Annotated in this window: 42 protein-coding genes, 3 tRNA genes, 4 rRNA genes and 1 pseudogene (1 of these 50 cut by a window edge); 12 read left to right on the forward strand and 38 right to left on the reverse strand. The window is 45.3% G+C overall.

Going from position 1 to position 57,671, the window contains the following annotated elements:
* Window positions 1-536: 536 nt before the first annotated feature.
* Window positions 537-1,042, forward strand: a pseudogene (locus SWOO_RS26335) (IS630 family transposase); the annotation flags it as partial.
* A gap of 146 nt (window positions 1,043-1,188) precedes the next feature.
* Here the strand turns inward: SWOO_RS26335 and rrf (SWOO_RS23185) are convergent.
* From rrf (SWOO_RS23185) to SWOO_RS23225, 9 genes are all read right to left on the reverse strand, one after another.
* Window positions 1,189-1,304: ribosomal RNA gene (rrf, locus tag SWOO_RS23185) — 5S ribosomal RNA — on the reverse strand.
* A 19-nt stretch (window positions 1,305-1,323) separates the two neighbouring features.
* Window positions 1,324-1,399, reverse strand: a tRNA-Thr gene (locus SWOO_RS23190).
* A gap of 78 nt (window positions 1,400-1,477) precedes the next feature.
* A 5S ribosomal RNA gene (gene rrf / locus SWOO_RS23195) occupies window positions 1,478-1,593 on the reverse strand.
* Window positions 1,594-1,708: 115 nt separating this feature from the next.
* Window positions 1,709-4,603, reverse strand: a 23S ribosomal RNA gene (locus tag SWOO_RS23200).
* Between the two features lie 359 nt (window positions 4,604-4,962).
* Window positions 4,963-5,038: transfer RNA gene (locus SWOO_RS23205), tRNA-Ala, on the reverse strand.
* Between the two features lie 147 nt (window positions 5,039-5,185).
* A tRNA-Ile gene (locus tag SWOO_RS23210) sits at window positions 5,186-5,262 on the reverse strand.
* 200 nt (window positions 5,263-5,462) lie between these two features.
* Window positions 5,463-7,005: ribosomal RNA gene (locus SWOO_RS23215) — 16S ribosomal RNA — on the reverse strand.
* The 16S, 23S and 5S rRNA genes sit together here with 3 tRNA genes alongside, the layout of an rRNA operon.
* Before the next feature lie 718 nt (window positions 7,006-7,723).
* Window positions 7,724-10,447: a preprotein translocase subunit SecA gene (gene secA / locus SWOO_RS23220; RefSeq protein ID WP_012327101.1), complete on the reverse strand. Its 2,724-nt coding sequence runs from the start codon at window positions 10,445-10,447 to the stop codon at window positions 7,724-7,726.
* Window positions 10,448-10,506: 59 nt separating this feature from the next.
* On the reverse strand, window positions 10,507-11,406 hold the full coding sequence (locus SWOO_RS23225; RefSeq protein WP_012327102.1) for a M23 family metallopeptidase: 900 nt from the start codon (window positions 11,404-11,406) through the stop codon (window positions 10,507-10,509).
* A 27-nt stretch (window positions 11,407-11,433) separates the two neighbouring features.
* On the opposite strand from SWOO_RS23225, the gene SWOO_RS23230 reads away from it, so the two are divergent.
* Complete coding sequence (locus tag SWOO_RS23230) at window positions 11,434-11,886, forward strand: DUF721 domain-containing protein (protein ID WP_012327103.1); 453 nt, start codon at window positions 11,434-11,436, stop codon at window positions 11,884-11,886.
* 107 nt (window positions 11,887-11,993) lie between these two features.
* On the opposite strand, the gene lpxC is transcribed toward SWOO_RS23230, so the two are convergent.
* The 15 genes from lpxC to mraZ form a co-directional block, all read right to left on the reverse strand.
* Window positions 11,994-12,911: a UDP-3-O-acyl-N-acetylglucosamine deacetylase gene (gene lpxC / locus SWOO_RS23235; protein WP_012327104.1), complete on the reverse strand. Its 918-nt coding sequence runs from the start codon at window positions 12,909-12,911 to the stop codon at window positions 11,994-11,996.
* A 175-nt stretch (window positions 12,912-13,086) separates the two neighbouring features.
* Window positions 13,087-14,265 carry a cell division protein FtsZ gene (gene ftsZ, locus SWOO_RS23240; RefSeq protein ID WP_012327105.1) on the reverse strand — a complete coding sequence of 393 codons (1,179 nt, stop codon included), beginning with the start codon at window positions 14,263-14,265 and terminating at the stop codon, window positions 13,087-13,089.
* 77 nt (window positions 14,266-14,342) lie between these two features.
* Window positions 14,343-15,578 carry a cell division protein FtsA gene (gene ftsA / locus SWOO_RS23245; protein WP_012327106.1) on the reverse strand — a complete coding sequence of 412 codons (1,236 nt, stop codon included), beginning with the start codon at window positions 15,576-15,578 and terminating at the stop codon, window positions 14,343-14,345.
* A gap of 3 nt (window positions 15,579-15,581) precedes the next feature.
* Complete coding sequence (locus SWOO_RS23250; protein ID WP_195742832.1) at window positions 15,582-16,346, reverse strand: cell division protein FtsQ/DivIB; 765 nt, start codon at window positions 16,344-16,346, stop codon at window positions 15,582-15,584.
* A 131-nt stretch (window positions 16,347-16,477) separates the two neighbouring features.
* On the reverse strand, window positions 16,478-17,947 hold the full coding sequence (murC, locus tag SWOO_RS23255) for a UDP-N-acetylmuramate--L-alanine ligase (RefSeq protein ID WP_012327108.1): 1,470 nt from the start codon (window positions 17,945-17,947) through the stop codon (window positions 16,478-16,480).
* Between the two features lies 1 nt (window position 17,948).
* The gene (murG, locus tag SWOO_RS23260) at window positions 17,949-19,046 is read right to left on the reverse strand and encodes an undecaprenyldiphospho-muramoylpentapeptide beta-N-acetylglucosaminyltransferase (protein ID WP_012327109.1); all 1,098 of its coding nucleotides are present in this window, start codon (window positions 19,044-19,046) and stop codon (window positions 17,949-17,951) included.
* A complete protein-coding gene (gene ftsW, locus SWOO_RS23265; RefSeq protein ID WP_012327110.1) occupies window positions 19,046-20,260 on the reverse strand; it encodes a cell division protein FtsW in 1,215 nt (404 codons plus the stop codon). Before ftsW ends, murG begins: the two co-directional genes overlap by 1 nt.
* Window positions 20,253-21,581, reverse strand: a complete 1,329-nt coding sequence (gene murD / locus SWOO_RS23270) for a UDP-N-acetylmuramoyl-L-alanine--D-glutamate ligase (RefSeq protein ID WP_012327111.1) — start codon at window positions 21,579-21,581, stop codon at window positions 20,253-20,255. Before murD ends, ftsW begins: the two co-directional genes overlap by 8 nt.
* A gap of 73 nt (window positions 21,582-21,654) precedes the next feature.
* On the reverse strand, window positions 21,655-22,737 hold the full coding sequence (mraY, locus tag SWOO_RS23275; protein ID WP_012327112.1) for a phospho-N-acetylmuramoyl-pentapeptide-transferase: 1,083 nt from the start codon (window positions 22,735-22,737) through the stop codon (window positions 21,655-21,657).
* Complete coding sequence (locus tag SWOO_RS23280; protein WP_012327113.1) at window positions 22,737-24,104, reverse strand: UDP-N-acetylmuramoyl-tripeptide--D-alanyl-D-alanine ligase; 1,368 nt, start codon at window positions 24,102-24,104, stop codon at window positions 22,737-22,739. Before SWOO_RS23280 ends, mraY begins: the two co-directional genes overlap by 1 nt.
* Window positions 24,101-25,609 carry a UDP-N-acetylmuramoyl-L-alanyl-D-glutamate--2,6-diaminopimelate ligase gene (gene murE / locus SWOO_RS23285; protein ID WP_012327114.1) on the reverse strand — a complete coding sequence of 503 codons (1,509 nt, stop codon included), beginning with the start codon at window positions 25,607-25,609 and terminating at the stop codon, window positions 24,101-24,103. The genes SWOO_RS23280 and murE overlap by 4 nt, the downstream gene beginning before the upstream one ends.
* The gene (locus tag SWOO_RS23290; RefSeq protein ID WP_012327115.1) at window positions 25,609-27,345 is read right to left on the reverse strand and encodes a peptidoglycan glycosyltransferase FtsI; all 1,737 of its coding nucleotides are present in this window, start codon (window positions 27,343-27,345) and stop codon (window positions 25,609-25,611) included. Before SWOO_RS23290 ends, murE begins: the two co-directional genes overlap by 1 nt.
* A 70-nt stretch (window positions 27,346-27,415) precedes the next feature.
* Window positions 27,416-27,730: a cell division protein FtsL gene (ftsL, locus tag SWOO_RS23295; protein WP_012327116.1), complete on the reverse strand. Its 315-nt coding sequence runs from the start codon at window positions 27,728-27,730 to the stop codon at window positions 27,416-27,418.
* 74 nt (window positions 27,731-27,804) lie between these two features.
* On the reverse strand, window positions 27,805-28,746 hold the full coding sequence (gene rsmH, locus SWOO_RS23300) for a 16S rRNA (cytosine(1402)-N(4))-methyltransferase RsmH (protein ID WP_012327117.1): 942 nt from the start codon (window positions 28,744-28,746) through the stop codon (window positions 27,805-27,807).
* 35 nt (window positions 28,747-28,781) lie between these two features.
* On the reverse strand, window positions 28,782-29,240 hold the full coding sequence (gene mraZ, locus SWOO_RS23305; protein ID WP_012327118.1) for a division/cell wall cluster transcriptional repressor MraZ: 459 nt from the start codon (window positions 29,238-29,240) through the stop codon (window positions 28,782-28,784).
* A gap of 609 nt (window positions 29,241-29,849) precedes the next feature.
* Between mraZ and SWOO_RS23310 the strand changes: the two genes are divergently transcribed.
* Window positions 29,850-30,137: a hypothetical protein gene (locus tag SWOO_RS23310; protein ID WP_012327119.1), complete on the forward strand. Its 288-nt coding sequence runs from the start codon at window positions 29,850-29,852 to the stop codon at window positions 30,135-30,137.
* A gap of 1 nt (window position 30,138) precedes the next feature.
* On the opposite strand, the gene glpK is transcribed toward SWOO_RS23310, so the two are convergent.
* From glpK to leuA, 7 genes are all read right to left on the reverse strand, one after another.
* Window positions 30,139-31,626 (reverse strand): glycerol kinase GlpK, encoded by a 1,488-nt coding sequence (gene glpK / locus SWOO_RS23315; RefSeq protein ID WP_012327120.1) that lies wholly within the window; start codon window positions 31,624-31,626, stop codon window positions 30,139-30,141.
* A gap of 28 nt (window positions 31,627-31,654) precedes the next feature.
* Window positions 31,655-32,143: a nuclear transport factor 2 family protein gene (locus SWOO_RS23320; RefSeq protein WP_012327121.1), complete on the reverse strand. Its 489-nt coding sequence runs from the start codon at window positions 32,141-32,143 to the stop codon at window positions 31,655-31,657.
* A gap of 174 nt (window positions 32,144-32,317) precedes the next feature.
* Window positions 32,318-33,616 carry an outer membrane protein transport protein gene (locus SWOO_RS23325; RefSeq protein ID WP_012327122.1) on the reverse strand — a complete coding sequence of 433 codons (1,299 nt, stop codon included), beginning with the start codon at window positions 33,614-33,616 and terminating at the stop codon, window positions 32,318-32,320.
* Between the two features lie 519 nt (window positions 33,617-34,135).
* Window positions 34,136-34,741 (reverse strand): 3-isopropylmalate dehydratase small subunit, encoded by a 606-nt coding sequence (gene leuD, locus SWOO_RS23330; protein ID WP_012327123.1) that lies wholly within the window; start codon window positions 34,739-34,741, stop codon window positions 34,136-34,138.
* Window positions 34,742-34,750: 9 nt separating this feature from the next.
* Window positions 34,751-36,151, reverse strand: a complete 1,401-nt coding sequence (leuC, locus tag SWOO_RS23335) for a 3-isopropylmalate dehydratase large subunit (RefSeq protein WP_012327124.1) — start codon at window positions 36,149-36,151, stop codon at window positions 34,751-34,753.
* A gap of 3 nt (window positions 36,152-36,154) precedes the next feature.
* Window positions 36,155-37,249 (reverse strand): 3-isopropylmalate dehydrogenase, encoded by a 1,095-nt coding sequence (leuB, locus tag SWOO_RS23340; protein WP_012327125.1) that lies wholly within the window; start codon window positions 37,247-37,249, stop codon window positions 36,155-36,157.
* A 60-nt stretch (window positions 37,250-37,309) separates the two neighbouring features.
* Window positions 37,310-38,881, reverse strand: coding sequence for a 2-isopropylmalate synthase (gene leuA / locus SWOO_RS23345; RefSeq protein WP_012327126.1), 1,572 nt, complete (start codon window positions 38,879-38,881; stop codon window positions 37,310-37,312).
* Between the two features lie 530 nt (window positions 38,882-39,411).
* On the opposite strand from leuA, the gene SWOO_RS23350 reads away from it, so the two are divergent.
* Window positions 39,412-41,163 (forward strand): diguanylate cyclase domain-containing protein, encoded by a 1,752-nt coding sequence (locus SWOO_RS23350; RefSeq protein ID WP_012327127.1) that lies wholly within the window; start codon window positions 39,412-39,414, stop codon window positions 41,161-41,163.
* 20 nt (window positions 41,164-41,183) lie between these two features.
* Here SWOO_RS23350 and recQ read toward each other — a convergent pair whose 3' ends face one another.
* The gene (gene recQ / locus SWOO_RS23355) at window positions 41,184-43,010 is read right to left on the reverse strand and encodes a DNA helicase RecQ (RefSeq protein ID WP_012327128.1); all 1,827 of its coding nucleotides are present in this window, start codon (window positions 43,008-43,010) and stop codon (window positions 41,184-41,186) included.
* A 258-nt stretch (window positions 43,011-43,268) separates the two neighbouring features.
* Here recQ and SWOO_RS23360 point away from each other — a divergent pair, with 258 nt between their 5' ends.
* Together SWOO_RS23360 and rarD are read left to right on the forward strand one after the other, a co-directional pair.
* Entirely contained in the window at window positions 43,269-43,733 is a 465-nt protein-coding gene (locus SWOO_RS23360) for a thioesterase family protein (protein ID WP_012327129.1), read from the forward strand.
* 124 nt (window positions 43,734-43,857) lie between these two features.
* Window positions 43,858-44,748: an EamA family transporter RarD gene (gene rarD, locus SWOO_RS23365; RefSeq protein ID WP_012327130.1), complete on the forward strand. Its 891-nt coding sequence runs from the start codon at window positions 43,858-43,860 to the stop codon at window positions 44,746-44,748.
* Window positions 44,749-44,805: 57 nt separating this feature from the next.
* Here the strand turns inward: rarD and SWOO_RS23370 are convergent, their stop codons facing one another.
* Both SWOO_RS23370 and SWOO_RS23375 read right to left on the reverse strand, forming a co-directional pair.
* A complete protein-coding gene (locus SWOO_RS23370; RefSeq protein WP_012327131.1) occupies window positions 44,806-47,217 on the reverse strand; it encodes a TonB-dependent receptor in 2,412 nt (803 codons plus the stop codon).
* Window positions 47,218-47,322: 105 nt separating this feature from the next.
* Window positions 47,323-48,696, reverse strand: coding sequence for a hypothetical protein (locus SWOO_RS23375; protein WP_012327132.1), 1,374 nt, complete (start codon window positions 48,694-48,696; stop codon window positions 47,323-47,325).
* An 87-nt stretch (window positions 48,697-48,783) separates the two neighbouring features.
* Here SWOO_RS23375 and SWOO_RS23380 point away from each other — a divergent pair, with 87 nt between their 5' ends.
* A complete protein-coding gene (locus tag SWOO_RS23380) occupies window positions 48,784-49,503 on the forward strand; it encodes a Crp/Fnr family transcriptional regulator (RefSeq protein ID WP_012327133.1) in 720 nt (239 codons plus the stop codon).
* A gap of 34 nt (window positions 49,504-49,537) precedes the next feature.
* Here SWOO_RS23380 and argA read toward each other — a convergent pair whose 3' ends face one another.
* The 4 genes from argA to radC all read right to left on the reverse strand — a co-directional run bounded on the left by argA (window position 49,538) and on the right by radC (window position 52,626).
* Window positions 49,538-50,857, reverse strand: a complete 1,320-nt coding sequence (argA, locus tag SWOO_RS23385) for an amino-acid N-acetyltransferase (protein WP_012327134.1) — start codon at window positions 50,855-50,857, stop codon at window positions 49,538-49,540.
* Window positions 50,858-51,404: 547 nt separating this feature from the next.
* Complete coding sequence (gene rpmG / locus SWOO_RS23390) at window positions 51,405-51,578, reverse strand: 50S ribosomal protein L33 (protein ID WP_011494790.1); 174 nt, start codon at window positions 51,576-51,578, stop codon at window positions 51,405-51,407.
* 6 nt (window positions 51,579-51,584) lie between these two features.
* Window positions 51,585-51,821 (reverse strand): 50S ribosomal protein L28, encoded by a 237-nt coding sequence (gene rpmB, locus SWOO_RS23395; RefSeq protein ID WP_012327135.1) that lies wholly within the window; start codon window positions 51,819-51,821, stop codon window positions 51,585-51,587.
* Between the two features lie 127 nt (window positions 51,822-51,948).
* Complete coding sequence (radC, locus tag SWOO_RS23400) at window positions 51,949-52,626, reverse strand: RadC family protein (RefSeq protein WP_012327136.1); 678 nt, start codon at window positions 52,624-52,626, stop codon at window positions 51,949-51,951.
* Between the two features lie 219 nt (window positions 52,627-52,845).
* Between radC and coaBC the strand changes: the two genes are divergently transcribed.
* The 5 genes from coaBC to folE form a co-directional block, all read left to right on the forward strand.
* The gene (gene coaBC, locus SWOO_RS23405; RefSeq protein WP_012327137.1) at window positions 52,846-54,072 is read left to right on the forward strand and encodes a bifunctional phosphopantothenoylcysteine decarboxylase/phosphopantothenate--cysteine ligase CoaBC; all 1,227 of its coding nucleotides are present in this window, start codon (window positions 52,846-52,848) and stop codon (window positions 54,070-54,072) included.
* Window positions 54,072-54,530, forward strand: a complete 459-nt coding sequence (gene dut, locus SWOO_RS23410; RefSeq protein ID WP_012327138.1) for a dUTP diphosphatase — start codon at window positions 54,072-54,074, stop codon at window positions 54,528-54,530. The genes coaBC and dut overlap by 1 nt, the downstream gene beginning before the upstream one ends.
* Window positions 54,531-54,674: 144 nt before the next feature.
* Window positions 54,675-55,268, forward strand: coding sequence for a nucleoid occlusion factor SlmA (gene slmA / locus SWOO_RS23415; RefSeq protein ID WP_012327139.1), 594 nt, complete (start codon window positions 54,675-54,677; stop codon window positions 55,266-55,268).
* Between the two features lie 171 nt (window positions 55,269-55,439).
* Window positions 55,440-57,413 carry an alpha/beta hydrolase family protein gene (locus SWOO_RS23420; protein WP_012327140.1) on the forward strand — a complete coding sequence of 658 codons (1,974 nt, stop codon included), beginning with the start codon at window positions 55,440-55,442 and terminating at the stop codon, window positions 57,411-57,413.
* A gap of 240 nt (window positions 57,414-57,653) precedes the next feature.
* On the forward strand, window positions 57,654-57,671 hold the beginning of the coding sequence (gene folE, locus SWOO_RS23425; RefSeq protein WP_012327141.1) for a GTP cyclohydrolase I FolE. It continues 642 nt past the right edge of the window; only the first 18 of its 660 coding nucleotides appear in the window; it begins with the start codon at window positions 57,654-57,656; its stop codon lies beyond the right edge, outside the window.

Below are 57,671 nucleotides of genomic sequence, written 5' to 3' on the forward strand. Positions count from 1 at the left end.
CATATACGACAGTAACCACGAACCCTGACACTTTAACTACACACCACTAAGGCTTTTATTTTCCCTATTTGCAAGTGATCAAATCGCTAGGACATAGCTCTCTACGAATATATGTATGTCCTAGGTATTATCGATTATTTTCCTAACCTGCTTTCAGTAAGCAAAAAGGTTAACTTTTAACGCTTTGGATAAGACATTAGAAGTCACTATGTGTATGACAATGTTATTTACACTACAACAAATGAATTAGGGAGATAAATACAAGAAATATTTGTCATCTAACAACGAGAGAATAACTTCACATATCTGCTTTGATAAACAGGAATGGTCTACCAACACTGATAATACTAATCACGAATAAGCAGTTATCTAATATGAGGAGCATACTTAAACTCTATTCGGATTTGAAAGTTCATAATACTGAAGACATTTTGCTTTATCTAGAGCAGAAAATGGCCACCATACTCCCTTAACTAAACATAGAACGGATATGCAGTTGCTTACAACAGTGTCATCTGGCGAGTCACAGCTTTCAAGGTCATATAGCTCTATCTCAAGTCGATATCTGGTTTCAGTATGAAGCTAGATAGACCAACAAAATACAATGACACGTTTATGGGCCAAGAGAGGAGGTCGTTCAAGAGCTGTTTGGCAGCAACAGTTTAAATATGCCTATTTTTTCGGCGCAGTATGTCCAGCGAATGCTAACACTGAGGCACTTATCACTCCATGGGTCGACAAAGGGATAATGCACCAACACCTAAAGCTTATCTCTCAAGCCCCCCTTCCAGATCGTCACGCTTGTAGTGATTATGGATGGTGCTGGTTGGCATAGTCAGGATCTAGATGATGAGCTTGCTAAGCTGACGATGCTCTAACTTCCTCCCTATTCACCAGAACTTAATCCTATTGAATAAGTTTGGGGTTGATGAGACTGCATCACTTAGCTAATAGGTGTTTTACCGATTATGAGGATATTGTTAAGCAATGCTCACAAGCATGGAATGGCTTTATTAGTGAGATTGATACGGTGAAAAATTAATGCAATCGCTCATGGATAAACCTGACCAGATGATTTTACCGACTGGTATAAGTCAGTGGAGTAAACACTACTTTTTAAAGCCCTAAACGCAAAAAAGCCACCCTATTAAGGTGGCTTATCTACTACTCTAAACGAGTAAAATAGGCGTTTGGAAATGACCTACTCTCACATGGGGAGACCCCACACTACCATCGGCGCGATTGCGTTTCACTTCTGAGTTCGGGATGGGATCAGGTGGGACCACAATGCTATGGTTTCCAAACAAATTCTGTATGCAAAAATGGTGCTGATACCCAGAATCGAACTGGGGACCTCATCCTTACCAAGGATGCGCTCTACCGACTGAGCCATATCAGCATTTTTGCTTTATATCTAATAACGTAGTCTTATGTGATTCACAAAAATATCACTGCTATGCTATTTATAAAATTAGGCGCCTGGAAATGACCTACTCTCACATGGGGAGACCCCACACTACCATCGGCGCGATTGCGTTTCACTTCTGAGTTCGAGATGGGATCAGGTGGGACCACAATGCTATTGTTTCCAGACTAATTGGGTAAATTTAGAAAGCTTAAATAATTGTCTCAAACTTAAATCAAGTTCGTATTCTTTTGTGCTTATGAAGTAATCACACTAGCTACTCATAAAACCCATCTGGGTTGTATGGTTAAGCCTCACGAGTCATTAGTATCAGTTAGCTCAACGCCTCACAACGCTTACACACCTGACCTATCAACGTCCTAGTCTCGAACGGCTCTTTAGAGGAATTTAATTCCTAGGGATGACTCATCTTAGGACTCGCTTCCCGCTTAGATGCTTTCAGCGGTTATCGATTCCGAACGTAGCTACCGGGCAATGCTATTGGCATAACAACCCGAACACCAGCGGTTCGTCCACTCCGGTCCTCTCGTACTAGGAGCAGCTTCCTTCAATCATCCAACGCCCACGGCAGATAGGGACCGAACTGTCTCACGACGTTCTGAACCCAGCTCGCGTACCACTTTAAATGGCGAACAGCCATACCCTTGGGACCGACTTCAGCCCCAGGATGTGATGAGCCGACATCGAGGTGCCAAACACCGCCGTCGATATGAACTCTTGGGCGGTATCAGCCTGTTATCCCCGGCGTACCTTTTATCCGTTGAGCGATGGCCCTTCCATTCAGAACCACCGGATCACTATGACCTACTTTCGTACCTGCTCGACGTGTATGTCTCGCAGTTAAGCTGGCTTATGCCATTGCACTAACCGTACGATGTCCGACCGTACTTAGCCAACCTTCGTGCTCCTCCGTTACTCTTTGGGAGGAGACCGCCCCAGTCAAACTACCCACCAGGCACTGTCCTCAACCCCGATTCAGGGGCCAGAGTTAGAACATCAAAGCTACAAGGGTGGTATTTCAAGATTGACTCCACAAGAACTAGCGTTCCTGCTTCAAAGTCTCCCACCTATCCTACACATGTAGGTTCAATGTTCAGTGCCAAGCTATAGTAAAGGTGCACGGGGTCTTTCCGTCTAGCCGCGGGTATACGGCATCTTCACCGCAATTTCAACTTCACTGAGTCTCGGCTGGAGACAGCGTGGCCATCATTACGCCATTCGTGCAGGTCGGAACTTACCCGACAAGGAATTTCGCTACCTTAGGACCGTTATAGTTACGGCCGCCGTTTACCGGGGCTTCGATCATGAGCTTCTCCGAAGATAACCCAATCAATTAACCTTCCGGCACCGGGCAGGCGTCATACCGTATACTTCCTCTTGCGAGTTTGCACAGTACTGTGTTTTTGATAAACAGTTGCAGCCACCTGGTATCTGCGACTCCCAACAGCTTAGAGAGCAAGTCTCATCACCGTCGGGAGCGTACCTTCTCCCGAAGTTACGGTACCATTTTGCCTAGTTCCTTCAGCCGAGTTCTCTCAAGCGCCTTGGTATTCTCTACCCAACCACCTGTGTCGGTTTGGGGTACGATTCCTACTAACCTGAAGCTTAGAAGATTTTCCTGGAAGCATGGCATCAACTACTTCAGTCCCTTAGGACCTCGTCATCAACTCTCAGCCTAATGTTCACCCGGATTTGCCTAAGTGAACAGCCTACAGCCTTAAACGCGGACAACCAACGCCGCGCTAGCCTAGCCTTCTCCGTCTCTCCATCGCAGTTAGCAGAAGTACGGGAATATTAACCCGTTTCCCATCGACTACGCCTTTCGGCCTCGCCTTAGGGGTCGACTCACCCTGCCCTGATTAACATTGGACAGGAACCCTTGGTCTTTCGGCGAGGGAGTTTTTCACTCCCTTTATCGTTACTCATGTCAGCATTCGCACTTCTGATACCTCCAGTGTGGGTTACCCCTTCACCTTCAACGGCTTACAGAACGCTCCTCTACCGCTTGCACCCAAAGGTGCAAACCCGTAGCTTCGGTGTATTGCTTAGCCCCGTTAAATCTTCCGCGCAGGCCGACTCGACTAGTGAGCTATTACGCTTTCTTTAAATGATGGCTGCTTCTAAGCCAACATCCTAGCTGTCTAAGCCTTCCCACATCGTTTCCCACTTAGCAATAACTTTGGGACCTTAGCTGACGGTCTGGGTTGTTTCCCTTTTCACGACGGACGTTAGCACCCGCCGTGTGTCTCCCGAGTAGTACTCATTGGTATTCGGAGTTTGCAAAGGGTTGGTAAGTCGGGATGACCCCCTAGCCTTAACAGTGCTCTACCCCCAATGGTATTCGCTCGAGGCGCTACCTAAATAGCTTTCGAGGAGAACCAGATATCTCCCGGTTTGATTGGCCTTTCACCCCCATCCACAAGTCATCCGCTCATTTTTCAACATAAGTCGGTTCGGTCCTCCAATTGATGTTACTCAATCTTCAACCTGCCCATGGATAGATCACCGGGTTTCGGGTCTACACCTTGCAACTAAACGCGCAGTTAACACTCGGTTTCCCTACGGCTCCGCTATTCGCTTAACCTCGCTACAAAATGTAAGTCGCTGACCCATTATACAAAAGGTACGCAGTCACGGTCTCAAGAACCGCTCCCACTGCTTGTACGTATACGGTTTCAGGTTCTATTTCACTCCCCTCACAGGGGTTCTTTTCGCCTTTCCCTCACGGTACTGGTTCACTATCGGTCAGTCAGGAGTATTTAGCCTTGGAGGATGGTCCCCCCATGTTCAGACAAGATGTCACGTGTCCCGTCCTACTCGTTTTCACGTAAAGTTAGTTTTCATGTACGGGGCTATCACCCTGTGCCGCTGAGCTTTCCAACTCATTCCACTAACACCCTCTACGCTTAAGGGCTAATCCCCGTTCGCTCGCCGCTACTAGGGGAATCTCGGTTGATTTCTTTTCCTCCGGGTACTTAGATGTTTCAGTTCCCCGGGTTTGCCTCATTAACCTATGTATTCAGTTAATGATACTTACTTATGTAAGTGGGTTTCCCCATTCGGACATCGTTAGCTCAAATGCTTGTTACTAGCTCGCCAACGCTTTTCGCAAGTTACTACGTCCTTCATCGCCTCTGACTGCCAAGGCATCCACCGTATACGCTTAGTCACTTAACCATACAACCCAAATAAGTTTCACAAGGAAACAAACTCTACCAAGCGGGTAAGCTCGGTCGTTGTATCGCAACTAATGGTGTTTACTTTCGCCAAAAGAATACTCATGAATTCATTACCCTAAGGTAAATCCTTCGGCACTTGATTTAAGTGTTTGAGAACTCAATTATTTATTTCGCATTAATCGTTAAATTAATACTATCAGCTTTCCAAATTTTTAAAGAGCGGGCTTAAAAAAGCCAAAGATAAAGTGTTAGTTTATCTTTGGCATCTCTATCCATGAGCATGTATATGGTGGAGTAATATGAGTGGGATCGAACCGCTGTTTAGCGTATTCCCTATCAAACAATCCAACAAGTAAATGGTGGAGCTATGCGGGATCGAACCGCAGACCTCCTGCGTGCAAGGCAGGCGCTCTCCCAGCTGAGCTATAGCCCCATTTACATGCAGTTGAGAATATATCAAGTAACCAATTAGCTATCACTAGTTAAGTGGCGAAGCCAATTCGCATTCTAATCAAGGCAGTTTAATGCGACGTTTAGTTCACCTAAACGAGTATTAAACTAACACAGAGTAGAAAAGAATTGGTGGGTCAGAGTGGACTTGAACCACCGACCTCACCCTTATCAGGGGTGCGCTCTAACCAGCTGAGCTACAGACCCATTCTTTTTGGTCTTTTAACCCTTACTCATCGTTACTTTCTTCATTTCTCAGTCATGTGCTAAAGCACACTCCCTGCGAGACTCATCAAGTGCCTTGATTAAGAATCAAAATCCTCAAAAATACCTTTCGATATATTTCTCTTTCTTTCTATCAAGTAATCTGTGTGAACACTCAGCAAACATCGAGTTAGTCGTATAGGTAAGGAGGTGATCCAGCCCCAGGTTCCCCTAGGGCTACCTTGTTACGACTTCACCCCAGTCATGAACCACACCGTGGTAAACGCCCTCCCGAAGGTTAAGCTATCTACTTCTGGTGCAGCCCACTCCCATGGTGTGACGGGCGGTGTGTACAAGGCCCGGGAACGTATTCACCGTGGCATTCTGATCCACGATTACTAGCGATTCCGACTTCATGGAGTCGAGTTGCAGACTCCAATCCGGACTACGACCGGCTTTCTGGGATTAGCTCCACCTCGCGGCTTCGCAACCCTCTGTACCGACCATTGTAGCACGTGTGTAGCCCTACTCGTAAGGGCCATGATGACTTGACGTCGTCCCCACCTTCCTCCGGTTTATCACCGGCAGTCTCCCTAAAGTTCCCACCATTACGTGCTGGCAAATAAGGATAAGGGTTGCGCTCGTTGCGGGACTTAACCCAACATTTCACAACACGAGCTGACGACAGCCATGCAGCACCTGTCTCACAGTTCCCGAAGGCACCAATCCATCTCTGGAAAGTTCTGTGGATGTCAAGAGTAGGTAAGGTTCTTCGCGTTGCATCGAATTAAACCACATGCTCCACCGCTTGTGCGGGCCCCCGTCAATTCATTTGAGTTTTAACCTTGCGGCCGTACTCCCCAGGCGGTCTACTTAATGCGTTAGCTTGGGAGCCCAGTAACTAAGTTACCAAACTCCGAGTAGACATCGTTTACGGCGTGGACTACCAGGGTATCTAATCCTGTTTGCTCCCCACGCTTTCGTACCTGAGCGTCAGTCTTTGTCCAGGGGGCCGCCTTCGCCACCGGTATTCCTTCAGATCTCTACGCATTTCACCGCTACACCTGAAATTCTACCCCCCTCTACAAGACTCTAGTTTGCCAGTTCCAAATGCAATTCCCAGGTTGAGCCCGGGGCTTTCACATCTGGCTTAACAAACCGCCTGCGTACGCTTTACGCCCAGTAATTCCGATTAACGCTTGCACCCCTCGTATTACCGCGGCTGCTGGCACGAAGTTAGCCGGTGCTTCTTCTGCGAGTAACGTCACAGCTAACGGTTATTAACCGTTAACCTTTCCTCCTCGCTGAAAGTGCTTTACAACCCGAAGGCCTTCTTCACACACGCGGCATGGCTGCATCAGGCTTTCGCCCATTGTGCAATATTCCCCACTGCTGCCTCCCGTAGGAGTCTGGGCCGTGTCTCAGTCCCAGTGTGGCTGATCATCCTCTCAGAACAGCTAGGGATCGTCGCCTAGGTGAGCCATTACCTCACCTACTAGCTAATCCCACCTAGACTCATCTAATCGCGAAAGGCCCGAAGGTCCCCTCCTTTCCCCCGTAGGGCGTATGCGGTATTAGCAGTCGTTTCCAACTGTTATCCCCCACGACTAGGCAGATATCTAGGCATTACTCACCCGTCCGCCGCTCGACAGCAAAGTAGCAAGCTACTTTCTGTTTCCGCTCGACTTGCATGTGTTAGGCCTGCCGCCAGCGTTCAATCTGAGCCATGATCAAACTCTTCAATTAAAGTTTTTTGTTCTCATCCGATTAAGAATGAAGAACGGCTCAATGAATTATACTGTTTATATAGTGAACCGAACTAAGTTCGATTCTATGAACACTCATTCATCGAGTAATATTTTGATTGCTTACATCCCGAAGGACAAGAAAGCAATTTCGAATAACTCAACACCTGTGAGTGTCCACACAGATTACTTGATAAATTGTTAAAGAGCGTTGCACTTAATCGTGCTGCCGTTGACGCTAGGTCGTTGGCTTGAGGAGGCGTATTCTACACTCTCCGTGGTTGGCGTCAAGTGTTAATTTTAAGAAGTTTTTCAAGCGATGATTTCTTATACACTCTCGTATGTAAGGCACATCTAAATAACGACTTAAACACTTTTAACCTGATGAATGCCATTAAGTATTTCATCACACTGTGACCGCAACTTTAGGCTGAAAGCCTGCTGCGTTGTCTCAGTGGTTGCGCATTATAGGCAGTTTAACCCAGAGTACAAGCGCTTTTTTCATAAAAAACGATCTTTTTGCGATCTTTATATATAGCCACAAGCTACACACTATTTACTACCAAAGTTATCCACAATTTTTTATTTAATGGTCAAAAATCAGCTTGCTAGCAGCCATAATTCCGATAGATATAAACATATTTCAGGACAAGAGACTAAGATCAAAAAAGCCACCTAGTAATTAGGTGGCTTTTATCTGTTCACTACATGGAAAGCTATTAAGTTAGCTTTCCATGACACTGCTTATATTTACGACCCGAGCCACATGGGCAAGGATCATTACGTCCAACCTTTTCACCTTCACGTACTGTAGGTGTGTGAGCCGCTAGTGCTTCTGCTTCCTCTGCACCGACGAGTGCTTCGGCTGCAGCATGCTGGTAATCACGTTGGATTTTGGCATCTTCTTGACGACGACGCTCTTCCATCTCTTCCACATCAGATTGTGCCTGAACCTGTACTTTAGAGAGCACACTAATGACATCATGCTTTAATGACTCAAGCATCTGCTGGAAAAGCTCAAATGATTCACGCTTATATTCTTGCTTAGGATTCTTCTGCGCATAGCCACGCAAGTGAATTCCCTGACGAAGATGATCCATCGCTGCTAAGTGTTCTTTCCAAAGTCCGTCAAGAGTTTGCAACATGACGGCTTTTTCAAATTGACGTAATACAGATTCGCCAACCATCTCCTCTTTGGATTGATAAGCCTTAACCCAAGTATCAACAATACGTTCACGTAGGGTTTCTTCATGCAGATCTGTCTCTGTATCTAACCACTCCTGTATTGGCATTTTCAGCCCATACTCTTGGGTTAAGCGAGTTTCAAGACCTGGAACATCCCAAAGCTCTTCCACTGATTGCTGTGGAATATATTGATCAACAAGGCCATTAACGACGTCAGCTTGGATATTAACAATAGTATCTTGAATACTTTCCGCGTCCATCAGCTCATTACGTTGAGCGTAAACCACTTGACGCTGATCGTTGGCCACGTCATCAAACTCAAGTAGCTGCTTACGGATATCGAAGTTACGTGCTTCTACTTTACGCTGTGCGTTTTCAATAGCACGTGAAACCCAAGGATGTTCGATGGCTTCGCCTTCTTCCATACCCAGTCTCTTCATCATGCCAGTCACTTTATCTGAAGCGAAGATACGCATTAAGCTATCTTCCATTGATAAGTAGAAGCGTGATGAACCTGCATCACCTTGACGACCAGAACGACCACGTAACTGGTTATCGATACGGCGAGACTCATGTCGCTCAGTACCTAAGATATGTAAACCACCGGCAGCGACAACTTCATCGTGTCTTATTTGCCAATCGGCTTTAATCTTGGCTTTCTGCTCATCAGTTGGATTACTAAGGGCATCGATCTCCATGTTCCAATTGCCACCCAATACGATATCGGTACCACGACCCGCCATGTTGGTAGCAATAGTGACAGCACCTGTTCGACCAGCTTGGGCAACAATGTCAGCTTCACGCTCATGGAACTTAGCGTTTAGTACTTCGTGTGGGATCTTTTCTTGCTTCATTAATCTTGCAAGAAGCTCAGACTGTTCAATGGAAACTGTACCCACAAGCACTGGCTGACCGCGTTCACGACAGCCTTGGATATCCTGAATAATCGCAGCATACTTTTCATCTGGAGTCAGGTAAACAAGATCCGCATGGTCCTTACGCACCATAGGTCTGTTAGTTGGGATCACAACCGTATCTAAGCCATAGATATGTTGAAATTCGAAAGCTTCGGTATCAGCTGTACCTGTCATACCCGCTAACTTGTCATACTGGCGGAAGAAATTCTGGAAAGTGATTGATGCTAAAGTTTGGTTTTCATTTTGAATATGAACTCCCTCTTTTGCTTCTACCGCTTGATGAAGACCTTCAGACCAACGACGACCAGGCATTGTACGACCTGTATGCTCATCAACAATAATTACTTCATTGTCTTGCACAATATAGTCGACATCTTTCTCAAACAGAGTATGCGCACGAAGTGCCGCATTAACATGGTGAAGCAAAGAGATGTTGGCCGCTGAATAGAGTGAATCACCTTCAGCTAGCATGCCACGTTCAGTCAGAAGGACTTCTACCTTCTCCTGACCGCGTTCAGTCATATGAACTTGTTTAGCTTTCTCGTCGATGGAGTAATCACCTTCACCGATCTCCTCTTCCGTATCCTCTTTATCTTGACGAATAAGGTGCGGAATAAGGGTATTAATCTTAGTGTAAAGCTCAGAACTATCTTCGGCGGCGCCAGAGATGATCAATGGAGTTCGTGCTTCATCGATTAAGATCGAATCGACCTCATCGATTAGGGCGTAGTGTAGCGGACGCTGAACACGTTCAGCTGGTGAAAAAGCCATGTTATCGCGTAGATAATCGAAGCCGAATTCATTATTGGTGCCGTAAGTGATATCGGCATTGTAGGCATCTTTCTTCTCTTGCTGGCCTAGACCCGCAACGTTAATGCCAACAGAAAGTCCTAAAAACTCAAACAGTGGACGGTTATTTTCAGCATCACGACGTGCCAAGTAATCGTTAACTGTAATGACGTGAACACCCTTACCTGTTAATCCATTAAGGTAAGCAGGTAGTGTGGCGGTTAATGTTTTACCTTCACCGGTACGCATCTCGGCAATACGGTTACTGTCGAGCACCATACCACCAAGCATCTGCACATCGAAGTGACGCATCTCAAAAACACGCTTAGAGGCTTCACGTACAACGGCAAACGCTTCAGGCATGACATCATCCAGAGTTTCGCCTGATTCTAAACGGTTGCGAAAGTCAGATGTCTTAGACTTTAACTCGTCATCGGTTAACTTTTCATAGTCATCTTCAAGAGCATTAATCTTAGTGACAATTTTGCCAAGAGATTTAAGTGTACGATCGTTACGACTACCAAATAATTTTGTCAGTAATTTACCAAACATCTGAACCACTTTTAAGTTGTTGGCTTAGTCCCTGTCGAGTCTGAAAGCCTTATATTATATTAACCTGCCTTGCGGTAGACATATTTCTGCGGGTCTATCTGCTGTCCACCCCGCAACACTTCATAATGCACATGGGGTCCAGTCGAGCGACCGGTACTTCCCATTTTTGCAATATTTTCACCTTTGGCGATGACATCACCCACAGCTACTGACAAAGACTTATTGTGTCCATAGCGAGTTCGTAGACCATTACCATGATCTATCTCGACTAACTCACCATATCCAAACATTTTGCCTGCCCATGTGACCACACCGCCAGCGGTTGCAACCACATTGGTTCCCTCTTTACCGGCAAAATCAATGCCTTTATGCATTGTTCTACGTCCGTTAAAAGGGTCATTTCGTAAACCGTAGGGCGATGATAACCATCCTTTCTCGATGGGGCGCCCAGATATATAACGCTCTTCATCTATATGGAGATTAGATGAAACAGTTTCAAGTATTGAAAGCTGAACATTATTATTATCTATTCTTGATACTAACTTATCCATATCTGCGATAAGTTGTTCGAGTTCGATGTCTGCGCCTATTTCACTCAGGCCACCAACACCGACTGCGGAAGAGAAATCGAATTGATCTTCTAATTGATTGTTCTTAGCAACTTGTTGACCTAACGCCTCAAGGCGAGTCACTTTAGCCTGCATACTTGCGACATGGGTAACTAGCATCGCCAGTTGTGACTCGGTCGCCCCTTTAAGCTCAATCAGCTCTTGCTTTTGAGACTCACGGGCTAAACGTTCACTGTCTGCATTCGTCTGCTGTTGCTGAACTTGTTTAGCGTTGTGCTGATATAGGCCTGTACCTGCTGCAATCAACAGGACGGGCAATAGAAGCCAACGTTTGCCGGGCTGCCATCGTGTGGCGCCATTTCGACCTTGAATAAAAACTGTTACACTCATAGCCTAATTAAGCCATTTTATTATCATATGAAAAAGCCCCCACAAGACCTAAGTCAGTTACTGCATCAACGTGGACAACTGCCCAATATCGCTGAAAAAGCTGAACTGCTTATGCACTTAGATTATTACGTCAAACAAGTGCTAACAGGTCCGGTATCGGAGCAACTTAAAGTTGCTAATTTCCGACAGGGTGTTTTAGTTATTGAAACAACAACTGCTGCATGGGCCGCAAGAATAAACTTCCAAAAGACCAAAGTTTTACAACAGCTGCAAGCCGAAACGCTCCCCATGCTCTCTGCTATCGAAGTTAAAGTCAACCCGAGTCTGTTAATGTACGCAACAAAAGCGAAGGAAAACCATAACCAGATCACACAGGCCGCAGCCACACATATCGAGGCATTGGCAGAACACGCAGAAGGTTCTCTTGCGATTAAACTAAAACGGCTGGCTGCATTAGCCAGCCGTTCAAGGCAATCTTAGAATAGGCTTCTGTTTCAATCCGTTAAGTTGGTTAAAATCACTGAATGCCATTTAGGCAGAAAAAGAGAAATCTTGACGTGCTTCCTCTTTCTCAACAATCAGTCAAATTAAGCGAATACCGCACCGGCGGGAACAGAGAAGCTAACTGGCGCTTCATCTTTCTCAAAACTAACTAGCTCCCAAGCATCTTGTTGAGCTAGTAGTGCACGCACTAATTGATTATTCAGTGCATGGCCCGTTTTGAAAGCACAAAACTCACCAACAATGGCATGACCAGCAACATATAAGTCACCGAATGCATCCAAAATCTTATGCTTAACGAACTCATCCTCATAACGCAAGCCATCGGGGTTGAGGACTTTATATTCGTCAAGCACGACTGCATTTTCCATACTTCCGCCTAAGGCTAAGTTGTTAGCTCTTAAGTATTCGATATCGCGCATAAAGCCAAACGTTCTTGCTCTACTAATATCGCGTACGAATGCTGAAGTTGAAAAATCCATCACCATATGTTGCTGACTACGGGCAATTTCAGGGTGGTTAAAGTCGATTGCAAAATCCACTCTAAAGCCATTAAACGGTTTTAGCTCCGCCCATTTGTCTCCATCTTCAACACGGATAGTGTCTTTGATTCTTAGATATTTCTTAGCCGCTGATTGCTCTTGAATTCCTACAGATTGAAGTAGGAATACCCATGGACTGGCACTGCCATCCATGATCGGGATCTCAGGTGCATCGACTTCAATCAATGCATTATCAATACCTAGACCCGCTAAAGCAGCAAACAGATGCTCAATCGTCGAGATACGTACACCATCGTCATTAACTAGCGCAGTACACATAGTGGTTTCACGAACTTGATCAGCCTTAGCAGGGATTGAAACTGCTGGCTCCAGATCCGTACGCACTAATACAATGCCGTAATTTACAGGTGCGGGCTTGATGCTCAAAGTCACCTTATTGCCGGAATGCAATCCGACTCCGGTTGTTTTCACCATTTCTTTAACAGTTCTTTGAAAAATCATTGTATTACCCGTTTCTCTCAACAATAAAAGCTCAAATCCTGAGCAGCAAAAAGTGCACACACAGGCGTGGCTGGTCGGATATGCTAACATACCTTTGCAAATTAACCAAAGTTTGACTACTTAACTAGCACTCTCTTTCGCAATCAAATTAGTCACTCAATGGCATAAAGCTAATTTAATCAGCTTGTTTGCGCAGAAATGCTGGAATATCCAAGTAATCAGCTTCATTCTTTGGTGCTAAAGTTGGCGCAGGCTGTACAGCAGCAGGAGCAACATTACCCACCGCAGCAACAGACTGGTTTAGCACCTCTTCTGTAACTTCAACACGTGGCTCTGGAGCTACTGTTGGCTCTGGACGTGGAGCAGGCTTTGCAACAAGCTGAATATCCGGCTTCTTCTCAGCACCGATACCTGTAGCAACAACCGTTACACGTAGCTCATCGCTCATTTCAGGGTCGATAACCGCACCAACAACAACCGTCGCATTATCTGAAGCATAAGCTTTAACATGGTTACCCACGGTCTCAAACTCTTCGATGCTCATATCCATGCCGGCAGTGATATTCACAAGCACGCCTCGCGCTCCAGCCAGATCGATATCTTCAAGCAATGGACTTGCTACAGCCGCTTCTGCCGCTTCTTCAGCACGATCTTCACCGCTTGCAACACCAGTTCCCATCATGGCATTACCCATCTCAGACATCACTGTTTTAACATCGGCGAAATCGACGTTAATCAAACCAGGACGTGTGATAAGTTCTGCAATACCCTGTACAGCGCCTAACAAAACATTGTTTGCCGCAGCAAATGCATCAAGCAGTGAGGTTCCACGACCCAATACTTTTAGCAGTTTTTCATTTGGAATGGTGATCAAAGAATCCACATGCTTTGCTAGCTGTTCTATCCCTTGGTCAGCATAAGACATACGCTTTTTGCCTTCGAAAGGAAACGGCTTTGTGACAACAGCAACGGTTAAAATCCCCTCCTCTCTCGCCACTTCCGCGACAACAGGCGCAGCACCAGTACCGGTACCACCACCCATACCCGCAGCAATAAAGATCATGTCAGATCCTTTGATTGCATTACGGATATTTTCTTTATCCTCTTCAGCCGCTAGACGGCCAATCTCTGGGTTTGCTCCAGCACCTAAACCTTTGGTGATGTCGCGCCCTAGTTGGATGGTCGATCCTGCAGACGACTTTCTTAATGCTTGAGCATCAGTATTCGTTGCAACAAACTCAACACCTTCGATGTTGTGTTTAACCATATGCTCGATGGCATTACCACCGCCACCACCAACTCCGATGACCTTGATCACCGCTTCATCAGTATGACTATCCATGATCTCAAACATGGCTTTCTCTCCGTTTTGCTTGCGTTATATGTTTAATCTCTAATTCAACGAACTCTATGTCGCTTTCCGATTAGGAATTAAAACTCACCTTTAAACCAGCTTTGAACCCGATTCCAAAGACTGGTAACCCCTTGACGTTCTGGACGCTCAAACTGACGTTCAACCACCCTTCTCGCCCCATAGTGCAACAACCCAACTCCAGTGGAGTAGATAGGCTGATCCACATATTCAAATAATCCTTTTACTGGCAGTGGTGATGCGACTCGTACAGGCATCCCAAAGGTTGCCTCCGCTACATCTACCGCTCCCTCAATCGACGCAGTACCACCAGTAATAACAATACCGGCGGCAACTTGATCTTCTAATCCTGAGTCTCTTAACTCCTGCAACACCAGCTCAAATAACTCCTGGTATCTAGGCTCAACGACCTCTGCCAAGGTATGTCTGGACATACTTCTCGACGGGCGCCCACCAACAGAAGGCACCTCAATGCTGTCTTCTCGACTTACCATCGAGCTGCGCGCACTGGCATACTGAACCTTGATCTGCTCAGCGTGAGATAGCGGCGTCCGGAAAATCTTGGCGATATCGTTCGTCACCTGATTACCTGCAACAGGTACCACAGCACAGTGACGCAAAGCCCCGTTGGTATAAACAGCTAAATCTGTCGTGCCGCCACCGATATCAACTAAACAGACCCCAAGATCTTTCTCATCATTAGTCAACACTGAGTCTGCCGATGCGATAGCGGAGAACACGAGATCATCCACTTTCAAACCACAACGCTCGACACTCTTAGTAATATTCTTTGCCATATCGTTAGCACAAGTGACGATATGCACCTTAGCTTCCATCCGCATACCAGACATGCCGATTGGGCTTTTTATGCCATCTTGCACATCGATTGCGTACTCCTGTGGAAGTACATGTAAAATGCGGCGCTCTGTCGGTATCTTTACCGAGCGTGCAGTGTGTATCACATTGTCAACGTCGTCCTGAGTCACCTCTTCATCATTGATGGAGACCATGCCGTTTTCGTTTTGACAACTGATATGCTTTCCTGAGATCCCTAAGTACACAGATGAAACTTGGCAATCTGCCATCAGCTCAGCTTGATCCAACGCTCGCTGAACACTGCGCACAATGGAATCAAGATCATTTACACCACCTTTATCCATGCCTCTGGATTGATGATTTCCTAATCCGACAACACTGATCTCACCATCAGGCAGCACTTCACCTATGATCACAGCAACCTTAGAGGTTCCTATGTCCAATCCAACGATCAGATTTCTATCTTGATTCTTGGTCATTATTTAGTGGCTCTCTTCTTGTGCATTTTTCCAACCTACGGCTAATCCGGTGTCGTAACGCAAATCAACTTTAGCAACACTTTTTGATTGCTTTTCCAACGTGGGATAGACGTTGATAAACCGCTGTATCCTTGCCATCTTATCTTCTCGACCCAACTCAAGCATGATCCCGTTATCCAGTGATGCATGCCAAGCGTGTCTTGGGCTTAAACTTAAACTGTGTAAATTGAAGCCATTAATCTTTAAAAGCTCACTTAGCTGACGAAATGTGGTTAACACTAATTTCGACTGACCTTCAGGTCCCGCTAGCAAGGGCAGAGTGCCAACACTCTCTCTTTTAGGAGCGTCGAATACCTGTCCATGAATATTGAGCCAAGCATCGCCATTCCAATGAGCAACCACCTGCTGCTCCACGAGGTAGACCTTTAACTTTGCTGGCCACTCACGTCTCACCGAAGCCTGATATACCCAAGGCAGTGCCTCTAGCGCAGCCTGAACCTGATTCACATCGGCAGAGAAGAAGCTACGTTGCATCAAGTCACGCAGGGCAGCCTGTATCTCCTCATCTGAGGTTTTATCACGTTCCCCCTTGATGGCTACTGCTTCAATCGGCAAAGCATCTGCATCATTAACAACCAGGTTTAGCTTCCAAGCCGCCATTGAAAGACCTAAGAGCACAAAGAGCAGAAACAACAGCCCAAAACACAAGTACCAATCGACCTGCTGCAGTTTAAGCTTCCACCTTTGACTAACATCAACCCAAGACACAGGTTTCCACCCTTAAATCATCTATTGGAAACAAGGCTATTCCATTCATTAACCTCGGAAAATCGGCCATTATATAGACCTTATTCCTAGGGTCAAAATCTGATAGTTCTGCAATGAGACGCTATTCAAACTTATCCCCTATTCGAATCATTGTTTGTTGATTCAAAACCTAATCTGTTCTGGGCTAACTGCCTTGCTAATGCACCGATATTTCCGGCGCCTTGAGTCAACAGGAGATCCCCCTCCTGCAGTACATCCGGTAGCAAGGTCAGCAACTGCTCTTGATCTGCCACAAAGATAGGATCTAGTTGACCTCGTAGACGGATAGAGCGGCACAGGGCTCGGCTGTCAGCTCCTGGTATTGCAGCTTCTCCAGCAGAATAAACATCGAGCAGCAATAAACAATCGACTTGCGACAGCACTTCAACAAAGTCTTCATAGAGATCGCGAGTTCTGCTATAGCGATGGGGCTGATAGATCATCACTAAACGCTTTTCAGGCCAACCCAGTTTCGCCGCTTTAATTGTCGCCGCCACCTCACTGGGGTGATGGCCATAATCATCAACTAAAACCACTTCACCTCTATCGGTATCGAAACAGCCAAGCTGCTCGAATCGACGACCAATTCCTTCGAAATCGGCCAGCGCCTGAATAATTGCTTCGTCTTCAATCTCATCTTCACTGGCAACAGCTATGGCAGCCAAAGCATTAAGTACATTATGCTCACCAGGCAGGTTCACCATCACTTCCACATCTTCAACACCAGTTCTTCTTAATGTGAAACGACTACGGTACCCATCCTGAACAAAATTCAGCGCCTGAACATCAGCATCTTCACTAAAGCCGTAGGTCACAATTTTGCGGCCCACGCTAGGAAGAAGCTCACGCACAACAGGATCGTCAATACACATAACCGCGATGCCATAAAATGGCAGGTTATGGAGGAAATCGATGAAGGTAGACTTTAATCGTTCAAAATCCCCCTCATAGGTGTCCATATGATCCGCTTCGATATTGGTGATAACGCTTACCATGGGTTGCAGATGGAGAAAACTTGCATCACTCTCATCAGCTTCCGCAATCAAGTAGCGGCTATTACCTAATCTGGCATTGGTTCCCGCACTGTTTAACAGTCCACCAATGACAAAGGTTGGATCTCGCTCAGCTTGACCATAGACACTGGCAATTAAACTGGTTGTGGTCGTTTTGCCATGGGTTCCAGCAACTGCCACCCCGTGACGATAACGCATCAGCTCTGCTAACATCTCTGCCCGGCGAACCACAGGTATTCTTAATGCCTGTGCCTCTAATAACTCAGGGTTATCGGCATGAATAGCGGTAGAGACGACAACAACATCGGCGCCATGTACCTGCTCCTCTTTATGACCAAGATGAATCTTTGCTCCCAACGACGCCAGTCTTTGCGTAACGGCATTTTCAGCGATATCAGAGCCTGATAAACGATAACCTTCATTGACGAGTACTTCGGCTATGCCACCCATGCCCGCACCACCAATCCCGACAAAATAGATGTGCTTAACACGTCTCATCTCAGGAATGATGTTTCTTAATTTTGAATACTTCTCTTTATCGTTACCCATCTCAACTCTTTCCCGCTAATCGAATGCAGACATCGGCGACTTTTTGGGTCGCATCAATCACGCCAACACTTTTTGCACGTTGGCCCATCTGATCTAACTCATCTCTGTCAGACGATAAGATCTGCAACTTCCCGATCAGCTTATCTATATCTAAAATTGGTTGCGGCAGCAAAAACGCTCCCCCAGCCTTCACTAATACTTGCGCGTTTTTAGTTTGATGATCATCCACCGCATGTGGATAAGGAACCAATAAGCTTGGCAGGCCAATTGCCGCCAACTCAGAAACGGTTAATGCTCCTGAGCGACACAAAACAACATCCGCCCATCGATACGCCGCTTCCATATCATCAATAAACTCGGCAACACTCACGCTACCGTCTAATCCTAAACGCTGATATTCACCTTTTACTGACTGCAAGTTTCCTTTGCCCACCTGGTGCCACACCGTAATGAGATGTGTCTTGCTCATATCTGCTGTCACTGTCGGCATCAGATCATTGAAGACTTTGGCACCTAAGCTGCCACCAACCACTAACACTTTTAAGGACTCTTTAGCCCCTGCATCTTTAGGGGTTTGACCTAAAGCGATCAGCTCCTCTCTGATCGGGTTACCGACCACTTCAGCCTGAACCTGATCAAACGTATCTTCAAAAGCACATAGCACCTGAGAAGCGATACGGGATAAGATCTTATTCGTCATCCCAGGGATCGCATTTTGCTCATGCAGTACCAAAGGTATCCCGGACAATCTCGCAGCAACACCACCTGGGCCACTTGCAAAGCCGCCCATGCCTAACACCACATCAGGCTGAAACTCTTTAATGACCACCCGCGCCTGCGTAATTGAGCGTAGCACCTTAAATGGCGCTGCCAATTTACGTACAACACCATTACCTCTAACACCTTTAATATCGATAAAATCGATATCGAAACCATGCTGAGGAACTAAACGCGCTTCCATACGCTCTGCTGTACCTAACCAGCGAACTTTCCAGCCCTGCTTACTTAGGTACTTAGCAACGGCTAACGCAGGGAATACATGTCCCCCGGTACCGCCAGCCATAATCAAAATGCGTTTTTCGTCACTGACATTCGTCATTAACTTTTCTTCCCCTGAACTGCTTGTATGGAGCTTAATCGGCGCTCATGATCGATTCGAATGAGTATCATCGCCGCCGCGGTCATCACCCATAAACTACTGCCGCCATAACTGATAAAAGGCAAAGTTAACCCTTTAGTGGGTAACATTCCGATACTGGCGCCAACATTAACGACGGTTTGAAAACAAAACCAGATACCGATGGCGTAGGCTAAGTAGCCTTCAAACGCCTTATCTATTTGAATGCATAGATTGCCCAGTTTAATGGCCTTTAATGCAACAAATAACAGTACTGTCAGCACAACAATAATGCCGATAAAACCTAACTCTTCACCAATCACGGCAAAGATAAAATCCGTATGAGCTTCGGGCAGGTATTCCAACTTCTGAATACTGTTTCCCAACCCCTGACCAAACCAGTCACCACGTCCATAGGCCATCAAAGATTGCGTTAACTGATAGCCGCTGCCAAATGGGTCCTGCCAAGGATCCATAAAGGAGGTCACCCGTCGCATCCGGTATGGCTCAAGCAATACCAAAGCAACAAACGCCATTATCCCCGTCAAGATCAGAGCAAAGAAGTCGAGCAATCTAGCACCAGCCAAAAATAGCAAACCAACTGTACCCACAAACAGCACAACCACGGTGCCTAAATCTGGCTGCATCAAAATCAATATGGCATAGACAGCAAACACAGCTATCGGCTTATAAAAGCCTTTGGCATTTTCTCGTATCTCCTGATGACGCCTCACCAAATAGCCAGCCATGTAGATTGCAAATGCTAGCTTAGCCAATTCAGCGACCTGAATTCTTAATGGGCCAATAACCAACCAGCGTGTGGCCCCATTAACGGTATGACCCACAAAAGGTACAGCCACTAACATGATCCCGACTATCAACAGGAATATAGGACTAAACCTCTGCCACATTGCCATGGGGATCCGGAGCACAACAGCAGCAATAATAACGCTACCAATGATAAAAACGAGATGCCGCATAACAAAGTGATAAGGATTCCCTTTCAAGCTTTGTGCTTCAGGCATTGATGCCGACATCACCATGACAAAACCGAAACAGATGAGTCCAATGACGGATATCAATAAGGTTCTGTCATAAAGCTGCAAACCTGGCGCTTCATTCTCTTTAAACAGATTCGGCCAACTCCAAGTGACACTAGTGCCAAATAGATTGAGTTGTCGCTCGTCACTACGCATCAGAGCTTCCAGCTAATGCATTCACCTCTGCTCTGAAATCTTCGCCACGAGCCATAAAGTTTTTGTACATATCTAAGCTCGCACAAGCAGGCGACATCAATACAATATCTCCAGCCTCGGCAAGTTCATTCGCTGTTTTTACCGCCTCAGACATATCGCTAACTCGGATAGCTTTCTCAGAAAACTCAGCAATTTTATCGCCATCTTTTCCTAATGTGATCAGTTGAGAAAGCCCATGAATAGCCTGCTGCAATGGCTGAAAATCAGCGCCTTTTCCATCTCCACCCGCAATTAAAATAATGCCACCAAGATGATCACTAAACCCTTCAAGTGCAGCAACAGTTGCGCCGACATTAGTAGCCTTAGAGTCGTTGACATAACTGACGCCATTATGAACAGCCACCAATTCACATCGATGTGCTAAACCAGTAAAGGTCGTCGCAACCTGTATCATCGATTCTTTATCGACTCCGGCATGATAAGCCAGTGCCATAGCGGCAAGCAGATTAGCATGGTTATGGCTACCAACAAGCGCAACATCAAGCAGGTTCATGATCTCTGTTGTTCCATGCACAACCTTGCCATCACGAACACCCCACTCATCATTAAATGGTGCCGACAATCCAAAACTATTTTGATTCATCGGATCTTTTGGCTCGGTCAGTTCATCTTCTCGATTAAACAGCGCACGTTTACTTTGGCAATAGAGTGACAGTTTTGCTTGCCTGTAAGCCTCAAGATCTGTGTAACGATCCATATGATCTTCACTAATATTGAGACAGGTCGCCACGATGCAATTTAAACTGTGCGTAGTCTCGAGCTGGAAACTAGAGAGTTCTAGAATATAGAGATCTCTTGGCTCTCTAAGCAGATCGAGTGCGGGAACACCGATATTGCCACCAACTGCATAGTTGAGACCTGCTACCCTCGCCATCTCACCAACTAATGTGGTCACTGTAGACTTACCATTTGAACCGGTAATACCTATTACACAGGGCTCTCTATCCTTAACCGCTCGGGCAAATAACTCCACATCCCCAATAACTTCAATACCCATATCGATAGCCGCACGGATCTCAGGCGTATCAACGGCAATACCAGGACTGATAATAATTTGACTGGCTTGCACGAGATAACGACAATCAAAACCGCCAGTCAGCAACTCAACCTCTGGATATAAACGCTTGAGTTCATCCATGCCTGGAGGTTGATGACGGCTATCCATCACCAAAGGAGTGATCCCCTGCTCATGCAGATAGTGCACAACCGAAAGCCCAGTTGCTCCCAGCCCTAAAACTACATGTGACTTAATATTTTCCATGCTCAGCTACCTTAACCCTAAGCCGCTAGGCTTAAGGTCTTGAGTTAGGTGTGACATCTGGTTTCCCATGTAGTTACCTTAATTTCAACGTAGCCAGTCCAAGCAGGACTAGAAAGAGTGAGATAATCCAAAAACGAACAATCACCCTTGGCTCTGGCCATCCCTTCAACTCATAGTGGTGATGGATTGGCGCCATACGAAATATCCGTTGTCCGCGTAACTTGTAAGAGCCCACCTGTAAAATCACAGATACCGTCTCCATCACGAAGACCCCCCCCATGATCACTAATAAGATCTCTTGGCGAACCAAAACAGCAATTGCACCTAATGCAGCGCCTAAAGAGAGTGAACCAACATCCCCCATAAAGACCTGAGCTGGGTAGGTGTTAAACCAGAGGAAACCTAAACCGGCACCGACTATCGCTGTACAAACAATCACGAGCTCACCAGCACCAGGCAAGTACGGAAGATGCAGGTAGTTAGCAAACTGGACATGACCAGAGAGGTAAGCGATTAATGCAAAGGCAGCTGCAACCATGACAGTAGGCATGATAGCTAAGCCATCAAGGCCATCGGTTAAGTTCACCGCGTTGCTTGAACCAACAATGGTAAAGTACGCCAACACAATGAAAAAACCACCAAGCTGAGGCATGATATCTTTAAAGAAAGGCACCACAAGCTGGGTCTCACCTGTCATATCAGCCGACGCATAAAGATAGAAAGCAATAACCAATGCCGCCAACGACTGAAGAATATACTTCCACTTGGCAATCAAACCTTTAGTGTCTTTACGAACCACTTTACGATAGTCATCGATAAAGCCGATCAATCCAAAACTTGCCAGAACAAACAGGACAACCCAGACATATCGGCTGCCAAGATCGCCCCATAGCAAGACGCTAATAAATACACCAGCAAGGATCAGTATTCCTCCCATAGTCGGCGTACCGCGCTTACTAAAATGAGATTCAGGACCGTCGTTACGAACGATTTGACCAATCTGCAGCATCTGCAAACGCTCAATCATCTTAGGGCCCCACCAGAGACTGAACATAAGTGCAGTCATTAAGCCTAAGATAGCTCTGAAAGTAACATAGGAAAAAACGTTAAACCCTGTGTAAAATTGGGTTAAATACTCCGCCAGATAGACCAGCATTAAACAAACTCCCCTTGCCCATGGGCAATTTTTAAGGCCTCAACGACACGTTCCATTCCGGCACTGCGTGAACCTTTGACCAACACAGTTACATCACCTTGTAACTGGTTGATGGTATTAATTAAACAAAGCACTAGTGGCGCTAACTCTTGCTGATGCTGTCCACCGAAAGCGGCGGCCGTATTTTCACTTAGCTCACCTAAGGTGAAAAGGGCATCTATCCCCTGTTTTTTTGCATATTCGCCTAGCTCAGAATGCAAAAGGGACGCATTGTCACCTAATTCTCCCAAATCGCCCAGTACTAAACAGCGAAATCCATCAATTTCTTGAAGCCAGTCAATAGCTGCTCCCACTGACGCGGGGTTTGCATTATAGCTATCATCAATAATTCGTACTCGACCCAGCTCATGGGGTAACATTCTGCCTTTAACGGGCTCTACCAGTTTTAGACCACTCAATACCTCTTCGAGCGACAGCCCAAGAGAGAGACAGATAGCAGTTGCAGCAAGGGCATTACTCACTTGATGGCGACCTGAAAGTGGCAGAGTTATCGACTCACAACTGTTGAGATAGTTCAGTGTAAATCTGTATCTTCCTAATGAGTCGGACACTAATTCACTCGCCTTCACATCAGCTTGTGACTCGATAGCAAAAGTGAGCTGAGTAAATTGACTTGCCGCACCACGCATCACATCAGCAAAGGGATCGTCTAAATTGATCACCGCTATTCCATCAGCACTTAAGTGATTAAAGATCTCCGATTTAGCCTTAGCAACACCTTCAAGTGAACCGAAGCCCTCAAGGTGCGCCGATGCCACATTATTCACCATGGCGACATCAGGTTTCACCAGTGAGGAGGTGTAATCGATCTCACCTAAATGATTTGCTCCTAACTCAAAAACCCCATATTCCTCATCACCTTCTAAACGAAGCAGAGTCAGCGGTACACCAATCTCATTATTGAAATTACCAGCGGTATAGAGCACTTTATGATGCTGTGACAGTATGCTCGCCACCATCTCTTTCACACTGGTTTTGCCGTTCGAGCCCGTCAAGGCGACAGACTTAGGCTGAACAAGCTCCTTAAGATAGGCACCTATCTCTCCCATCGCTTTTTGCGTATCACTGACCAAAAGCTGGGGAATATCCAAAGCAAGTTCACGGCTCACCAGCAGCGCACTTGCACCATTTTCTAGCGCTAAATGAGCAAAATCATGACCATCAAACTTCTCACCTTTTAAGGCGACAAACAGTGTCTTCTCCGGAATACTCCGGCTGTCACTGCACACATTTAGTATCTCTGTATCACTGCCGATCAAACGACCATTGAGTCGCTGACTTAACAGAGATAAGGTTAAGCGGATCATCTATCTACCTCAGAACTATTATTAGCTAAACTTCCACTTGCTAAACTGCGAGCTAATGCACGTTCATCATAATCACGTCGCACACCACCGGCCTCTTGATAGGTTTCATGCCCCTTACCTGCCAGCAAAATAAGGTCGCCAGGTTTAGCGGCGGCTAGCACCTCTCTAATCGCCAGTTCACGATCCACTTGTGTAACCGCACGTTCAGGGCGATTAAGCCCTGCCAATACGTCATTAATTATCTCATCTGGAGACTCGCTTCTAGCATTATCACTGGTCACCATAATACGGTCGGCATACGCTTCAGCAGACTGCGCCATTAAAGGACGCTTGCCTTTATCACGATCGCCGCCACAACCAAATAGACACCACAGCTCACCCTCACAGTGACCTCTTAGCGCCTTAAGTGCCTGTTCAATAGCATCGGGAGTATGGGCATAATCCACCACAAGTGTGATACCGTTTTCAGTAGTAAACTGCTCCATTCGTCCAGCAACGGCATTCAGCTTTGGCACGGCATTAAGCAGGGCATTCATATCAAAACCAAGTTGATAAAGGCCCGCTAAAGCTGCAAGCAAGTTTGACAGGTTAAATGCACCTAGCAGAGGGGAGTCAATATTGCCGCAGCCTTCGGGCCATACAAGCTTTGCTCTGACACCTTGATTATGAAAATGGTTACCTTTGGTATAAATAGCTGCATCTTGAGAAACAGTGTCACTATCGCCAGCAATGCTATAACCAATCAGCTTGGCTGAATCACTTTGAGCCAACCACTGCTTACCTAAATCATCATCAAGGTTGATAACGCCTGACTTTAGAGAGGGGAACTTAAATAACCTGAACTTAGCCTCACCATAGGCCTGCATAGTGCCATGATAATCAAGATGATCTCGGCTTAAATTAGTAAAAATAGCCAAGTCGAAGGGGACCGCATCGACTCTTGCCTGTATCAGGCCATGGCTTGATACTTCCATTGCACACAGATCTGCACCCAGCTCATTAAAAGCGTTAAGTTGAGCCATGATGGTAATAGGGTCGGCGGTTGTATTACCACTGTCGACTAACCCTCCCCAAAGTCCATTACCTAAGGTTCCCATCACAGCAGGCTGTTTGCCTAAACAAACTAACAGTTGCGCCATAAGCTGCGTAATAGAAGTTTTACCATTTGTGCCTGTGACACCAACTAATTTCAAACGCTCAACAGGCAGTGGATAGGCCTGAGCAGCCAAAGCAGAGAGCTGACGGCTTAGCTGAAAGAAAAAAATCTGGGTGCTGTTGCTAGTCAAAACCTTACCGTGCATCTCGGGGTTGTCAGTATGCACCAGTGACACTTGTGCACCATTTTTTGCCGCCACATCAATGTAATCTCGACCATCAACTTGATGACCAGGCACAGCAACAAACAGATCGCCTTGGTCTACCTCACGGCTATCAAGGCTCAACTTGTTAACACTCTCAGATCCTGAGTAATGGAACCAAGGTGCTAATAGATCTTTTAGTAGCATCACTCTGCTCTCCTTGTGCTTCCAGCTAAACGCACCTTCTCAGTGGAAGAGATTGGCTCAACATTGAGCATCTGCAATGCACCCGACATCACCTTGGCAAAAGCTGGTGCAGCAAGATCGCCACCATAATATTTGTCACCTTTAGGTTCATTAACCACAACCGCAATTGCCAGTCTTGGATTATGAACAGGTGCAACGCCAGCAAAAACTGCCACGTAATCTTCACCATAGCCGCCAGCGACCGCCTTTCGAGCCGTACCGGTTTTACCCGCCACAGGATAACCTTCAATATGCGCTTTAGTGGCAGTGCCACCTTTCTCGGTCACACCAACCAACATCTCCATCACACTCTGCGCCACATGGGGAGAGATCACTTGAGTCCCTTCCGGTCGCTGTTTAAGCTTTAAAATTGACACTGGGTATAGCACCCCTTTGCTGCCTAAGGTCGCATAGAGTCTAGCCAGCTGAAGCGGGGTCACCATAAACCCATAACCAAAAGATAGCGTTGCTCTTTCAAAATCTGACCAACGTCTACGGTCATGGATAAGCCCAGAGCTCTCACCCTCAAGGTTGATACCTGAGTAGTTACCCAGCCCCATGGTCTGATATGAACCTAGTAACTCCTGTACAGGCATAGAGAGACCGATTTTAGCCATGCCTACGTTGCTCGAGTGCACTAAGATCCCAGAAAGCGACAAGTCACCATAATCTCTGCCATCACGAACAATCTTGCCACCTATCCTCATACGTCCTGGATAAGTTTTAAAGATTTGATCCTCTTTAATCGTCCCCGCATCAAGCGCCGCTGCAACCACAAAAGGTTTAATGGTCGATCCAGGTTCATAGGCATCTGTTAGTGCGCGATTACGCATTCGATAGCTTTGTAGGTTTTCACGAGAGTTGGGGTTATAAGATGGTGTATTGGCCATAGCCAGTACTTCACCTGTATGCACATCAAGCACCACAATTGACGCAGAGGTCGCTTGGTTAATCTCGGTCACTCTCTTTATTTCGCGGTAAGCCAGTTGCTGAATACGCTGATCGATACTAAGAACCAGATCGTTCGGACTTTCTCCCTCATGAACCATATCCAGACGTTCTACAACATGACCATCACGGGATTTACGTACCTTCTGCTTTGAAGGAGTACCGGTTAACCAATCGTTGTAAGAGTTTTCAATCCCCTCAATTCCCACATCATCAATGTTGGTGATCCCCACTAATTGAGCGGAGATCTCACTGGTTGGGTAATAACGACGAGATTCAGATTTCAGATAGACACCAGGCAACCTTAGCTGCTTGATATACTCTGCAACCGCGGGCGTCACCTGACGTTTAAGGTAGGTAAAACGTTTTCTAGGATTAGATTGAACCCGCTTAAGGATCTCATCTTTAGGTTCATGCAACACATCGGCCAGCGCCTGCCAACGGCGCATATCAACAAAACCATTCTTATCATGCACGACCTTAGGATCGGCATAAACCGCTTTAACTGGAACACTCACAGCCAGCATCTCGCCATTGCGATCTGTGATCAAGCCACGCTGTACCTCGCGACTTGTTGTTCTTAGGGTCCGCATATCACTTTCATGGCGAAGCTTCTCAGGTTCGACAATCTGAATATAAGCAGCACGACCAATAAGACTGGTAAACAGCAGGCAAACAAAAGCCACGACGACATATAAACGCCATTGTATTAGTTGCGGCTTCTTCTTACGCTTTGCCTGCTTACTCATAACACTCTCACCGTTCTGGACTCTTTAGGAGTAAAATAAGCAAGATCCAGATTATCCGGTTGGTTCATACTTATGGCACTCTAACGACAATTTCTTCTTTCGGTAACGGACGGTTCATCTCTAACTCTTTCGATGCAATTCGGGTAATACGGCTATGTTCCGATTGAGACTGCTCCTCAAGAAGTAAATTCCGCCATTCAATATCCAACCTATCCCGCTCCTGTAACATCTGATCCCACTGGCTGGTATATTTACGCGTAACATGGCTTGTATATACAACAGTAATTGCATTCCCTAAGACAGCACATGCAAGCAGCAAAACCCACTTATGATGCCAAAGATCAAGTAGCACGATTTTGGGTAGATTAAATTGAGGCTGACTCAAACCTGCTCCTTAACCTTGTTCTGCATCTTTCATAGCCCAAACCATCATCATGGGTGGTTAACACTGGCGTCTCATTAGTGTTCCAGTCTCTGCGCTACACGCAGTACTGAACTACGGGCACGAGTATTACGCTCAATCTCTTCATCGGATGGCTTAATTGCTTTACCCACGCCCTTAAGAAGGCGAGTCTTATTAATCTCCGCTTCGGTGATCGGCAGTCCATGAGGTACGCTTTCTCCCTGACTGTGACGACGAATAAAGCGTTTAACCATCCTGTCTTCAAGAGAGTGGAAACTGATAACCGATAATCGACCTTGGGGAGCCAATACCGTTAATGCTCCCTCTAGTGCCTGATCTATCTGTTCTAATTCACTATTGATATAGATTCTGATCGCCTGAAAAACCCGTGTAGCAGGGTGTTTATTACGCTCTTTACTCTTAGAGATACGTGCAATCAGATCCGCCAACTCTTTAGTACGTAAAAATGGCGTTTTTTCACGATCTGCAGCGATACATCTGGCGATATGACGAGAATTTTTCTCTTCACCATAGGTTTTAAATACCCAAGCCATATCCTCTACCTCTGCGCGCGCTAACCAATCGGCAGCCGTCTCCCCTTGAGAGTTATCCATACGCATGTCAAGCGGGCCATCACGCAGAAAACTAAACCCACGCTCGGCATCGTCGAGTTGAGGCGATGACACTCCAAAGTCCAGCAATACCCCATCGATTTTGCCTTTCAAACCAAGCTCTTCTACATAGGTAGCTAGCTGGCCAAAGCCACCATGGACTATGCTAAATCTTGCATCATCAGCAAACTGTTTAGCCGCTTCAATGGCTTGTGGATCACGATCGATCGCAATCAGACGACCATTTTCACCTAGATGTTTAAGTACTTCGCGAGAGTGGCCACCACGGCCAAATGTGCCATCGATATAGATGCCATCTTCTTTTATGTTTAGACCTGCTACGGTTTCAGTCAGCAGAACTGATAAGTGTGCGAATTCTTGGCTCATTATTTTCTTCTATCTAATTTATCTAACTTCACTGTTTAAAGTGAAAAATCGGCAAGACGTATATTTTCAGCGAACTCTTCATCCTGAATCGTCTCCCGGCTTTGCTCTATCTGATGCTGCCAAGCAGTTTCATCCCAGAGCTCAAATTTATTCAGCTGCCCCACCAGCATGGCGCGTTTACCTAAATTGGCATATTGGCGCAGGGGAAGAGGTAACAATAATCTGCCGTTACCATCTAGCTCACATTCATGTGCATAACCTAGAAGCATACGTTTCATCGCGCGTTCAGCTGGCAAAGTATCTGACAGCAAAAGTAATTTAGCTTCGATCTTGCTCCACTCATCCAATGGATAGAGCAGTAAACAGGCGGATTGGATATCAACTGTGATCACTAACTGACTGTTATATTCAACGTGCAGAGGCTCTCGGTAACGCTTTGGAATAGCGACCCGACCTTTTGTATCAAGGTTAATAGCACTGGCACCACGAAACACGTTAGCTTGTCCTTAGCTCTTAGAAAAGATCCACAAAGATCCACAATTTCCCACAAGACCTAAGTTTAGAGATAGAACGCAAGCATTGTCAAGCAATCACAGCGAGAGAAACTATTTATGAATCCAGTATTCAAGCGGGTTAGCAGCAGATTTCAAATAGAAGGAGTTGTAGAAATAACAAGGGATAAAAGTGGATCTCCCACCCATAAACTGCTGAAAAAACAGGCAGAACATTCGTACATTAATCTTTATTTATCTTAAAAGTGGTTTTATTTCCCAATATTACACTTTTGAACTGTGTTTTGATGTTTACACTTATATTGTTAGTAATTAAGACAACAACCTCCTCTAAGTACTTTTGGAAAACCAATTCAAAGAACGGGTAATAAAGTCATACTTAGTAATAGAGCGTCACTCAACAAAAGAAGAGCGGTTAATAAAATTAACGAAATAGCTTCTTCTAACTTGTATATACAGGCTCTATCCTAAATTGCAGCCGCTGGAAAAAGCGGCAAATAAAGGGATTATTACTAAAGCCCCCACCTTAAAAGGCTAAATATTAACCAGCAACTGCCGATAGAGGGTTATAGAAAAGTCAGTGGGGGAATTATGATAGGTCTAGACAGTCTCTACGCTATGTTAGCTCGCCCAGTCCAGGCAAGCGTGAAGCGAAAGCGAATTGTTGAAGAGACAGAAAACAGTGCAGGCATTGCTGAGGATAGCCATGAGGCGCCACAATCTCAACTTCCGCCTAATTTAGAGCGTCGTCGATCACTCGAAGACAGACGCGGTACATCTCGTGGGGATCGTCGCCGAAAAGCCAAACAAGAGGAGGAACTCAAAGATAACAAAGAGTTACTTGAGTCCCCTCTCCCGAGGATCGACATAGACGTTTAGTTTATCCATTAATCGTTTGTGAGACAGCCTTTTGCCAGCCTGCATATAACTCATCTTTTTGCTCTTCACTGATAGATGGCATAAAAGATTTGTCGATATCGGCCCTGTGCTTAAGCTCTGAGGTAGAGTCCCAGAATCCCACAGCTAGACCTGCAAGAAACGCAGCTCCCATAGCCGTAGTTTCTGTAACAGCTGGTCGCTGCACCTCAACCGAAGTTATATCGGCTTGAAACTGCATCAAAAAGTCATTGGCAACTGCGCCACCATCGACTTTAAGTTTCTTTAGCTCCACACCACTGTCTTTAGCCATTGCATCGAGCAGATCTCTGCTCTGATAGGCTATAGCTTCCAGTGCCGCTCGAATAATGTGGTTTCGATTTGAACCTCGGGTCAGCCCTACTAATGCCCCTCTGGCACTAGGATCCCAATAGGGCGCTCCTAAACCAACGAAGGCTGGTACCAGATATACGCCATTTGTACTCTCGACTCTTGAGGCAAAATACTCAGTATCCTGAGCATCTCTGATTAATCCAAGCTCATCTCTTAGCCATTGAATCGTCGCACCTCCCATAAATACTGAGCCCTCCAGAGCATAGTTCACCTCTCCCTTGGCACCAATTGCTATGGTTGTCAGTAGACCATGATTCGACTTTACTGCTTTCTCTCCTGTATTCATCAGAAGAAAACAGCCAGTACCATAGGTATTCTTTGCCATCCCCGGCTCAGTACATAGCTGACCAAAGAGCGCAGATTGCTGATCGCCAGCAATCCCAGCAATGGAGATCTCTCCTCCTTCGCCTGCGATACGCGTTTTACCATAGACGGCACTAGAGGGTTTCACTTGAGGAAGAAGAGATTCAGGGATAGTTAATGCTTCAAGTATTCTCTTATCCCAGCTTTGGGTATGGATATTGAACAATAAAGTACGACTGGCATTGGTGGGATCGGTAACATGAACTTTACCTTCAGTCAGCTTCCATACAAGCCAAGTATCTATGGTGCCAAATAGCAGCTCACCTCTTTCAGCCCGCTCCCTCACGCCCGAAACATTGTCTAAAATCCATTTAATTTTCGTGCCAGAAAAGTAAGGGTCTAAGAGTAGGCCTGTAGTATCTCGAATATACGCCTCTAATCCTTGAGATTTAAGCTCCTCACAGATCTCACTGCTGCGTCTGCACTGCCAAACAATGGCGTTATAAACTGGCTTGCCAGTTTGCTTATCCCAGATAACCGTTGTCTCACGTTGATTGGTGATCCCAATCGATGCGATCTCACTGGCATGGATCCCACTTCGTGCTATGACCTCTATTAAAGTGGAACTCTGGGATGCCCATATCTCCATAGGATCATGTTCAACCCAACCCGCTTGGGGATAAATTTGAGTAAACTCACGCTGTGAAACCGACACAATATTCGCATCATGATCGAAAATAATCGCTCTGGAACTGGTAGTTCCTTGGTCCAGTGCCACAACATATTTTTTAGTCACAAATCTTTCCTTAGGCTCGATGTTCTACTTAATATTGAGTTTGTTGCAAAACGCCCACTTCAGGCCCCACCTCTGGCTTTGTGCTCAGCTCATCACATGAATGGGCTGGAAAGTACCAAAACTCAGCAAGCTTACCATCAACCACTCTGAAGGTTCCGATACTACACTGAGACAGCTTTTCACCATCATTATCCCACGTGACTCTCTCTACGGTACTGACATAGTTGCCAGATTCCATCATATCGAGAATCGTCGCATTGGCACCTTTAAGGCTTTCAAAATAATCTGTCATTGCAGCGCCAAACTCGGCTTTACTGGATGTTTCAACTTCAACCTTTTTACCTGTGATATGCATCCAAGTTACATCGTCAGTGGTGTGGGAGACCATCAAACCTACATCATGCTGGTTATAAGCCTGTATAAAGCTCTGAACGACTTCACTGGATGTTGGAGTCGTTGCAGCACTTAAGGTGAATGGTAAAACGGATAATGTGGCCACCAATAGGAAGGGCTTCATTGTACACCTCTGTAGTTGTGACTTAAGTTTTGATAAATGTTCTACTTAACAAAGTTCACTTCATTAGATGAATATAATCTTATGAAGTTCATTTTGCTAACAAAAAATCTCCTCCTTTTGACTTAAAAAAAGGGCTGGCACCTAAGTACCAACCCTTTATCAATAAAGTCTACTTTAGAAACGGTAGCTAGCCTGCACACCCACTAGCATAATATTACCACTAACTTGCCCCTCAAACGCTCCACCAAACGGCAGTGAATCAGTGTCAGCCTCATGCATTGGAGACTCATCAGCAAAGATGTAAGTTGCCCCGAAATCAAACGCTAAATTTTCGCTATATTGGTATCCATAACCAGCACTCAACCAAAGACGGTTAACTTCAGGAATGGTCGCCGTACGGTGAATATCATCAACCGCGGCCTGATCATAGGCAACACCAGCTCTTAGGCTTGATTTTGCAGACAACTCATAAGTCGCACCAAGTGCAAAACGGTAGTTATCTTTCCAGTTTTCCTCTTTAACCAAAATAGCAGAGTTACTTAGCTCAGGAATTTTAGCTTCAAGCTTTTCGAATGAGCTCCAGTCAGTCCAGTTCACGCTGGCATGAACAGCAAGCTTATCCGTTAATTGGTGGAAACTGGCAATCTCAGCTGTGGCTGGGAGCGTAAGCTCCATTGCACCCGCATAGATTTTACTCGCGTTCATGCTACCTTCAAGCATGCTAAAACCTAGGCCATTCGCTTCACCTTCCAAGTTTTGCTCAACCTCAGAACGATAGTTAAAGCCAATACGGTTATTAGCATTGATCTGCCATGCACCACCTAGCTGCCATCCCCAAGAGGTATCATCCCCTTCCATGTACTTTAGAGTGGTTCCCTTAGGAATAATGAGACTTGCAGATAATGGAACATCAACAGAGCTCTTGGCACCGAAGCTGCCTTCACCCATCACAAAGCGAACGCCAGCACCGATACTAAACTGGTCATTGATACGGTATGCAATATTAGGGTTAAGCTCTACTGTTGTCACCGAAGCTTCATTACCAAATTGGTTGCCGCGAAAGCTATCATCAAGCTCTGTCGCCATACCAAAGTTGCTTCCTAAGGCAACACCTAAGAACCATTGCTCATTTAACTGATGTGATACATAAAAATTGGGAACAACCGCATCACCAGCAATGTCCTTTGCCGATGTTGGGTTTTTACCGTCGACATAGGTCACTTCACCATCAACATCGATATTTGGCATAACCAAAATCGCACCAGTGGTCATTTGAGTACCTTGAAGGTAGGTGAGCATGGCTGGGTTACGAAATTGTGCAGCCGCGTTATCGGCCATAGCAGCTTCACCGGCGTAGGCACGGCCTAATCCTGTTGCAGAGTATTCAGCTAATTGAAAACCAGCCGCTTGAACTTGAGTCGTTGTTCCCATGATTGCTGCAATCACAGCCACAGATAAAATGCGCTTATTCATTATCTCTCTCATCTTTATGTATCACGCTTAGCGCTATCACCCCTAACTTAGAGTAATAACTCAACAATTTTCTGAGGCGCAGTGTACTCACGCAGCACATCTTTGCAAGCAAACTCGATAAATTAGAGAAAAACACTGGTCAAAATAGATAATGCGACATAAAAAAAGAGAAAATGACTTTTTAAACGAGGTTAGCGAGTTAAAAAAGAATATTTGATTCGAGATTTCGATTAAAGGAACTTAAGTAATTTATAAAAAAACACTAAAAATCAATAAGTAAAAACAAATACAAGCAAGAACATATGTGCACTGAAGATCAGATTAATGAGCAGTGTAAATAACTAGCCTGCTTTGTGAATAGAAAAATCAAAAAAACAATTAATAAAATAGTTTTATTTTTCAATAAATTAAAGAAGGCTGATTCGTCATTAAAACAAAAGCCAGACAAGCTTAAGCTTATCTGGCTCATTTTTTATAACACGTCAGTACAAATGTACGCTTAAATATCAATGATACCTATCACGCTTTCCAAGCTGGAAGTTGTGACTCATAGCTCGCAATCTGCACATCATAAGCTAAGGTCAAGCCAATCGCATCTAAACCATTAAGCATGTTATGCCTAGCAGAGCCTGCGATTTCAAAGCTAAACACAGCACCAGAGGGAGATGTCACCGTTAATCCCTCCAGATCCACTGTGATCTCAGCCCCTTCATTGGCTTGAACCTCATCCATCAACTGCTGAACTTCAACATCACTTAGACGCACAGGCAGTAAACCATTATTAATGGAGTTGCCATAGAAAATGTCGGCAAAACTTGGAGCGATGATAGCTCTTAGGCCAAAGTCAGCTAACGCCCAAGGCGCATGTTCTCGGCTTGAACCACAACCAAAATTCTCTTTAGAGATAAGTATCGATGCACCTTTGTATCTTGACTGATTCAGAGTGAACTCAGGGTTTGGCTCATCACCGGCATCATCGAGATAGCGCCAATCATGAAAAAGGTGAACACCAAAACCATCGCGAGTTACTTTAGATAAAAACTGTTTAGGGATGATCTGATCGGTATCGACATTGGCACTGTCGATCATCACAGCCAGCCCGGTATGCTTAGTAAATGCTTCCATGATAATCTCCTAAAGCGTTTGACGAATATCGACAAAATGACCCGCAACTGCGGCCGCAGCTGCCATGGCAGGACTAACAAGGTGAGTTCGACTCCCCCGTCCCTGACGCCCTTCGAAATTACGATTACTCGTAGAAGCACAGCGATCGCCAGCCTCCAATCGATCATCATTCATCGCTAAGCACATAGAGCAGCCCGGTAGACGCCACTCAAATCCCGCTTCGATAAAGATCTTATCTAAACCTTCAGCCTCTGCTTGCTCTTTAACTAAACCTGAGCCTGGTACTACAATCGCAGTTACACCTTCAGCCACATGCTTACCTTTAGCATGCAAAGCCGCATCACGTAGATCTTCAATACGCGAGTTTGTGCAAGATCCAATAAAGACCTTATTGATACTGACATCTTTCATGCTAGTACCCGCGCTCAAAGCAACATACTCTAAGGCTTTCTCGATACTGGCCTTAACCGTTGCATTTGGCTCATCTTGCGGATTTGGCACAACACCATCGATCGCCACCACCTGTCCAGGGTTAGTTCCCCAAGTAAGTTGAGGTGCGATATCAGCCGCTTCGAGTATGACAGTTGAATCAAAAACGGCGTCTGCATCCGTTTTCAGTTCAGACCAAGCCTCAATCGCCTGCTCCCAACTCTCTGCCTTAGGCGCAAACTCACGACCTTTAAGATACTCAGCAGTTGTTGCATCTGGTGCAATCATGCCAGCTTTAGCACCCATCTCAATTGCCATGTTACATACCGTCATACGGCCTTCCATAGAGAGTGCTTCAATAGCCTCGCCACAAAATTCGACCACATAACCTGTACCACCATCCATACCAATTTTACCGATAATCGCTAGTACGATGTCCTTTGCGGTAATGCCAGGTGTCACATGGCCTTTAACCTCAATCTTCATCGTTTTCGCCTTGTTTTGACGCAGCGTCTGAGTTGCCATAACATGCTCAACCTCAGAGGTACCGATCCCGAACGCTAGCGCTCCAAATGCACCATGGGTTGCGGTATGAGAATCGCCACACACGATAACAGTACCCGGCAAGGTGATACCAAGCTCAGGCCCCATCACATGGACAATACCTTGGTTTTTATGGTGAATATCATAGAGTTTGATACCGAACTCTTTACAGTTATCCTGTAGCGTTTCCACCTGAATACGGGCCATTGGGCTTAATGCATCTAAGCTAGCACTCTTGGTAGAAGTATTATGATCCATGGTAGCAAAGGTTTTCTCTGGCGCACGTAACCTACGTCCAGCGACCTTTAACCCACTAAATGCCTGAGGTGATGTCACCTCATGCACTAGATGTCTGTCTACGTAGATAAGCGGCGCTTCACCTTCATTAGCCACAACAACATGACTGTCCCAAACCTTCTCATATAATGTTTTGGCCATGAGTTATGCGCCCTCTTTAATAACTTGGGCAATATAATCACCCATCTGTGAAGTCGTCTTCGCATTCACTCGCTCATCAGCCGGTAGCAACTCGCCAGTTAGATAACCATCGCTCAGCGCTTTACCAACGGCGGCCTCGATTGCCGTAGCGGCCTCTTCTAATTTCAAGCTATGGCGCAGTAGTAATGCAGCAGATAAGATCTGGGCAACAGGGTTAGCAATACCTTGCCCTGCAATATCCGGTGCACTGCCACCAGCAGGCTCATAGAGACCAAAGCCTTTACTGTTCAAACTCACCGATGAAAGCAGCCCCATAGAGCCAGTTAACATGGCAATCTCATCTGAGATAATGTCACCAAACAGGTTAGAACAGAGCATGACATCAAACTCATTAGGACGACGTAGTAGCTGCATAGTCGCATTATCGATATAGATATGCTCTAGCTCCACATCAGGGAAATCTTTGGCCACCTCTTCAACAACTTCACGCCACAGCACAGAACAAGCCAGTACATTGGCTTTATCCACTGAGGTAACCTTCTTGCGACGACCTTGAGCAGCCTCAAATGCAATCTTTGCAATACGTCTGATCTCTTTACGGCTATAGCGCATGGTATCGAATGCTTCCTCGCTCTCCCCTTCGCCTTGACGCCCTTTTGGCTTACCAAAATAGATGCCACCTGTCAGCTCACGAACACATAGCACATCGAAGCCTTTCGATGAAATATCACTGCGCAGCGGTGACATATGCTCAAGTCCAGAATGGAGTTTTGCCGGGCGCATATTGCAAAATAGCTCGAAATGACCACGAAGCGGCAGTAAGGCACCACGCTCAGGTTGATCATTAGGTGGTAAGTGCTCCCATTTAGGGCCACCTACCGATCCAAAAAGAATGGCATCAGCTGCTTCACATCCCTTTAAAGTCACATCTGGAAGCGGGCAACCATGATTATCGATAGCTGCTCCGCCTATATCGTATTCGCTATATTCAATAGCAAGCTCGAATCGCTCCTCTACAGCACTGAGCACTTTTCGCGCCTCAGCCATCACCTCAGGTCCAATTCCATCTCCGGCTAATACCGCTATTTGATAACTCATTCGACACTTAACTCCTGCTCTTTAATTTTAATATTCTAATGATTTTTCAGTTACTAAGCGTTAAACGCCACCAAGAGATCTCGCTTTTTGCTGGATCTTTTGCTTACAGTCTGCAACCTTATCCGCACGCCATGTCAGGTTCATCACATGTATGAGCGCCTGCACCGACGCTTCTACCACATCGGTCGCTAAACCAACACCGTGGAAACTTTGCTGCTGATAACTCGCCTCAATATCCACCTGACCTAGGGCGTCTTGCCCCTCACCTTTAGCGCTTAGCTTGTAGCTAGTGATATTAATTTCACACTTGCTAGCACGTGCAATTGCATTATAAGCGGCATCCACAGGACCATTACCTGTAGCAGCCTCAGTGACCACCTCACCATCAAGCTCTATCTTCACTGTGGCAGTTGCATTTCCCTGTGTGGAATCGGAGTGCACAACTAACTGTTTAAGTTGATAAAATGACTCCTCTTCGGCTTGGGCTTCCATAAAGGTTAAAGCTTCAAGATCGTAATCAAATACTTGGCCTTTCTTATCTGCAAGTTTCAAGAAAGATTCATACAAGACGTCCATATCATAATCATGCTCGCCATAGCCCATCTCTTCCATGCGATGCTTAATCACATGTCGACCAGAGCGAGATGTCATATTCAAATTGTTACGTGGAAGACCGATACTTTCAGGTGTCATGATCTCGTAGGTATTTTGCGATTTCAGCATGCCATCTTGATGGATACCCGATGAGTGAGTAAATGCATTCGCGCCCACGATAGCTTTATTAGCCTGTACAGGCATATTACAAAGTTGGCTGACTAAGCTAGAGGTACGGTGGATCTCCTTAGCATTAATCCCAGTCTCTAGTCCAAGTGCTGCTTTACGGGTCGACAAGATCATGGCGATCTCTTCGAGTGAACAGTTACCCGCTCGCTCACCAATACCGTTAACCGTACACTCGATCTGACGTGCACCTTGCTGCACTGCGGTAATTGAGTTCGCGACCGAAAGGCCCAAATCATCATGACAATGAACGGAGATCACCGCTTGATCGATATTAGGCACTCGGTTAAATAGGGTTTCAATGATGCCGCCAAACTCACTCGGCACTGTGTAGCCCACAGTGTCAGGAATATTAATTGTCTTAGCGCCAGCCTTGATCGCCTCCTCAACCATACGGCACAAATTATCAATTGGCGTACGCCCCGCATCTTCACAGGAAAACTCTACATCATCAGTAAAGCGACGAGCATACTTAACCGCACCGACAGCCATCTCCAGTACTTGATCGAAAGAGCGTTTTAGTTTGCTTTCAACGTGAATCGTCGAGGTTGAGATAAAGGTATGAATACGGAACTGATCAGCCACAGATAAAGATTGCGCTGCGGCATCGATATCTTTTTCAAGGGCTCTGGCTAATGCACACACTCGGCTGTTTTTTACCGTTCGTGCGATTGTCTCTACAGATTTAAAATCGCCAGGGGAGGAAACAGGAAAGCCCACCTCCATCACATCGACACCTAAACGCTCCAATGAGAGTGCTATCTGTAGTTTTTCCTTAACCGTCAAACTGGCCGCTAGGGCTTGCTCCCCATCACGTAGGGTTGTATCAAAAATAATCACTCGGTTAGACATCTAGTTTCTCCGTGGAATAGCTAGTTATTTAATGCGCTACTTCTCGTTGCTCGGGTACAAAAACAAAAAACCCCGCGATTCGTAGCGCGGGGTTTTGAATGTTGGTGACTCTAATCAAGCGTGCAACACTACATCCTCCGCGCAGAAACTGCGAGAATGAGAATGAGGAGGTTGAGTAATGCACGGCTAATATTCATCTGTCTTAATTCGTTGTTATATTCAATCCACATAAATAATTATGCGTTCATTTTCTGATAGAGCGGTTAATTTTTAACGTGTGGAGCCTCAAGTGTCAACCCCATTTTCCTCATTCAGGACAGATTAGACCAGAAAAACTCTGTTCTGCATCTTTAAATGAACCAGCTTACTTTCTAAACTCCAGTCGTTACATTTTGAAAGCCCTCTTGCAACTCGCCTAACTAAGCATTCATATAAACATCACGCCTTGCTGATTTTTAATACAATATAGAGGCATAATTCGTTATAATGCATGATTCAACGTGTTGAACTGTTAATTGGAACTTTTATAAATGGACTTTCGCCTCATAGTAGTCTGCCTGCTATTCTGGTTTGCACCAGCATGGGCTGATACTATGGACCGCCTCGATAATATTAATACCTTGCTCTACGAGTACCCGAGCAGGGCGCTTGAGGAGATCAACAAACTCGACAACATCAGCTCCCCTATTAAGTTATCCGAAACCGAAAAGCTGCGACTCTCTCTATTACGCTGTGAAACCTATCTTCAACTCGGTGAAAATCAAGCTGCAATCAATATCGCTAGAATGAGCGAAGCTAAGGCTAAAGTCCTCCAACTAGAATCAGCAAGGCCCTACTTCCTCAACTGCATGGCCGGCGCATTTACTAATTTTGGTGATTACCGACAAGCGCTTCCTCTCCTCGATAACTCCATTGAACTCTCACGTGAACTCAAGCAAGGACAGTCTCTTATTAATGGGTTGCGAATAAGGGGGATCATAGATACCCAGATTGACAGTTATGGTAACGCCTCTGAAGATCTGCGTTTAGCGATAGATATCTTCCCTGAGATCGCAAATCAGGCGCTTAATTGGAGCTGGCCACCATTGGCTCATGTGCGACTATCATTGAGTCAATTGCTAGCTAAAAGAGGTGAGTTCAAACAAGCCTACACTGTCATTGAAAATGCACTGAGTTCAAAACCGCTTAATGGAAAGGTTAAAGCATTAGTCATCACTCAGTTAGCCAAGATGGCACAACTCAATAACTTGCCCACCAGCGACACCTTAATCCTCAACGCAAAAAATCAGTTACCAGAACTTGGCAGCGCCTTTGAACTCGCCCAAAGCTACACCCAGATGGCCCAACTTGAATTTCTTCGCGGTAATTTACGCAGAGCGATTCAACTTTTGGAGATCAGTTTAAATACCTTTAAGAAAGAGAATAAATCGCTAGAGATAATCCGCACACAGAGGCAACTGGCGGAAGTATTACTTGCTCATGGCACGACCGACAAGGCATTGGCCTTGATGGAGAACACGATAGCACTTGCCGTTCGTACATCACGCTACGATGAGTTGGTGATCTGCTATCAGATTTTAAGTCAGCATTATGAAAAAAATGAAAATTACAAACTAGCGTTAAAGTATCAAATCATGCGCTTTAATCAGGCTGAAAACGCTTATAACTTCATTAAAGATACACGATTACTACAACTGAACACTAAGCTGAGCAGACAAAACCAACTATTTAAATCAGAGACGGATAGAAGTATTGCATCTGTAAATCAGGGGTTTGGAGTTAAATCAGGCTATCTAATTTTACTGACTCTGCTATTTCTCGCGCTGTTATTTAGCTTCATCACATTTAAAACTAAGCAGCAAGCTAAGCGAATAATCTCAGTACCGGAGCCAAACACTAAAGAGCAGGAGATAGAACGACTGCTAAGTAACAGTAAATTAGGTGGGTTCCCCTTAAGCCTTATCTTGATAAATACCCTACAGGTTTATCGTGACGATCTCCCTGTACTCAATGCCCAACTTGAAAAGTTACTTAGAGAGCAAGATGTTATGCTCAATTACAGTGATGAGGAGATAGTGTTACTCCTGCCCTATACCAAGGAGAAGGGAACGTTAAAGGTTATAGAGCAGATAAAAGAGCTGATGACACCTTTGCTACATGAGAAAAAGTGCCAAATTGGTTACTCAAAAATGCAGCAGCAGGACAGTCTTAGCTCCCTAGTTAAACGCGCTAACATCCAACAACTAAGGCATAGTAAGCAACATAAAGTCGCGGCGGAATAATCAGTATGCTGTAGAGTTAACTAACTATTGGTTAAATAGTTGCTTATCTCATCAAGAAACTCATCTCCAAAACGGGTCAACTTACGCTCGCCAACTCCGTTTACGGCCAACATCTCCCCAGGACTTGTAGGCAGTATGGCCGCCATTTCAGCTAAAGTGGCATCGTTAAATACCAGATAGGGTGGCACATCTAACTCTTCAGCCAGTTTGCGTCTTAACTGCTTAAGGCGAGCAAACAGTTTACGATCGTAATTAAGTGGTGCTCGTGTACTACTACCTCGACGCTTAGTGGTGCTTTGCAGTACCATTCTTGGCTCTGCAAGCAATAACTCCACCTCACCCTTTAACACCGAACGCGCCGATGGATTCAGTTTCACAGAGGAACCACGGGTAATATCCTGACTGGCAAAACCAAGATGAATGATCTGGCGTATGATACTCAACCAATACTCATGGCTCTTATCTTTGCCAATTCCCCAAGTTGATAATTTATCATGACCTCGCTCCAACACAGTTGCAGCTTTAGACCCTCTAAGTACCTCAATCAGGTGGTTAATACCAAAACGTTGATCTAAGCGATAGATACAGGACAACACCTTCTGAGCATCTTGAATACCATTGTACTTTTTCGGTGGATCCAAGCAGATATCACAGTTGCCACAAGGCTCTAGGGCACTCTCATCAAAATAGTGCAGTAACACCTGACGCCGGCAGGTTTGTGCCTCGGCAAATGCCGCCATGGTATTAAGTTTATGAAACTCGACCTGCTGCTGAGGACCTGGTTCTGATTGCTCGATAAGATGGCGTACTCGGCCAATATCGGCTGGATCAAACAGCAGTAGCGCCTCAGACTCCAATCCATCTCGTCCAGCTCGACCAGTCTCCTGATAGTAAGACTCAACACTTTTAGGAATATCGTAATGCACAACATAACGCACATTCGATTTATTGATCCCCATACCAAAAGCGACGGTCGCCACCACAATATCGAGTTGATCTTTCAGGAATCGATCCTGAACATCAGCCCGCTCCTCTTGGGTTTTGCCAGCATGATAAGCCTCGGCATTATGACCTTGAAGTCTAAGGCGTTCAGCCACCTCATCGACACGTCGACGGCTACTGCAATAGATAATGCCACTATTACCGTTTTGCGCTGCAACAAACTGGCGCAGCTGGTTAGCAGCATTGAGCTTTTCCGCCACCGTATAGCGAATATTGGGGCGATCAAAGCTGGTTAATAATGAATATGGGGTAATGGTTAGCCTGTCACAGATATCTTTTCGGGTTGCCTGATCTGCAGTCGCTGTTAGCGCCATAATAGGTACATGTGGAAAAACTTCTCTGAGCTTACCCAAGGCGGCATATTCAGGTCTAAAGTCATGGCCCCACTGTGATATACAGTGTGCTTCATCGATAGCAAAAAGGGAGAGGTTCAGTTCATGAAGCCTATCGATAAAATGTCCCTGTAACAAACGCTCTGGCGATACATAGAGCAGTTTAAGCTCACCACTGTGCATCTGTTGTAAAATCCTAGCACTCTCCTCTCTTGGCTGTGAGGAGTTCAGATAAGCCGCGCTCACTCCCATCTGGATCAAGCTATCCACTTGATCTTTCATCAAGGATATAAGCGGAGACACCACAAGGGTTAACCCTGGCAACTGCAAAGCTGGCAATTGATAACAGAGACTCTTCCCCCCACCAGTGGGCATGATCACCAAACAGTCATAGCCCGAACAACTCTGCTCTATCACCTCTTTCTGCCCATCTCTGAATGTCCGGTAGCCGAAAACAGACTGCAGACTTAATGAAAGCGGATCTAATTGAGTTTGGTCTATCACTTGTTCCATTGGGCTTCAGAGTCAGAAATTGGGTTGACTATTCTAATACCAAACTGAGTAAATTGCTTGCCTATTACGCCTCATTATCTGCTGATTTTTCTACTGGCTACTTCAAGCCATTAGCCGAATAAACTCACCTTATTAATCTGATTTTATTGAGATGTTCTAATTTATCACTCGTGTATTTTGTGTTTTTTGCTTGATTAACAACCTAAATAAGGGATAGATTAATTGCTCTAATAATCGACAACAGGGAATGTAATCTCCATGACAACACCGATTCAATACGAGATCCTACAGCGAGTTGCAGAGGTCTTTGATAAGCAGGTTCCCTTTCACAATCTGCTAGGCATGGATATTAAACGATACGACCTTGATGGGGTTGAAGCAGTGGTGAATATGAAACCTGAGCTTATAGGTAATATTCACCAGCAGATCTTGCATGGTGGGGTTACAGCCACAGTGTTGGATGTTGTCGGTGGGCTCACCGCCTTTTCAGGCCTAGTCGCCAGTCGTGATGATTGGAGCATTGAAGATCTACAGACCCGACTGCAAACCTTAGGCACGATAGATCTTAGAATTGACTATTTGCGTCCCGGTAGAGGAACAATATTTACTGGTACCGGTACTGTAATACGTGCTGGCAACCGTGTTTCTGTTTGCCGAATGGAGCTTCATAATGAAAATGGCGATCATATTGCATTTGGAACAGGTACTTACATGGTCGGTTAAATAAAATGTAAGTTTAACTTTCCTGCTGTCACAAACAGCTGACACTTGTCGAATCAAGACTGAACTTGAGCCCACTGGTTATGAGGCATACAATAGCGGCCTCTCTCCTTTTGTAGCTTGATTAATGCTTAGTTCAGAACAAAACAAAGGTATCGCATCCGCCATATGCGCATACACCCTTTGGGGTTTTGCTCCCCTCTATTTTAAACTCCTCGATCAAGTATCAGCGACTGAGATATTAATCCATCGAGTGATCTGGTCTTTTATTTTCGTCACCCTACTTATGATGATGTTTGGTGGCTTTTCTAGACTGAGACAGGTACTTAAACGCCCCAAACAGCTGATGGTGCTCACCCTTACTTCAGTGCTGATTGCTGGTAACTGGTTACTCTTTATCTGGGCGGTTAACAACGACCATATGCTGGATGCGAGTTTAGGTTATTTCATCAACCCTTTGGTCAATGTCATGCTGGGCATGGTGTTTCTGAGCGAGCGCTTACGTAAGCTCCAATGGCTAGCAGTTATTTTAGCTGGCACAGGTGTCTTAGTTCAATTGATCTCATTTGGCTCTATTCCCCTTGTTTCACTTGGACTTGCTAGCTCCTTTGGCTTATATGGATTATTAAGGAAGAAGGTTAATGTGGATGCAAAAACAGGACTGTTAGTGGAAACTGCGATTCTATTTCCCATCGCTCTACTCTACCTTTTTGCTAACTTTGGTGACTCAATGACAAACTTGATGAGTAATGAGCTATCGCTCAACTTGCTATTGATGGCAGCTGGAGTGGTCACCACAATCCCGTTACTGTGCTTCGCAGCAGCGGCGGTAAGGATCCCGCTATCTATGCTGGGCTTCTTCCAGTATATCGGCCCAAGTATTATGTTTATCATGGCCATCACTCTCTATAATGAGCCGTTCGACCTTGAGAAAGGGATCACCTTTGGCTTTATCTGGAGTGCCTTAATCATCTTTACTATTGATATGTTTTACAAAAGAAAACCTATCAAACAGTAAAATTATGATAAAAATAAAGCCCCATAATGGGGCTTTGTCTTAAATACAGCACAGAGATTAATCAAACTTATAGCTAAACTGCAGAGTCGCCGTTCGCCCAGGTTCGGTGTAAACCACGTAGCCACCAGGGGTAAAAGGCATATCATAGGAGCTGTTGATCGTGATCTCATCAGACAGATTTTTTAATATTAAACCTAGCTGCCAATCAGAATTAGTATTGATCAAGGCGATTTGTGCATTGTATTTAACAAACGCCTCCTGCTCTGTGAATGGGTTGAGATCGGCATTGGTAAAGTAACTGGATTTAAACACTGTCTCAGCCATCACTCTAATATCATAATCACTGCTAAGCTCACTGCGATACTCAAGCCAAGTACTGCCTGATACCTTAGGTGACAGTGCATTGGGTTGACCGGAAAGATCACAAGAGCTGCCATTAGCTTCAATATTGGTTGAGGTCTGACTTAAACTGGTAAAGCATTTTGCTCCACTAAACTCATCCCAGCTAAAATCAAGCAAACCTAAACTACCAGACCACATCCAGTCATCAGCAAATGCCCAGCGACCATCTAACTCTAAACCATATGAGGTTGCTTTAGCGCCGTTTTCCACAAAAAAGCCTGTATTGCCATCAAATGTTGAGGTTTGCAGGTCGCTAAACTCCATATAAAACAATGCTAAATTAAGATCTGCAGCGCCACTATCTAAAGTAAGCTTACTGCCGATCTCATAGGACAAAACAGATTCATCATCAAACTCGAAGTTCTCGGGAAGATTCGCTCTGGCATCAAAGCCACCAGACTTAGCTCCCTTAGCAACACTGGCGTAAAACATCGCATCCTCCAGTTGATACCTTACTGAAAGAGCAGGCGTGAAACTCTCCTCAGTTCGCTCTGCTCGGATACTATGATCCGCTCCAGTTCGATAAATAGGGTTGGCGATATTCTGTGTATTGCTACCAAGTAAAAGAGGATCTAAATAGGGATAATCAGCGCCTAACATCAAGCTGTAAACTGAGCCTGGAATAGCGGGAAGCCCAAATTGATCCAACGCGGGTTTAAGCGCAGGGGGGGTAATTAAGGGCACTTGGGAGATAGGCTCACCAGATACCAGATCCACCAAGGTTAGATCCCGAGACCCCTCTTTCTCCTCATGGGTATACCTAAGCCCCAAGCTTGCACTCCAGTTATCATCTAACTGCCAGTCAAACTTACCAAACACACTCATCACCTCAGAGTCAGTCCCGAACTGTCGCACACCATCAAACTGCAGTGCATAAGCTAGAAAATGTTCATCATAGTTAAGCTCAGAGTCTTGATAATAGGCTCCAAGAATATAATCAAACGTCTCCCCTCCCTGTGATGCTAAACGAAGCTCTTGGCTAAATTGGTCATACTCTTCATCACTGACACTACGAAAAAGTAAGGGACGTGGGGTTCTATCACCATCATTTGAGGTATCTACCTGATAGGATTGCCAACCGCTGATAGCCGTTAACGTGTGCTCATCAAGTTCATACTCTATCTTTAAGGTTTGATGACTTGCCGTAAACTCCCCCCCTTCAACCTCACCTAAACTAGGTGTTGTTTTTGCTGATGCCAGACTAACACCATAATCACCTAAACTCGCAGCAAGCGCAGGGTTCGCAGCAGCCAAAGCAGGCTCTAATATGCCTTTAGTATTACTGTCACCAACAAACTCATCTTTGTCTTCTTGTAACTTGAGATCGATACTTAACCTATCTGTTGGTTGCCAAGCTAAAGATAATCGTCCCAACAATGTTTCATGTTGCACTTCATTTTGCTCTGTCACGCTATTGGTCATATAGCCGTCACTGTCTACTGCTCTAAATGCAAAACGCGCCTGAAAATTGTCGGCCAAAGGACCAGAAATCGCTCCCTCAAACGTTAACCCTTGATCCGTCATGTCATAGTTACCATTAAGGTAACCGCTGAAGTAATCGGTCGGTGCCGCAGTGGTCAGATTAAGCGCCCCTGCAGTGGTGTTCATACCAAACAGGGTTCCTTGAGGCCCCCTGAGTACCTCCACCATCTCAAGGTCGAGAAAGGTGCTACGCATCAAGTGCCCTCTGCCACGGTAGATCCCATCAACATAGGTTCCTACCGTCTGCTCAAACCCTTGGTTTGGCCCAGAGCCCAGACCACGCATGTAGATATTAAACCCCTGACCTGATTGGCTCACACTGAAGTTACCAATACGGCTCGATAACTCCTCAGTGTTGCTGATATTCATATCCTCTATCGCCTCTCTACTGACCGTAGCCACTGAGAGAGGCACCTCTTTGACACTCTGAGTACGCTTTTGTGCCGTGACAGTGATCACCTCAAGCTGCCTTTCACCCACATCACTTGCGCTTGTCTCATCATTTGCATATGACACCAAGGGGGCTCCAATCAAGGCACCAACAATCAATTTCGATAACAATGTTAATCGCATAGTTACTCGCATAATCCACTCTCTTTCTTCTATTTTTAATCGTTATTGGAATACGCAGATGAATACAACTAAACCCCATCTGAAAATAGGCTCACTCTCCCCAGTGAGCCATACCCGTTAAATACAGGGAAATACTGCCTCAAACATAGAGGGCATCATGTAATGAGATTTAGGAAAATACTCCTGCATCACAGCTTTCTCATCACCTGGTTTCAATATTTTCTGTACAGCATGGGGGAAATCGGGCGAGGCAAGTAAGTTACGGATCTGCACTACCGCCATATCCTCATCACCTAGACCATCACCATCTTCAGCCATCTCCAGCCAAGCCACACCACACTCCCGCTTAGCATTTCGAGGGCGATCTTCCTCTCGAGAGACCACTATCGTGTAGTAACCGTTTTTATCCAAGGGGACCTCTTCATCGAATAGGCAGTCTGTCACTCGGGTATTAGCAAAACTTTGATTCGAACAGATAGACCAGTAGCGCAGATCGGCATCAGCATGTTTACGCTCCCCATAAAATGACTTACTAATATTGGGCATCTTGGCGCGAAGGACTAATACCTTGCCAAACTTTCGATTCACTATGGTACGAATATAGTTGTTATCCAAGTTGGGGTAGAACCCCCCTTCAGAACGTCGCCCCATCTTCACCTTTTCACCTGAATACATAGAGAGTAGAAACTCTCGATCATATTGGATATACCAAGAAGATGGATTAGTTGCAGGCCAAGTGGCTGGTTTATCAGCTTGATCCCTAAGAGCCACGTATTTCTCAGCACTGATATTTAGTGCATTAGGGTCAATTTTAAGTTGCTGACCAGTTTTTAGTGCCGCGCATGCTTCACCACCACGTAGCCGCTTACCGTCACTTAGGGTTAATACAGGCTCAGGTAGAGGCACACCACCTGTTATCGAAGCCTTCTCATCAGGCAGATAGATCCGATAGATTAACAACTGCTGATCTTTGCGGTAACTCGGCGCATAGATATCGGTACGAACTGTATTACGCTGCATCACACCGCGCTCAATTTGTGGCGGCATCCCCGTTTGAACAGCAATGCTGTAACTTCGCTCTTCAGCCTGCCTATCAGCCCCAGTTTGGTAGGGGTTAGTGTTATTAAGTTTAGGGGCAATAAGGTAATCAGCCACAGAATCTTGTGGTCTTCCACGCTCATCGTAACTGATTAAAGATTGGTATCTTGCATGGGCAAACTCACCATCAACCTCCAACTTAGCCCCTTTAGGAATAGTAAAGGTTGCCGCCCAATAGAAGACATTGGCATCAGGGTAAGCTACGTTAATATAGGGGTCAGCACTAAAAGGACCTCGGTTCCAGAAACAAGATCTAGGCCCCTCGATATCAGCAGTCGGCTTCTCATAATCCAGTGGTTTAGCTTGAATATTCATGCTTGCACCGGCGAGTAAAAAAACAGATACCCATTTAAGGCGTTGCGTGTTTATTATATTAGCGATCTTGTAAGTCATCTTTCTCCCCATCGGAGATGAAACAGAGATGTTTCAGTTCCGTAAATAGATTTAGATTATTAACCTAGACGATAAAGAGAGGGGCAATTGTCGCCAAATAGACAATCTTTAAGAAAATATAGCCAAGAGGAGTTAACTAGTTTTCTAGCCTACTCCGGGGTTTTTAGTGTCTGTAGTCAGGATGAAATCGACTATATTCTGAGCCAATTAAAGACTAATAAATATAAAAATGAGACAGTTATAGCCCATAGGGAAGATGTGGGAGATCAAGTTAGATTTGTTATCAATGGCAGCTTAAATATTGTTGCGACCAGCTTAGATGGCAAGGAGGTAAGATTTCCTCCAATTGGTCCTCAACGTTGGGTTGGCTGGATCTCCTGTTTCGATAATCAAATACTCTCCCACGACTGGGTTGCTACGGCTAAATCTGAGGTGATCTCAGTGCCAGGCGCAGTGATCCGCAAGCTGTGTGAAAATAACCCCGCCCTCTACCCAAAGGTGATGACAGAGATAAACAGACAGTTCAAACTGTTAATGAGCTGGACTGAGTTTGTCAGCCTACACTCACTAACCGCCAGAGTCAGGATGTTGGTCCAAATTTTAGCGCAAATTAGTGCTACCCCAATGGATGACCAGCCCGGATGGTTACAGGTCGATGTCACCCAAGAGCATCTTGCTTCTTTTCTCAACCTCTCACGCCAGACCGCCAATAAACTACTTGTCGAGTTAGAAAAAGAGCAGATCATTAGCATCGGTTATCGAAAAATTTTAATCAATAGCGAGAAGCTGCCTAATCTCGCCAGTTAACGAAATTTGCTTAAAGCCCTAAAGCCCTAAAGCCCTAAAGCCCTAAAGCCAAAATTTTAGACTTACGTTGATAGTTATACAGCTGCTTCTTCTTATCTGGTAACTCATCCACCTCAACAATTTCGAAGCCGTGTTCTAAAAACCAATGGATACTACGAGTCGTTAAGGCAAACAGACGGGTATAACCACGTACTCTGGCTTGACCTATGATGTTCTTGAGCAACAGACTCCCTCTGTCAGCGTCGCGGTATTCAGGATGAACCACTAAACAGGCGAACTCACCAGCACTGTCCTCTTCAAAGGGATAGAAAGCCGCACAGCCAATCACTAAGCCATCACGCTCAATCAGCATAAACTGCTCAATCTCCATCTCAAGCTGTTCACGAGAGCGGCGCACTAAGATCCCCTTCTCCTCAAGTGGACGGATAAGATCGAGTATGCCACCAATATCACCGATACTCGCTCTACGTAGCCTCTCAGCACTTTCAGTCACAATTTGAGTGCCAATCCCATCTCTGGAGAAAAGCTCTTGCAGCAAAGAGCCATCATCTAAATAGCTAACAAAGTGACAGCGTGAGACCCCGTTACGGCATGCATCGATACTGGCTTTTAAGAAAGCTTTAGTACCGACACAAACACCGCTTTGAGCATCAATATGATTTAAGATCGACTGCGCTTCATTTGGCATTAGCTCGGCCAACACTTCACCAGCGCTATCTAGTATCCCTTTTTGAGAACTAAAGCCGATCATCTTATCTGCCTTAAGTTTTACTGCAATCTGAGTTGCAACCTCCTCGGCAGTGAGATTAAAACTCTCTCCCGTCACTGAAGCAGCAATAGGACCCAAAAGCACGATACCGTTACTGTCGAGCTGGGTCTTCAAACCTTGAACATCGATACGTCTCACCTTACCGCTCAAGCAGTAATCGACACCATCATCAACCCCTAAAGGTTGTGCGATAACAAAGTTACCACTGACCACGTTAATCTGTGCCCCTTGCATAGGTGTGTTGCTCAGGCTCATGGAAAGTCGCGCTGTGATATCGAGTTGCAAGCCTCCAACAACTTGCTTAATGACCTTAAAAGCCTCCTCTTCAGTAATGCGAACCCCATTGTAATACTCAGGAGTTATCGCTCGCTCAGCCAAGGCTTCATCAATTTGCGGACGAGCACCATGAACAAGCACCATCTTAATCCCCAGACTGTGCAACAACGCAATGTCATTAATGATCGAGCGAAACTGGTTTTGAGCTAAGGCTTCTCCCCCTAACATCACAACAAAAGTCTTTCCCCTATGAGCATTCACATAGGAGGCTGAGTGACGAAATCCTTCAACAAGTTCTGTGGTACGCACACTAATATCTCACTTAAGTCATCATTATTCGGCTTACAGCATGTACTGTAATAATAAATCGATAATATTGCATTTTAATTCACTTTAACAGCATTTATTATCACTTTGAACATTTAAATAAACAACTTCAAGGATGAGCTTTAATAGGAGGCTAGTCGCGATAGAGCGGGATACCACTAAACTGAATATTTTTTCACAAAGGTAGTAATACCAATCAGTATAAAGATTTGATCGCTCAGCGAGAGTTTAGCGGTTCTGAGGTAAGGCAACGAGTGAAGAGCATAGTTATTCTACGGTCAAGCTCGTTAACACAGCATCAGAACCGCTAAAACTCGCCTGTAAGGAGTGTTTTTGGCTGCCTACTTCTGCGTTGAATGAACTCACAAGGGAAAACCATTCCATCATCCATTCGCCTTGAATTAGCTTGCCAAAAGACACTCTGAGTAGATCAACTTCTTATACTGATTGGTATAAGTAAAAGTAGAAATTTCAGGCAAAAAAAAGCCCCTTTATAAGGGGCTTTTTAAGAAAACTAGCTATCAAGTAATTACTTGATTTTAGCTTCTTTGTACATAACGTGCTGACGGATAACTGGATCAAACTTCTTGATCTCCATCTTTTCAGGCATGTTACGCTTGTTCTTTTCAGTGGTGTAGAAATGACCAGTTTTAGCGCTAGAAACTAGCTTGATCTTCTCACGATTACCTTTAGATTTAGCCATGGTTTATTATACCTTCTCGCCACGGGCACGAAGTTCAGCAACAACAACTTCAATACCTTTCTTATCGATTATACGCATACCTTTAGTAGAGATACGTAGCTTAACGAAACGCTTTTCACCTTCTAACCAAAAACGGTGATTTTGTAGGTTAGGTAAAAAACGACGACGTGTCGCGTTTTTCGCGTGTGAGCGGTTGTTACCAACCATTGGTTTCTTGCCAGTTACTTGGCATACTCTTGACATGTCAAACTTCTCCAAAACAATATATATAACGCTCGAGCATTAATGTACCTCGAATATGGCCGTCGCCTGAGGCACACAACAGAGGGCGCATTTTATACAGGATCTAAAAATAAAGATCAAGGGATAGTTAATCTATCCATCCCCGCTCTGCAAATGAAACTATCTCGCGATCGCCTACAACCATATGGTCTAACAAGGAAACATCTATGGTTGAGAGCGCACATTTCAATCGCTCAGTAATTCGCCTATCGGCGTGACTTGGCTCCGCAACTCCTGATGGATGGTTGTGGCAGACAATCACAGCCGCGGCCTTTTTTTCTAGTACTAAGCTAACTACATCACGAGGATATACCGAAGCTGAGTCTATGGTGCCACGAAATAGTTCAACAAACTGAATCACCCTGTGCTGGCTATCCAGTAATAAAATTGCAAAAACTTCATAGGCACGATCACGCAATTGTCTCATTAAATAGTCCCGAGTTAAATCAGGATCACTCAATATTTTTCCTCTTTTTAAATTTTGCGCAGAAACTCGACTACTTAACTCTACTGCCGCGCGCAGTTGAGCAAATTTGACAGGTCCCATTCCAGATAAACGACAAACTTGAGATTGCGAGGCCGCTAGCACCTCTCTAAGGCCACCAAACTCATTGATTAGGTTTCTTGCCAGCTCAACAGCATTTAATCCCTGTGAGCCATTTCTGAGGAGTACAGCTAAAACTTCAGCATCAGACAGTTGTGATACGCCAAACTTGATCAATCTATCCCTAGGGCCTTCACCATCTGGCCAGTCTTTAATTCCCATCACGACCTCCCTGTGTGACTAATCCCTGAGTATGGCTTAGATTACAAAACTTGCACTCTCATACTTAGAAGGTTCTGTTTACTGCAAATCAACTCAACTTAATCTTTGTTTTCATATTCTGATTTTTTGAAACTTGTATCCTCTCAACCCATTGCTTTGTGCTATCTTAAGCGCAATTTCTGTTGTGACGATAAACAACATTTCTTATTGAGCCATGTTATGAACCAGAGTCAGAATAAAAGTCAGGTAACCAAAAATGTCTTGCTCGCCATTGGAGGCGGAATTGCAGCCTACAAGTCAGCCGATCTTATACGCCGCTTAAAAGAGCGCGGGTTTGATGTGCGGGTTGTCATGAGTCAAAGTGCAAAAGAGTTTATCACCCCCCTGACTTTGCAGGCCTTATCAGGGTACCCTGTCGCTTCAGATCTACTGGATCCTGCTGCAGAGGCTGCCATGGGTCATATTGAGCTGGCTCGGTGGGCCGATCTGGTTGTTGTGGCCCCTGCGACTGCTAATCTAATCGCACGTATCAATGCAGGTATGGCCGATGAACTTATCACCACAACCTGTTTAGCTACAGAGGCTCCTGTGGTTATCTGCCCAGCCATGAATCAGCAGATGTACCGCAATCAAGCAACCCAAGATAATCTAGCAAACTTAACCAAACGTGGTTTAACGATCTGGGGACCAGCATCAGGTAGCCAAGCGTGCGGTGAAGTAGGCCCAGGTCGTATGCAAGAGCCTCTGGAAATAGCCCTGCAAGTAGAACAATTTTTTGCACCTAAATTACTTCAGGGAAAATCTATTCTACTCACCGCAGGACCAACTCGAGAAGCGATAGATCCTGTTCGCTACATCTCAAACCACAGCTCAGGAAAGATGGGCTTTGCAATTGCCGCTGCCGCAGCTGCTATGGGCGCCGATGTCATCTTAGTCGCAGGCCCTGTGCACTTACCAACACCCTCAGGTGTTAAGCGTATCGATGTGGAATCGACTCAAGATATGCTCAGCGCCGTTATGCAGCATGTTGATACTCATGATATTTTTATCGGCTGCGCTGCTGTTGCCGATTATCGCATCGACCAGGTAGCCGAAGATAAAATAAAAAAATCAGCACAGGATATGCAACTTGCACTCGTTAGAAATCCTGATATCTTAGCCACGGTTGCCAGCCACAAACCGCGTCCCTTTACGGTCGGCTTTGCCGCCGAGACTAAAGACGTCGAGCATTACGCCAAAGATAAACTTATCAGGAAAAAGCTCGACATGATTGCGGCAAATGACGTGTCTAACCCAGCTCAAGGGTTTAACACAGAGCAGAACGCACTTAAGGTCATCTGGGCCAACGGACAGCAAGACCTGCCAACCACTGATAAGCAGATATTAGCAGGTCAACTACTCACATTAATTGCGGATCAACTAGCCCTTTTAAAAGACGACAAGTAATGAAGACACCGATTGAAGTTAAAATCTTAGATTCTCGGATTGGATCTGAATACCCTCTGCCTGCCTATGCGACACCAGGCAGCGCAGGCATGGATCTGCGTGCCATGATTGAAACCAGCCTTAGTGTTGCGCCGGGTGAAACCCGTTTAATCCCAACTGGAATATCCATCCATGTTGCCGATCCAAGTCTCGCTGCTGTCATTCTTCCACGTTCAGGACTAGGTCATAAACATGGCATTGTACTGGGTAATCTGGTCGGCCTTATCGATTCAGACTATCAAGGACCTCTTATGGTCTCTTGTTGGAACAGGGGTGATAAGCCATACACCATAGAGATAGGTGATCGTCTGGCACAATTAGTCTTTGTTCCTGTAGTACAAGCCGAATTTAAGCTTGTCGATGAATTTGATAATTCACTGCGTGGTGAAGGTGGCTTCGGTCACTCAGGTACCAGTTAGCTACACAGCAAAGCCCATGGAGCGGATTAAATAACTCGCTCCATTACATTAAAAAAACATAAGAGTGACCTCGCCAGAGCACGTATCTACTGTGCTGGCGGAGATATCACCTAGCTCCAGTTGTATAGAGTCAAGGAAAAACAGATGGCTGCAAGCCCAAAGATCAACCGCCGCGAACATATACTCCAATGTCTAGCCACTATGCTAGAAACCAATCCAGGACAGAGAATCACAACAGCAAAATTAGCAGCCGAAGTCGGTGTATCTGAAGCCGCTCTTTACCGTCACTTTCCAAGTAAAGCGAGGATGTTTGAGGGATTAATCGACTTTATTGAAGAGTCGTTACTGTCGCGCATCAACCTCATCATGGATGAAGAGAAGGACACCATGAAGCGTTGTCAGCATCTGCTACAACTACTATTGATATTCGCCGAGCGTAACCCGGGGATCTCACGCCTGCTCAATGGCGATGCACTTCTCGGTGAACATGATCGCCTCCGTAGCAGAATAGGACAGATATTCTCTAAAATTGAGACCCACCTGAAACAGATCCTGCGCGAAAAAACACTCCGTGAAGGCAAAGGTTTTAATCTAGATGAAGCCATCCTGGCTAACTTACTGCTGGCAGTCGCTGAGGGGCGTATCTCTCAGTTTGTTCGTAGTGAGTTTAAACAAAAACCTACCACACACTTTGAAGAGCAGTGGGTATTTATCCAGCAGCAACTGCTACAGAGTTAAATAACTAACACTCAGTGATATTATTTGTGACGGCGATATGTCGTCACCTCTACCAAATACCTGAACACAACTAAATTTTTAACATCCATTGAATCTCTACAACTTTTCCCTTACCTTGAGCACCAAAGACAAGTGTTAACACTTTTATACAAGGCGTTACAAGGAAGTTATATGACTTTAATAAAATTAATAACTATCACGCTACTGGTCGCTATTGGTTTGCCGCCTCAAGCCAATGCAGCAGATAAGTTAACTCCCGAACAGCTATTCAGCCGAGGGGCTGAATTTACTGACGTTAAGATATCGCCCGAAGGTGATTACATCAGCGCCATCACTAAACATGATGGTAAAAAGAAACTGCTTATTCTTGATTCAAAAACCAACAAACTTACTCATGCGGTATTTTTTCCTGGTAATGCACAAGTTCGTGACTATGTTTGGGCTAATGATGAGCGCATTGTGCTTCAGATAGAGCATCTCAAAGGCTGGCAAGACCATCCGCTATATTATGGTGAACTATTTGCAGTCAATGCCGATGGCTCCCGACCAATCTATCTCTTTGGCCACAAAAGCGGTGGTCAGCAAACTGGTTCACATATAAAACAAAACACGCCGATGCGAGCCACAGCTTACATCCTAGATCCACTCCCTGAAGATAAAAAATATATACTAATTAAAGCACTCCCATGGGGTCACGGAGGAAGCAACTGGCAAGAAAACACTCAAAAAGTTTTCCGAGTTAACCTCTACAGTGGCAAACGTAAAAAAATAGCCAGCGCCCCTATCCCAAATGCAAACTTTCTCACCGATAATGACGGTGAAGTACGCTTTGTCAGTGGCACCAGAGATTATATCAACTATGAGCTGTTTTACCGCCAAGACAGTAAATGGGTAAACGTCGATAAGCTAACCCACAACTTAAATAACCTAACTCCTATTGCATTTACTGATGATAAAGACAGTCTCTATGTCACAGGTAGTGAGTCCGGTAAGCCTGAAGGCGTCTACCTTCTCAATATCAAAACAGGTGAGCAGAAGTTAGTAAGCCAAGATAAGGTGGTTGACCCCAGCAATATCTGGATTAACAAGACCAGTAAAAAACTCTATGCCGTTGAGTATGAAAACGGCTATCCAGAATATGAGTTTATCGCCCCCAAAGATCCATCGGCTAAATACATTAAGCAGCTACTGGCATCACTACCCGGTCATCAAATACATCTGGTCAGTCAAACCAACAATGCTGAGAAGATGATAATTAAAGCATTTAACGATCGAAACCCTGGCGATTACTACCTATTTGACTCCAAAGCAGTCAATCTTGCCTATCTTTTCTCAGAAAAAAAATGGCTAGATCCGGATCAGATGGCAGATGTAAAGCCCATCAAGTTCACCAGTCGAGACGGAATTGAGATAAACGGCTACCTGACACTCCCCTATGGCGTAGATGCTAAAAACTTACCACTTGTGGTTAACCCACACGGCGGCCCCCATGGTCCAAGAGATTGGTGGGGATTCGACCCTCAAAATCAACTGATCGCTAGCCAAGGTGCTGCTGTACTTCAGGTAAACTTTCGTGGTTCAGGTGGTTACGGAGCCGATTTTGAACATGCTGGTCATCAAAAATGGGGCACGAATATTCAATATGACATTATTGATGCCACTAAATATGTCATAGAACAAGGGATAGTGGATAAAGAGAGGGTTTGTATTGCGGGCGGAAGTTTCGGTGGCTACTCAGCGCTGCAAAGTGCCATTATCGAACCAGACCTCTTTAAGTGTGCAATCGGCTTTGCAGGCGTCTACGATCTACCACTTATGTTTGAAGAGGGCGATATCCAAGGAAGACGTGCAGGAGAGCGCTATTTAAAGCAGGTTTTGGGTGACGATCCACAAGTGTTGAAGGCTATGTCTCCAACCTATAATGTTGATAAGCTCAAAGCCAAGCTACTACTGGTTCATGGTGGTGATGATGAGCGCGCCCCTATCGAACAGTTTGAAGCATTAGAGGAAGCACTCAAAAAGCACAACTATCCCTTTCAACAGCTAGTTATGGATGATGAGGGTCATGGCTTTTATAACGACGAACACAGAGCCAAATATTTTGCTGAGATGATGGGGTTCTTAAAAGAGAATCTTAAGCTATAACCCTATAAAACGTACTGAAAAGCCGATGGCCACCATCGGCTTTTTTTCTTATCTAAACCTGCTTTTATGGTGTATATTTACACCAAATAACGGTATCCTCCGTTCTCTCTGAATTCATGCGAACAGTTGCCACTCTACATTTTCCGTTTTATGTGAGATAACTAGCTCTCCCTAAGAGGTTCGCAGTCTCTGGACAAAAGATACCGAATATCACCACTTATTATTATGGTGGAGGAACTTATGACATCAAAAGAAGCA

The sequence above is a fragment of the Shewanella woodyi ATCC 51908 genome (genome assembly GCF_000019525.1).
Classification (GTDB): domain Bacteria; phylum Pseudomonadota; class Gammaproteobacteria; order Enterobacterales; family Shewanellaceae; genus Shewanella; species Shewanella woodyi.

What these genes read in the sequence shown, in the direction of transcription:
- secA (WP_012327101.1), bottom strand. Translation starts at nt 10,447, where the DNA reads ATGTTTGGTAAATTACTGACAAAATTATTTGGTAGTCGTAACGATCGT.
- SWOO_RS23225 (WP_012327102.1), bottom strand. Translation starts at nt 11,406, where the DNA reads ATGAGTGTAACAGTTTTTATTCAAGGTCGAAATGGCGCCACACGATGG.
- SWOO_RS23230 (WP_012327103.1), top strand. Translation starts at nt 11,434, where the DNA reads ATGAAAAAGCCCCCACAAGACCTAAGTCAGTTACTGCATCAACGTGGA.
- lpxC (WP_012327104.1), bottom strand. Translation starts at nt 12,911, where the DNA reads ATGATTTTTCAAAGAACTGTTAAAGAAATGGTGAAAACAACCGGAGTC.
- ftsZ (WP_012327105.1), bottom strand. Translation starts at nt 14,265, where the DNA reads ATGTTTGAGATCATGGATAGTCATACTGATGAAGCGGTGATCAAGGTC.
- ftsA (WP_012327106.1), bottom strand. Translation starts at nt 15,578, where the DNA reads ATGACCAAGAATCAAGATAGAAATCTGATCGTTGGATTGGACATAGGA.
- murC (WP_012327108.1), bottom strand. Translation starts at nt 17,947, where the DNA reads ATGGGTAACGATAAAGAGAAGTATTCAAAATTAAGAAACATCATTCCT.
- murG (WP_012327109.1), bottom strand. Translation starts at nt 19,046, where the DNA reads ATGACGAATGTCAGTGACGAAAAACGCATTTTGATTATGGCTGGCGGT.
- ftsW (WP_012327110.1), bottom strand. Translation starts at nt 20,260, where the DNA reads ATGCGTAGTGACGAGCGACAACTCAATCTATTTGGCACTAGTGTCACT.
- murD (WP_012327111.1), bottom strand. Translation starts at nt 21,581, where the DNA reads ATGGAAAATATTAAGTCACATGTAGTTTTAGGGCTGGGAGCAACTGGG.
- mraY (WP_012327112.1), bottom strand. Translation starts at nt 22,737, where the DNA reads ATGCTGGTCTATCTGGCGGAGTATTTAACCCAATTTTACACAGGGTTT.
- SWOO_RS23280 (WP_012327113.1), bottom strand. Translation starts at nt 24,104, where the DNA reads ATGATCCGCTTAACCTTATCTCTGTTAAGTCAGCGACTCAATGGTCGT.
- murE (WP_012327114.1), bottom strand. Translation starts at nt 25,609, where the DNA reads ATGCTACTAAAAGATCTATTAGCACCTTGGTTCCATTACTCAGGATCT.
- SWOO_RS23290 (WP_012327115.1), bottom strand. Translation starts at nt 27,345, where the DNA reads ATGAGTAAGCAGGCAAAGCGTAAGAAGAAGCCGCAACTAATACAATGG.
- rsmH (WP_012327117.1), bottom strand. Translation starts at nt 28,746, where the DNA reads ATGAGCCAAGAATTCGCACACTTATCAGTTCTGCTGACTGAAACCGTA.
- SWOO_RS23310 (WP_012327119.1), top strand. Translation starts at nt 29,850, where the DNA reads ATGATAGGTCTAGACAGTCTCTACGCTATGTTAGCTCGCCCAGTCCAG.
- SWOO_RS23320 (WP_012327121.1), bottom strand. Translation starts at nt 32,143, where the DNA reads ATGAAGCCCTTCCTATTGGTGGCCACATTATCCGTTTTACCATTCACC.
- SWOO_RS23325 (WP_012327122.1), bottom strand. Translation starts at nt 33,616, where the DNA reads ATGAATAAGCGCATTTTATCTGTGGCTGTGATTGCAGCAATCATGGGA.
- leuD (WP_012327123.1), bottom strand. Translation starts at nt 34,741, where the DNA reads ATGGAAGCATTTACTAAGCATACCGGGCTGGCTGTGATGATCGACAGT.
- leuC (WP_012327124.1), bottom strand. Translation starts at nt 36,151, where the DNA reads ATGGCCAAAACATTATATGAGAAGGTTTGGGACAGTCATGTTGTTGTG.
- leuB (WP_012327125.1), bottom strand. Translation starts at nt 37,249, where the DNA reads ATGAGTTATCAAATAGCGGTATTAGCCGGAGATGGAATTGGACCTGAG.
- leuA (WP_012327126.1), bottom strand. Translation starts at nt 38,881, where the DNA reads ATGTCTAACCGAGTGATTATTTTTGATACAACCCTACGTGATGGGGAG.
- SWOO_RS23350 (WP_012327127.1), top strand. Translation starts at nt 39,412, where the DNA reads ATGGACTTTCGCCTCATAGTAGTCTGCCTGCTATTCTGGTTTGCACCA.
- recQ (WP_012327128.1), bottom strand. Translation starts at nt 43,010, where the DNA reads ATGGAACAAGTGATAGACCAAACTCAATTAGATCCGCTTTCATTAAGT.
- SWOO_RS23360 (WP_012327129.1), top strand. Translation starts at nt 43,269, where the DNA reads ATGACAACACCGATTCAATACGAGATCCTACAGCGAGTTGCAGAGGTC.
- rarD (WP_012327130.1), top strand. Translation starts at nt 43,858, where the DNA reads ATGCTTAGTTCAGAACAAAACAAAGGTATCGCATCCGCCATATGCGCA.
- SWOO_RS23370 (WP_012327131.1), bottom strand. Translation starts at nt 47,217, where the DNA reads ATGCGAGTAACTATGCGATTAACATTGTTATCGAAATTGATTGTTGGT.
- SWOO_RS23375 (WP_012327132.1), bottom strand. Translation starts at nt 48,696, where the DNA reads ATGACTTACAAGATCGCTAATATAATAAACACGCAACGCCTTAAATGG.
- rpmG (WP_011494790.1), bottom strand. Translation starts at nt 51,578, where the DNA reads ATGGCTAAATCTAAAGGTAATCGTGAGAAGATCAAGCTAGTTTCTAGC.
- rpmB (WP_012327135.1), bottom strand. Translation starts at nt 51,821, where the DNA reads ATGTCAAGAGTATGCCAAGTAACTGGCAAGAAACCAATGGTTGGTAAC.
- radC (WP_012327136.1), bottom strand. Translation starts at nt 52,626, where the DNA reads ATGGGAATTAAAGACTGGCCAGATGGTGAAGGCCCTAGGGATAGATTG.
- coaBC (WP_012327137.1), top strand. Translation starts at nt 52,846, where the DNA reads ATGAACCAGAGTCAGAATAAAAGTCAGGTAACCAAAAATGTCTTGCTC.
- dut (WP_012327138.1), top strand. Translation starts at nt 54,072, where the DNA reads ATGAAGACACCGATTGAAGTTAAAATCTTAGATTCTCGGATTGGATCT.
- slmA (WP_012327139.1), top strand. Translation starts at nt 54,675, where the DNA reads ATGGCTGCAAGCCCAAAGATCAACCGCCGCGAACATATACTCCAATGT.
- SWOO_RS23420 (WP_012327140.1), top strand. Translation starts at nt 55,440, where the DNA reads ATGACTTTAATAAAATTAATAACTATCACGCTACTGGTCGCTATTGGT.